This window comes from Stenotrophomonas sp. (assembly GCF_035634915.1).
Classification (GTDB): Bacteria; Pseudomonadota; Gammaproteobacteria; order Xanthomonadales; family Xanthomonadaceae; genus Stenotrophomonas.
Map to the genome: position 1 here is coordinate 230,234 of NZ_DASQCB010000010.1, position 57,671 is coordinate 287,904.

General features: G+C 64.5%; 50 protein-coding genes (2 of these 50 running past the window's edge). 17 read left to right on the forward strand and 33 right to left on the reverse strand.

What is annotated here, in order from left to right:
• The 4 genes in view from VER16_RS08835 to VER16_RS08850 are tightly spaced (at most 50 nt apart) and all read left to right on the forward strand, a layout consistent with a single transcriptional unit that may run on beyond the window.
• A protein-coding gene (locus VER16_RS08835; protein ID WP_324807279.1) for a class I SAM-dependent methyltransferase crosses the window boundary here: on the forward strand, window positions 1–62 show its final stretch. Its footprint begins 709 nt before the window's first position; only the last 62 of its 771 coding nucleotides appear in the window; its start codon lies off the left edge, out of view; it ends in the stop codon at window positions 60–62.
• 8 nt (window positions 63–70) lie between these two features.
• Complete coding sequence (locus tag VER16_RS08840) at window positions 71–1,126, forward strand: quinone-dependent dihydroorotate dehydrogenase (RefSeq protein WP_324807280.1); 1,056 nt, start codon at window positions 71–73, stop codon at window positions 1,124–1,126.
• 8 nt (window positions 1,127–1,134) lie between these two features.
• On the forward strand, window positions 1,135–2,199 hold the full coding sequence (gene murB / locus VER16_RS08845) for a UDP-N-acetylmuramate dehydrogenase (protein ID WP_324807281.1): 1,065 nt from the start codon (window positions 1,135–1,137) through the stop codon (window positions 2,197–2,199).
• A gap of 50 nt (window positions 2,200–2,249) precedes the next feature.
• Window positions 2,250–3,119 carry a DMT family transporter gene (locus tag VER16_RS08850; RefSeq protein WP_324807381.1) on the forward strand — a complete coding sequence of 290 codons (870 nt, stop codon included), beginning with the start codon at window positions 2,250–2,252 and terminating at the stop codon, window positions 3,117–3,119.
• A gap of 365 nt (window positions 3,120–3,484) precedes the next feature.
• Here VER16_RS08850 and VER16_RS08855 read toward each other — a convergent pair whose 3' ends face one another.
• The 4 genes from VER16_RS08855 to VER16_RS08870 form a co-directional block, all read right to left on the reverse strand.
• Window positions 3,485–4,492 (reverse strand): aminoglycoside phosphotransferase family protein, encoded by a 1,008-nt coding sequence (locus VER16_RS08855; RefSeq protein ID WP_324807283.1) that lies wholly within the window; start codon window positions 4,490–4,492, stop codon window positions 3,485–3,487.
• A 66-nt stretch (window positions 4,493–4,558) separates the two neighbouring features.
• Entirely contained in the window at window positions 4,559–6,304 is a 1,746-nt protein-coding gene (locus VER16_RS08860) for an ABC transporter ATP-binding protein (protein WP_324807284.1), read from the reverse strand.
• A complete protein-coding gene (locus VER16_RS08865; protein ID WP_324807285.1) occupies window positions 6,301–8,085 on the reverse strand; it encodes an ABC transporter ATP-binding protein in 1,785 nt (594 codons plus the stop codon). The genes VER16_RS08860 and VER16_RS08865 overlap by 4 nt, the downstream gene beginning before the upstream one ends.
• A 177-nt stretch (window positions 8,086–8,262) precedes the next feature.
• Window positions 8,263–8,874 (reverse strand): TetR/AcrR family transcriptional regulator, encoded by a 612-nt coding sequence (locus VER16_RS08870; protein ID WP_324807287.1) that lies wholly within the window; start codon window positions 8,872–8,874, stop codon window positions 8,263–8,265.
• A 104-nt stretch (window positions 8,875–8,978) separates the two neighbouring features.
• On the opposite strand from VER16_RS08870, the gene VER16_RS08875 reads away from it, so the two are divergent.
• Window positions 8,979–10,052: an MBL fold metallo-hydrolase gene (locus VER16_RS08875; RefSeq protein ID WP_324807289.1), complete on the forward strand. Its 1,074-nt coding sequence runs from the start codon at window positions 8,979–8,981 to the stop codon at window positions 10,050–10,052.
• A gap of 513 nt (window positions 10,053–10,565) precedes the next feature.
• On the opposite strand, the gene VER16_RS08880 is transcribed toward VER16_RS08875, so the two are convergent.
• From VER16_RS08880 to VER16_RS08920, 9 genes are all read right to left on the reverse strand, one after another.
• Window positions 10,566–11,537, reverse strand: coding sequence for an ABC transporter substrate-binding protein (locus VER16_RS08880; protein WP_324807291.1), 972 nt, complete (start codon window positions 11,535–11,537; stop codon window positions 10,566–10,568).
• A gap of 13 nt (window positions 11,538–11,550) precedes the next feature.
• Window positions 11,551–13,296 carry an amino acid ABC transporter permease/ATP-binding protein gene (locus VER16_RS08885; protein ID WP_324807293.1) on the reverse strand — a complete coding sequence of 582 codons (1,746 nt, stop codon included), beginning with the start codon at window positions 13,294–13,296 and terminating at the stop codon, window positions 11,551–11,553.
• Window positions 13,293–13,853: a GNAT family N-acetyltransferase gene (locus tag VER16_RS08890; protein WP_324807295.1), complete on the reverse strand. Its 561-nt coding sequence runs from the start codon at window positions 13,851–13,853 to the stop codon at window positions 13,293–13,295. The genes VER16_RS08885 and VER16_RS08890 overlap by 4 nt, the downstream gene beginning before the upstream one ends.
• Window positions 13,850–15,070 carry a M20 aminoacylase family protein gene (locus VER16_RS08895; protein ID WP_324807297.1) on the reverse strand — a complete coding sequence of 407 codons (1,221 nt, stop codon included), beginning with the start codon at window positions 15,068–15,070 and terminating at the stop codon, window positions 13,850–13,852. The genes VER16_RS08890 and VER16_RS08895 overlap by 4 nt, the downstream gene beginning before the upstream one ends.
• 4 nt (window positions 15,071–15,074) lie before the next feature.
• Window positions 15,075–16,418 (reverse strand): LLM class flavin-dependent oxidoreductase, encoded by a 1,344-nt coding sequence (locus tag VER16_RS08900; RefSeq protein ID WP_324807299.1) that lies wholly within the window; start codon window positions 16,416–16,418, stop codon window positions 15,075–15,077.
• Window positions 16,419–16,436: 18 nt separating this feature from the next.
• On the reverse strand, window positions 16,437–17,414 hold the full coding sequence (locus VER16_RS08905; RefSeq protein ID WP_324807301.1) for an MsnO8 family LLM class oxidoreductase: 978 nt from the start codon (window positions 17,412–17,414) through the stop codon (window positions 16,437–16,439).
• Window positions 17,415–17,428: 14 nt separating this feature from the next.
• Entirely contained in the window at window positions 17,429–17,791 is a 363-nt protein-coding gene (locus VER16_RS08910; protein ID WP_324807302.1) for a DUF3088 family protein, read from the reverse strand.
• Window positions 17,792–17,957: 166 nt separating this feature from the next.
• Window positions 17,958–18,539 (reverse strand): FMN reductase, encoded by a 582-nt coding sequence (gene msuE, locus VER16_RS08915; protein WP_324807304.1) that lies wholly within the window; start codon window positions 18,537–18,539, stop codon window positions 17,958–17,960.
• Window positions 18,540–18,584: 45 nt separating this feature from the next.
• On the reverse strand, window positions 18,585–21,164 hold the full coding sequence (locus VER16_RS08920) for a TonB-dependent receptor (protein ID WP_324807305.1): 2,580 nt from the start codon (window positions 21,162–21,164) through the stop codon (window positions 18,585–18,587).
• Window positions 21,165–21,480: 316 nt separating this feature from the next.
• Here VER16_RS08920 and VER16_RS08925 point away from each other — a divergent pair, with 316 nt between their 5' ends.
• The 3 genes from VER16_RS08925 to VER16_RS08935 all read left to right on the forward strand — a co-directional run bounded on the left by VER16_RS08925 (window position 21,481) and on the right by VER16_RS08935 (window position 23,203).
• Entirely contained in the window at window positions 21,481–22,473 is a 993-nt protein-coding gene (locus tag VER16_RS08925) for a helix-turn-helix domain-containing protein (RefSeq protein ID WP_324807307.1), read from the forward strand.
• A gap of 164 nt (window positions 22,474–22,637) precedes the next feature.
• A complete protein-coding gene (locus VER16_RS08930; RefSeq protein ID WP_324807309.1) occupies window positions 22,638–22,922 on the forward strand; it encodes a hypothetical protein in 285 nt (94 codons plus the stop codon).
• Complete coding sequence (locus tag VER16_RS08935; protein WP_324807311.1) at window positions 22,919–23,203, forward strand: type II toxin-antitoxin system RelE/ParE family toxin; 285 nt, start codon at window positions 22,919–22,921, stop codon at window positions 23,201–23,203. The genes VER16_RS08930 and VER16_RS08935 overlap by 4 nt, the downstream gene beginning before the upstream one ends.
• Before the next feature lies 1 nt (window position 23,204).
• Here VER16_RS08935 and VER16_RS08940 read toward each other — a convergent pair whose 3' ends face one another.
• The 3 genes from VER16_RS08940 to VER16_RS08950 form a co-directional block, all read right to left on the reverse strand.
• A complete protein-coding gene (locus tag VER16_RS08940) occupies window positions 23,205–23,690 on the reverse strand; it encodes a hypothetical protein (RefSeq protein ID WP_324807313.1) in 486 nt (161 codons plus the stop codon).
• A 91-nt stretch (window positions 23,691–23,781) separates the two neighbouring features.
• Window positions 23,782–24,369: a TetR/AcrR family transcriptional regulator gene (locus VER16_RS08945; RefSeq protein ID WP_324807314.1), complete on the reverse strand. Its 588-nt coding sequence runs from the start codon at window positions 24,367–24,369 to the stop codon at window positions 23,782–23,784.
• A gap of 153 nt (window positions 24,370–24,522) precedes the next feature.
• The gene (locus VER16_RS08950) at window positions 24,523–25,455 is read right to left on the reverse strand and encodes an AraC family transcriptional regulator (protein WP_324807315.1); all 933 of its coding nucleotides are present in this window, start codon (window positions 25,453–25,455) and stop codon (window positions 24,523–24,525) included.
• 100 nt (window positions 25,456–25,555) lie between these two features.
• Between VER16_RS08950 and VER16_RS08955 the strand changes: the two genes are divergently transcribed.
• The 4 genes from VER16_RS08955 (at window position 25,556) to VER16_RS08970 (ending at window position 30,587) form a co-directional block, all read left to right on the forward strand.
• Window positions 25,556–26,389 carry an oxidoreductase gene (locus VER16_RS08955; RefSeq protein WP_324807316.1) on the forward strand — a complete coding sequence of 278 codons (834 nt, stop codon included), beginning with the start codon at window positions 25,556–25,558 and terminating at the stop codon, window positions 26,387–26,389.
• Window positions 26,390–26,540: 151 nt separating this feature from the next.
• On the forward strand, window positions 26,541–28,133 hold the full coding sequence (locus VER16_RS08960) for a sensor domain-containing diguanylate cyclase (protein ID WP_324807318.1): 1,593 nt from the start codon (window positions 26,541–26,543) through the stop codon (window positions 28,131–28,133).
• A gap of 123 nt (window positions 28,134–28,256) precedes the next feature.
• Window positions 28,257–30,026 (forward strand): EAL domain-containing protein, encoded by a 1,770-nt coding sequence (locus tag VER16_RS08965; RefSeq protein ID WP_324807319.1) that lies wholly within the window; start codon window positions 28,257–28,259, stop codon window positions 30,024–30,026.
• Between the two features lie 114 nt (window positions 30,027–30,140).
• A complete protein-coding gene (locus VER16_RS08970; protein WP_324807320.1) occupies window positions 30,141–30,587 on the forward strand; it encodes a chemotaxis protein CheW in 447 nt (148 codons plus the stop codon).
• A gap of 120 nt (window positions 30,588–30,707) precedes the next feature.
• Here the strand turns inward: VER16_RS08970 and VER16_RS08975 are convergent, their stop codons facing one another.
• Window positions 30,708–31,232 (reverse strand): TetR/AcrR family transcriptional regulator, encoded by a 525-nt coding sequence (locus VER16_RS08975; protein WP_324807321.1) that lies wholly within the window; start codon window positions 31,230–31,232, stop codon window positions 30,708–30,710.
• Between the two features lie 179 nt (window positions 31,233–31,411).
• Between VER16_RS08975 and VER16_RS08980 the strand changes: the two genes are divergently transcribed.
• The 4 genes from VER16_RS08980 (at window position 31,412) to VER16_RS08995 (ending at window position 34,345) form a co-directional block, all read left to right on the forward strand.
• On the forward strand, window positions 31,412–31,999 hold the full coding sequence (locus VER16_RS08980; RefSeq protein WP_324807322.1) for a carboxymuconolactone decarboxylase: 588 nt from the start codon (window positions 31,412–31,414) through the stop codon (window positions 31,997–31,999).
• 12 nt (window positions 32,000–32,011) lie between these two features.
• Entirely contained in the window at window positions 32,012–32,941 is a 930-nt protein-coding gene (locus tag VER16_RS08985) for an alpha/beta hydrolase (protein ID WP_324807324.1), read from the forward strand.
• A 659-nt stretch (window positions 32,942–33,600) separates the two neighbouring features.
• Window positions 33,601–33,957, forward strand: coding sequence for a hypothetical protein (locus tag VER16_RS08990; RefSeq protein ID WP_324807325.1), 357 nt, complete (start codon window positions 33,601–33,603; stop codon window positions 33,955–33,957).
• Window positions 33,958–34,003: 46 nt separating this feature from the next.
• Window positions 34,004–34,345 carry a hypothetical protein gene (locus tag VER16_RS08995; RefSeq protein WP_324807326.1) on the forward strand — a complete coding sequence of 114 codons (342 nt, stop codon included), beginning with the start codon at window positions 34,004–34,006 and terminating at the stop codon, window positions 34,343–34,345.
• Window positions 34,346–34,400: 55 nt separating this feature from the next.
• On the opposite strand, the gene VER16_RS09000 is transcribed toward VER16_RS08995, so the two are convergent.
• The 3 genes from VER16_RS09000 to VER16_RS09005 form a co-directional block, all read right to left on the reverse strand.
• Complete coding sequence (locus tag VER16_RS09000; RefSeq protein ID WP_324807328.1) at window positions 34,401–35,183, reverse strand: 3-hydroxybutyrate dehydrogenase; 783 nt, start codon at window positions 35,181–35,183, stop codon at window positions 34,401–34,403.
• 387 nt (window positions 35,184–35,570) lie between these two features.
• Window positions 35,571–36,641 carry a DUF4365 domain-containing protein gene (locus VER16_RS19415; RefSeq protein ID WP_414716036.1) on the reverse strand — a complete coding sequence of 357 codons (1,071 nt, stop codon included), beginning with the start codon at window positions 36,639–36,641 and terminating at the stop codon, window positions 35,571–35,573.
• A 17-nt stretch (window positions 36,642–36,658) separates the two neighbouring features.
• Complete coding sequence (locus tag VER16_RS09005) at window positions 36,659–37,186, reverse strand: hypothetical protein (protein ID WP_324807330.1); 528 nt, start codon at window positions 37,184–37,186, stop codon at window positions 36,659–36,661.
• A gap of 227 nt (window positions 37,187–37,413) precedes the next feature.
• Here VER16_RS09005 and VER16_RS09010 point away from each other — a divergent pair, with 227 nt between their 5' ends.
• The gene (locus VER16_RS09010; protein ID WP_324807331.1) at window positions 37,414–40,140 is read left to right on the forward strand and encodes a class I SAM-dependent DNA methyltransferase; all 2,727 of its coding nucleotides are present in this window, start codon (window positions 37,414–37,416) and stop codon (window positions 40,138–40,140) included.
• A 229-nt stretch (window positions 40,141–40,369) separates the two neighbouring features.
• Here the strand turns inward: VER16_RS09010 and VER16_RS19420 are convergent, their stop codons facing one another.
• From VER16_RS19420 to VER16_RS09070, 13 genes are all read right to left on the reverse strand, one after another.
• Complete coding sequence (locus VER16_RS19420) at window positions 40,370–40,666, reverse strand: DCL family protein (RefSeq protein WP_414716037.1); 297 nt, start codon at window positions 40,664–40,666, stop codon at window positions 40,370–40,372.
• 33 nt (window positions 40,667–40,699) lie between these two features.
• On the reverse strand, window positions 40,700–43,291 hold the full coding sequence (locus tag VER16_RS09015) for a DEAD/DEAH box helicase (protein WP_324807333.1): 2,592 nt from the start codon (window positions 43,289–43,291) through the stop codon (window positions 40,700–40,702).
• Window positions 43,278–44,237 (reverse strand): DUF1837 domain-containing protein, encoded by a 960-nt coding sequence (locus VER16_RS09020; protein ID WP_324807335.1) that lies wholly within the window; start codon window positions 44,235–44,237, stop codon window positions 43,278–43,280. Before VER16_RS09020 ends, VER16_RS09015 begins: the two co-directional genes overlap by 14 nt.
• A 488-nt stretch (window positions 44,238–44,725) precedes the next feature.
• The gene (guaA, locus tag VER16_RS09025) at window positions 44,726–46,291 is read right to left on the reverse strand and encodes a glutamine-hydrolyzing GMP synthase (RefSeq protein ID WP_005413109.1); all 1,566 of its coding nucleotides are present in this window, start codon (window positions 46,289–46,291) and stop codon (window positions 44,726–44,728) included.
• Window positions 46,292–46,400: 109 nt separating this feature from the next.
• Complete coding sequence (gene guaB / locus VER16_RS09030) at window positions 46,401–47,858, reverse strand: IMP dehydrogenase (protein WP_324807336.1); 1,458 nt, start codon at window positions 47,856–47,858, stop codon at window positions 46,401–46,403.
• A 606-nt stretch (window positions 47,859–48,464) separates the two neighbouring features.
• Window positions 48,465–49,340, reverse strand: a complete 876-nt coding sequence (gene folD / locus VER16_RS09035) for a bifunctional methylenetetrahydrofolate dehydrogenase/methenyltetrahydrofolate cyclohydrolase FolD (RefSeq protein ID WP_324807337.1) — start codon at window positions 49,338–49,340, stop codon at window positions 48,465–48,467.
• Window positions 49,341–49,493: 153 nt separating this feature from the next.
• Window positions 49,494–51,323, reverse strand: coding sequence for a monovalent cation:proton antiporter-2 (CPA2) family protein (locus tag VER16_RS09040; protein ID WP_324807339.1), 1,830 nt, complete (start codon window positions 51,321–51,323; stop codon window positions 49,494–49,496).
• A gap of 253 nt (window positions 51,324–51,576) precedes the next feature.
• Window positions 51,577–52,833, reverse strand: a complete 1,257-nt coding sequence (gene moeB, locus VER16_RS09045; protein ID WP_324807341.1) for a molybdopterin-synthase adenylyltransferase MoeB — start codon at window positions 52,831–52,833, stop codon at window positions 51,577–51,579.
• The gene (gene der, locus VER16_RS09050) at window positions 52,830–54,227 is read right to left on the reverse strand and encodes a ribosome biogenesis GTPase Der (RefSeq protein WP_008264979.1); all 1,398 of its coding nucleotides are present in this window, start codon (window positions 54,225–54,227) and stop codon (window positions 52,830–52,832) included. Before der ends, moeB begins: the two co-directional genes overlap by 4 nt.
• A 15-nt stretch (window positions 54,228–54,242) precedes the next feature.
• Complete coding sequence (bamB, locus tag VER16_RS09055) at window positions 54,243–55,451, reverse strand: outer membrane protein assembly factor BamB (RefSeq protein ID WP_324807343.1); 1,209 nt, start codon at window positions 55,449–55,451, stop codon at window positions 54,243–54,245.
• Window positions 55,451–56,092 carry a YfgM family protein gene (locus VER16_RS09060; RefSeq protein ID WP_324807345.1) on the reverse strand — a complete coding sequence of 214 codons (642 nt, stop codon included), beginning with the start codon at window positions 56,090–56,092 and terminating at the stop codon, window positions 55,451–55,453. The genes bamB and VER16_RS09060 overlap by 1 nt, the downstream gene beginning before the upstream one ends.
• Before the next feature lie 64 nt (window positions 56,093–56,156).
• Window positions 56,157–57,023, reverse strand: coding sequence for a RodZ domain-containing protein (locus VER16_RS09065; RefSeq protein WP_324807347.1), 867 nt, complete (start codon window positions 57,021–57,023; stop codon window positions 56,157–56,159).
• Window positions 57,024–57,042: 19 nt separating this feature from the next.
• Window positions 57,043–57,671 carry the 3' portion of a type IV pilus biogenesis/stability protein PilW gene (locus VER16_RS09070; protein WP_324807349.1) on the reverse strand. Its footprint extends 175 nt past the window's final position, so the window shows 629 of its 804 coding nt (coding positions 176–804); its start codon lies off the right edge, out of view — the gene reads right to left on this strand; it ends in the stop codon at window positions 57,043–57,045.

The following is a 57,671-nucleotide window of genomic DNA, read 5'->3' on the forward strand; positions in this document are numbered from 1 at the left end:
CGGTGGATGGACAGGTCGCCTTTGAATATCGAACCCGAGCCTTCCTCGGCACGCTGGACTGAACCGACGCATGTATTCGCTTGCCCGCCCCTTCCTGTTCTCGCTCGACGCCGAGCGCGCCCACGGCCTTGGCCTGTCCGCACTGGACCTGGCCTACCGCACCGGCACCACGCCGCTGCTGGCCGCACGCATCGCGCCGATGCCGAGCACCGTGTTCGGGCTGACCTTCCCCAATCCGGTCGGCCTGGCCGCCGGCCTGGACAAGAACGGCGAGCACATCGATGCCTTGTTCGCGCTGGGTTTCGGCTTCGTCGAGATCGGCACCATCACCCCGCGCCCGCAGGATGGCAACCCGAAGCCGCGGCTGTTCCGGCTGCCGGCGCACCAGGCCATCATCAACCGCATGGGCTTCAACAATGCCGGTGTCGATGCCCTGGTGCGCAACGTCGAGCGCGCGCGCAACCGCCGTGGCCTGCTCGGCATCAACATCGGCAAGAACAAGGACACCCCCAACGAGCAGGCGGTGGATGACTACATCGCCTGCCTGGACAAGGTGTACCCACTGGCCGACTACATCACCGTCAACATTTCCTCGCCCAACACCGCCGGCCTGCGCGAACTGCAGGAAGAGACCGCGCTGCGCCAGCTGGTCAGCCAGCTGCGTGACCGCCAGGAAGCCCTGGCCGCGCAGCACGGCCGCCGTGTGCCGATGCTGGTGAAGGTGGCGCCTGACCTGAGCGAGCGCGACATTGACGCCGCCGCCCGCGTGCTGGGCGAACTGCAGGTGGACGGCGTGATCGCCACCAACACCACCATCGATCGCAGCGGCATCGCCGGCGACCCGCTGGCCAGCGAGGCCGGCGGCCTGTCCGGTGCGCCGGTGCTGGACCAGTCGACCCTGGTGCTGCGTCGCCTGCGCGCGCGCCTGCCCGAGTCGGTGCCCCTGGTGGGCGTCGGCGGCATCCTCTCCGGTGCCGACGCCGTAGCCAAGATGGCCGCCGGCGCCGCCCTGGTGCAGTGCTACAGCGGCCTGATCTACCGTGGCCCGTCGCTGGTGGCCGAATGCGTGGAGGCGATCCGTCGCCGCCGCGAAGCGCCCAGCCGTGGCGCGGTGGCGCCGCTGTGAGCGCGCCCATGGACGGCCACGACACCTCCGCCGCACCGCTGCGCTGGACCCTTACCGATAACGCACCGCTGCAGGCGCTGAACACGTTCCATGTGCGCGCCAACGCGGCGCAGCTGCTGGAACTGCACGACCCTGCCCTGTTGCCGGACGTGCTGGCCCTGCCCAGCGTGGCCAACGGCCCGCTGCTGGTACTGGGCAGCGGCAGCAACGTGCTCATTGCCGGCGATCTGCCGGGCACCGTGCTGGTGTTCGGCAACCGCGACATCAGCTTCCTTGAACACCGCGCCGACCATGCGGTCATCCGCGCCGGTGCCGGTGTGTCCTGGCATGGCCTGGTGATGTGGTCGCTGCAGGAAGGCCTGTCCGGTCTGGAAAACCTCGCCCTGATTCCCGGCACCGCCGGTGCGGCACCCATCCAGAACATCGGCGCTTACGGTGCGCAGGTGGGCGAGTTCATCCAGACCGTCGAAGCCTGGGACTGCCAGGAACAGGCCTGGGTGCGCATGGACAACGAACAGTGCGGATTCGGTTACCGCGACAGCGTGTTCAAGCAGCAGCCGGACCGCTACCTGATCACCGCCATCGAACTGAAGCTGCCCCTGCTGCACGACCTGCGCATGGACTACGCCGGCATCCGCGAGGAACTGCAGGCCCAGGGCGTGGAGCTGCCCAGCGCGGTGGACGTGGCCAATGCGGTCATCGCCATCCGCCGCCGCAAGCTGCCCGACCCGGACCTGCTCGGCAACGCCGGCAGCTTCTTCAAGAACCCGGTGCTGCCGCTGGAACAGGTTGACGTGCTGCTGCAGCACTTCCCCGAGTTGCCGGTCTTCCCGGCCGAACGCGATGACCAGCGCAAGGTCTCGGCCGCGTGGATGATCGACGCCTGCGGCTGGAAGGGTTTCCGCGAAGGCGACGCCGGCGTGGCCGCCAGCCATGCCTTGGTGCTGGTCAACCACGGCAACGCCACCGGCGCCGAACTGCTGGACCTGGCGCGGCGCATCTCCGCCTCGGTGCTGGAGAAATTCGGCGTGCCGATCGAACCGGAGCCGCGCCTGCTCGGCGCCCAGTGGTGAACGCCACGGCACGGCCCGCGCTCGCCACCCCGGCGCGGGCGGCGCTGCTGATGCTCGCCAGCACGATGGCGTTCGGCCTGATGGCCGTGGCCATCCGCTATGCGACCCGCTACGTGCCGACCCAGGAAGTGGCGTTCTTCCGCAACGCCTTCGGCCTGCTGGCCCTGTTGCCGATGCTGCTGCGCCCGGGACGCGCGCCGCTGAAGACCCAGCAGCTGCCCCGCTACTTCGTGCGCAGCGCAATCGGCCTGGGCTCGATGCTGTGCGCGTTCTGGGCGCTGGGCCACCTGCCGTTGGCGCAGGCCGTCTCGCTGTCCTATTCCACCCCGTTGTTCGTCACCATTGCCGCCGTGCTGTGGCTGGGTGAAACCGTGCGCGTGCGGCGCTGGGCAGCAGTGGTGGTGGGGTTCATCGGCGTGCTGGTCATCGTCAGGCCGGGCACGGCGGGGTTCAGCGCCGGCAGCCTGATCGCGGTGGCTGCAGCCCTGCTCAGTTCGCTGGTCGCGATCCAGATCAAGCAGCTGACCCGCGTGGACAGCGCCGACACCGTGGTGCTCTACACCTACGTGTTCTGGGTGCCGCTGTCGCTGGTGCCGGCAGTGTTCGTGTGGGTCTGGCCCACCGGCATGGCCTGGGTGTGGCTGGTAGCCACGGGCGTGATGGGTACGGTGGGCCAGCTGCTGTGGACACGCGCCCTGCGCCTGGGCGAGGTGTCGGCCCTGACGCCGATCAGTTTCCTGCAGCTGCCACTGGTGACGCTGTGTGGATGGCTGTTGTTCGATGAGAGCGTGGACCGTTGGACGTTGATCGGTGCCGGCATCATCCTGGCTGCGAACGCGTACATCGCACACCGCGAGGCCGTGCTGGCCCGGCGGGCAGCGAGCGTGGCGGCGACGGCGGCAGCCAAGCCGGCCGAGTAAGGGCTGTTCGGCAGGGCTGCGCCCTGCACCTGCCGAGGCAACGGCAACGTCAACTTCAAGAGCGGGTTACCCGCCCGAGGCATGCCCCGGGCCCATGCGGCTCACGCCCCCTCAACCGGATCCACCCCGCCTTCGACAGCTTGCTGCGGGCTGTCGAAACGGCAATCTGCTCTGGTGGGCGTCGACCTTGGTCGACACGGATGAATTCATTCGATATCTGACAGATGTGTCGACCAAGGTCGACACCTACCAACAGCCGCGCAGTCGCCATTACCCACAGTGCCCCGCCATCCCACGGAATGCCGCTCTGGCTTTTGACGGTGACGTTGCCTCGGCAGGTGCAGGGCGCAGCCCTGCCGAAACCCCTACACCGCGCTGTAAGCCCGCTCCGCCGCACAGAACACATTTCCCGGCGCGAACACCTCTCCCAGGTGATGCAGCGCCTGTCGCCGGTGCTGCGGCGGCCGGTACGCGCCCTCGCCTCCCATCAACATCTGCTGGAACTGCACCAGGTCCCGCAGGATGCGCGCGTGCCGGTACCAGGCGATCCACCGCCGATCACCGAGGTCATCGCCATACCCTTCGGCAAAGCCCTGCGGACGCTCGCGCCCCCAGCGCCCGCCCACGGCCGCCCCCACGAACATCAGATCGCGTTCGCGCGGCGCCAGTGACAGGCCATCCCAATCGATGAGATGCAGCGCACCGTCCTGCCCCATCAGCACATTGCCGGCATGCAGATCGGTATGGCAGGGGTGCAGCTGCGGCTGCCGCTCGGCCAATGCCAGCTGCAGCACCCCCGCGCGATCATGCAGCGTGGCGATGCGGTCGCGCTGCCGCGTCCACATCACGTGGAAGGCCCGGCCCCATCGGTCCTGCGCGGCCGGCAACGTTGCCGGCTGCTGCAGCCACTGGCCGACCGTCTGCAGGGCATCACATGCCAGCGACGGCTGCGGCAATCCTTCGGCCAGCGCGCCCGGCAGCTGCGCCGAGTGAAACCGGCGCAGCACGTCGCCCAGGCGCCGCCACTGCACCGTGCTCAACGGCGCCTCGAAGCCGGATTGCCCTTCAATGTACGGGAACAGGGTGAACTGCAGGCCCCAGCGCTGCACCGAAGCACCGCCGGCCGCCGACGGCCACGGCGCCACGATTTCCTCGATGCCCAGCGTGCTGCGCAGCCAGTGCAGGCTGTCCCACACGATCGGGGCCACCTGATAGCGACGGCACTTCAACCACCATTGGCTGCCGCGCGCATCGATGCGGAAAACGTTTGCATTGGCGTCGGCACCGACCACGCGTGGCACCACCGCCGTGGCGGTGATGCCGTAGGACTGCTGCAGTACTTCACCGATCTGCTGCGCCGACGCGAGTGACATGGGGGGCGTGCCATGAAGCCTGGGCTCAGTGTCGCAGATGGCCTGGCAAATGCGTAGGCAATCCCGTCACAACATCGCATCCGCATGGCCGGCCCCTTGCTGCGCGGTCCACAGACGCGCATAGGTGCCTCCCGCAGCGCGAAGCGTGTCATGCCTGCCCTGCTCCACCAGCCGGCCCTGCTCCAGCACCACGATGTGGTCGGCATGGCGGATGCTCTGCAGCCGGTGTGCGATGACCACCACGGTGCGCCCGGCCGCCAGCGCGGTCATCGCCCTGCGGATCTGGACCTCGGCGGTCGGGTCCACGCTGGCCGTCGCCTCGTCCAGCAACAGCACGGGGGCATCCTTCAGCAGCGCGCGGGCAATCGAGATGCGCTGGCGCTCGCCACCGGACAGCGACGCTCCCCCTTCCTCCAGCAACGTGTCATAGCCCTGCGGCAGGGCCATGATGAAGTCATGTGCCTGCGCGCGCTTTGCGGCCTCCTCCACCTGCTCGCGGCTGGCCTCGATGCGGCCGATGCGCAGATTGTCCAGCACGCTGCCGGAGAACAGCACCACGTCCTGGAAGACCATCGCGACCTGGCCGTGCAGCACATCGGTCCCGATCTCACGCAGGTCCGTGCCACCCAGCAGGATGGCACCCTCATCCACATCCCACAGGCGCGCGATCAGGTGCACCAGGGTGCTCTTGCCCGAACCGCTGGGGCCGACCACCGCGGTCAGGCGCCGCGCAGGCAGTACCGTGCTGATGCCCTGCAGGGCCGCGCCGCTTTCGCCGTCGTAGCTGAAATGCACATCACGCAGCTCGATGTCCTGCCCGCCCGGCAGCAGCGGTACGGCAGGCTCATCCAGCACCGCCACCTGCAGCAGCTGCTCGATGCGCGCCAGCGCGCGGCGCCCGAAACGCAGCAGCAGCACCGACAGCCCAAGGTCGAACAACTGCCGGTACAGCGGCGCGGCCAGGACCAGGAACGCCACCAGGCTGGCCGCGGGCAGGCGACCGTGCGCCGACAGCCAGACACCGGCCACGGCCAGCAGCACAAACCCGGTTTCAAGCACGAAGCCATATGCCGCAACCCAGGGCGCCGGGCGCGTTTCCACCTCGATCACAGCGCGATGCTGTTCGTCCAGTGCTGACTGCAGGCGGGTCCAGGCTTGGCCGAACCGGCCGAAGCTGCGGAGAGTGGCGATGCCCTGCAGGTAGTCCTGCAGCTCGGCATTGGCCGTTGCACTGGCCTCCATCACCCGGGCGCCCGCAGCACCCGCCTTCCACTGCGCCACCATCAGCGCCAGTACGGCCAGCGGCACCGTGGCAGCCACCACCAGCGCCAGCCGCCAGTCCAGCCACAGCAGGAAGGCCAGCAGCCCCAGCGGCATCGCCACCCCGGTCACGAACACGCCCAGGAAATGCGACCACAGGTTCTCCACCAGCTCCAGATCCGAGGTCAGCCGGGCGGCAAGATCGCCACCGCGCTGGCGGGTGAACCAGCCCATCGGCAGGCGTCGCAGGTGGTCGGCGATGCGCAGCCGCGCTTCGCCCATCAGCGCATAGGCACCGGTGAACACCAGCGGCATGCCGCGCGAACCGGCCACGATGCGCAGCACCACGCACAGCGCCATGCCCGCTGCCAGCCAGGCGATGCGCGGGCCCTGCAGCTGGCCCGTGAACGCATCACGCAGCAACAGGTAGAGCAGCGGATACGGCGCCGCCGCGAACACCCCTTCAATGGCCGACCACACCAGGCCGCGCGTCAGCCGCGCATCGCGTGTGCCCGACAGTGTGTAGCCGGACTGCACCAGTTCGCGGATCATGCCGCACCTCCTTCCGCGCCCAGGCTCCAGCCACTGGCGGCGCTGTAATCCTTCCAGAGTTGTTGATACGCCTGGCACCCGGCGATCAACTCGTCGTGCGTGCCCTGCCCGGCCACCTGCCCGCCGTCCATCACCACGATGTGGTCCGCATCGACCACGCTGTCCAGGTGGTGGGCCACCATCAGCACGGTGCGCCCGGCGCAGACCGTCTTCAGCGCCTCGCGGATCAACCCGGCGTTCTCGGCATCGGCATGCGAAGTGGCCTCGTCCAGCAGCAGCACCGGGGCATCCTTCAGCAGGGCACGGGCGATGGACAGGCGCTGGCGCTCACCGCCGGACAGGCGCGTGCCACGCTCGCCCAGTGGCGTGTCGTAGCCCTGCGGCAGGGCCATGATGAAGTCATGTGCGCGTGCCGCCTTGGCAGCGGCCATCAGCGCAGCCTCATCGGCCTGCGGGCGTGCCAGCAGCAGGTTGTCGCGCACTGTGCCGTGGAACAGATGCACGTCCTGCAGCACCACCGATATCTGTGCGAGCAGCGCATCCAGCGCCCAGCCGCGCACGTCCACATCGCCCACGCTCACCGCACCTTCCTGCACGTCGTACAACCGTGGCAGCAGCCGCAGCAGGGTACTCTTGCCTGAGCCGGAAGCACCGACCAGGGCAGTGGTGCATCCCGCCTCGGCACGGAAGCTGACCCGCTGCAGCGCCGGCTTCCCGCCGTAGCGATGGCTCACCCCGACGAAGGCCAGCGCATGCGGTGCGGCAGGCTGCTGTGGGTTCAACGGCTCGGACAACGCCGGCGCGTGCAGCAACGCTTCCATACGCTGCAACGAGGCGACCCGATGCATCTGCTCGCCCAGCGCATAGGTCAGGCGCAGCAGCGGCGCCAGCACCACCGGCGCCACCAGCAGGAACAGCACCCAGGTGGCCAAGTCCAGCGAGCCGCGCATCAGCAGCCACGCGCCCAAGGGGGCAATCACCACCACGTTGGCGGTGAGCAGCCCGACGAACAGCACCCAGCCACCGGCACTGACCCGCGCATAGTCGGCCACCCAGGCCACTGCGCCGCGCACCGCATCAGCCAGTTCACCGAAGGAACGCGCGGACAGCCCAAAGGCCTTGACCACATGCACACCGCGTACGTATTCGCCCACGCGATCGGCAATGCGCTTCTGCAGCGCGCTCCATTCCATCATGCGCGCGCCCGAGCGCGACATCAGCCACCACTGGATGGCCACCGCGACCGGCAACGGCGTCAGCGAGGCCAGCGCCAGGCGCCAATCGGCCGCAAACAGCAGCGCCAGCGCGGCCAGCGGCACCATCGCCGCGGCGGCCGCATCGGGCAGCATATGGGCAAGGAAGCCTTCCATCGCATTGACATCGTCGTTGAGCGTGCGCCGCAGGCTGCCGCTGCCGCGATGGGCAAAGAAGGACATCGGCACCTCGCCCAGCCGCCGCGCCATCGCCACGCGCACGCGGTGCTGCACCGAAAACGCGCCACGGTGGGCGAGTACATGGCTGACCGCCATCAGCGCCCAGCGCAGAGCCAGCAGCCCCAGGGCCCAGGCCAGCGCCTGCCGGATCACCTGCGCGTCCGGCGTACTGGACAGCAGCTGCTGCACCACCCGGTACAGGCACCAGAACGGCGCCACGCTCAAGGCCGCCGAAGCGATGGCAGTGAGGGCAGCCAGGCCGAGCAGGCCCGGGGACATCTTCATCAGACCGAGGAAACCACCGGACGGTGGTGCGTCGGCCGGTGGCGGGGTCGCCACGTCGGTCATGGGGGATCTCCAGTTGCGACCCACACGACAAGCTGGCGGCGTGCTGGCAGCAGCGGATCGGATCAGCGCGGAATGCGTGGCTACAGCCTAAGGGCAGCACATCCGCACTGCGGCTGATCGCTGCCCTGCTATCGCTGCACGGTGCGCAGAATCAGATCACGTCGCTGCCGCGTGGGCTCAGCGTGCGTAGAACCCCAGGAACATCGCCACCGCCGATTCGGCGACCTTGCGCCGTTCGACCGGTCCCAGCGGCGGTTGGCCCATGGTGACCTGCGGCCAGAACGCGAAGCCCTTCACCAGGCCCTGCAGCTGGTGGTCGGCGAACTCCGGATCGACCTCACGCAGGCGCCCATCGGCAATGGCGGCGCGGATCCATGCACTCACGCCGCCTTCCTTTTCGCCCAGGCGGCAGACAATCGCCTGCGCTCGCTCGGGGGAATGGATGATCTCAGCCATCGCCACACGCGCCAGATCGATGAAGTTGGCATCGCCCAGCAGGTCCAGTTTCTGCCCGATCAGCTGCAGCAGCTGCACGTCCAGCGGCTGGTCGGCGCGGTACGGCAGCACGACGGCGGCCATGCTGCTTTCCCACAGCTCTTCGAGGATGTGGCCGAACAGTTCTTCTTTGCTGGGGAAGTGGTTGTAGACCGTGCGCTTGGACACGCCGGCCGCTGCCGCGATGCGGTCCATGCTGGTCGCCTCGTAGCCGGCACTGCGGAACTCCTCCACCGCCGCGCGCACGATGGCTTCGCGTTTGCGGTCGGTCAGGCGTTGCGGAGCACGGGACATGGCAGGAACCAGGAAACTGAACAGATGCGCACATTTTACACCGGTCGGTGTACTTTCCTGAAATCGGAAACTACACTGTGCAGTGTACCCAGCGGACGTCCCCGATGAAGCGCCTGCTCCTTGTCCTCCTGTTTGGAACCCTTGCCGTGACCGCCTATACCTTCTGCAAGTCCTGGTCCCTGCCCGATTTCCCCGATTCGCCGCAGTACCGTGATGGCAGGTTCCGCAACGTCCTTGAAAAACCGGCGATGGGCCTGCGCGCCGGCGCCGAGCTGTGGTGGACGTTCCTGTTCAACCGGCCCAAGGGCACCGTGCCGACCGACCCGATTCCGGTGCAGGCGCTGGACCGCGCCACGCTGGACGCCGCACCGGACCGCAGCCTGTTCCGGCTCGGCCATTCCACCGTTCTGTTGAAGCTGCGTGGCCAGTACTGGCTGACCGACCCGGTCTTCTCCAAGCGCGCCTCGCCGGTGCAGTGGATGGGCCCGGCACGCTTCCACGCGCCGCCGATCAGCATTGAAGACCTGCCGCCGATCGCCGGCGTGATCCTCTCGCACAACCATTACGACCATCTGGACCATGCCGCGGTGATGCAGCTGGCCGGCAAGACCGCGCGCTTCATCGCGCCGCTGGGCGTGGGCGACCAGTTGATTGCCTGGGGCGTGGATGCGGCCAAGGTCGAGCAGCTGGACTGGTGGCAGTCCACCGAGGCCAATGGCCTGCGCCTGACCGCCACCCCGGGGCAGCATTTTTCGGGCCGCGGCCTGGGTGACAGCGATCGCAGCCTATGGGCATCGTGGGTGATCCAGGACGGCGACTTCCGCATCTTCTTCAGCGGCGACACCGGCTACTTCGACGGCTTCAAGGCCATCGGCGAGAAGTACGGCCCGTTCGACCTGACCATGATCGAGACCGGCGCCTACGACAAGCGCTGGGCCTTCGTGCACATGCAGCCCGAACAGACCCTGCAGGCGCACCTGGACCTGCGTGGCAAGTGGCTGCTGCCGATCCACAACGGCACCTTCGACCTGGCCCTGCACGCATGGCAGCAACCGTTCGAGCGCATCACCGCGCTGGCGGCGGCGAAGAACGTGCCCGTGGCCACGCCGATCATGGGCCAGGCGCTGGACATGCAGGCGCCTGTGGCGGGCACGCGCTGGTGGGAACCCTCACGTTGAACCCAGCGCGCTGTGGGCTTTGGTAGCTGCCAACCTTGGTTGGCGCTTTCCGTCGACCAAGGTCGACGGCTACCAGAGCAATGGCCCCTCCCGCCTTGGTAGCTGCCAACCTTGGTTGGCACTCTTCGTCTACCAAGGTCGACGGCTACCAGAGCGATGGCCCCTCCCGCCTTGGTAGATGCCAACCTTGGTTGGCGCTTTCCGTCGACCAAGGTCGACGGCTACCAGAGCGATGGCCCCTCCCGCCTTGGTAGCTGCCAACCTTGGTTGGCGCTCTCCGTCGACCAAGGTCGACGGCTACCAGAGCGATGGCCACTCCGCCTTGGTAGATGCCAACCTTGGTTGGCGCTTTCCGTCGACCAAGGTCGACGGCTACCAGAGCGATGGCCACTCCGCCTTGGTAGATGCCAACCTTGGTTGGCGCTTTCCGTCGACCAAGGTCGACGGCTACCAAAGCAAAGGACGGTCGACGGCTACCAAAGCAGGGACGGTAGACGGCTACCCAGGGGGTGGTCACAGATCCGGCAGCCCCGGCGGATTGGTCTGCGACTGCGGCACGGCCTCCTCGGTCAGGTTCCAGCGCGCCAATGCCTGCGCATAGGTGCCGCTGCGGATCTGCGTGTTCAACGCTGCGGTGATGGCGTCAGCCAGACCGCTGCCCTTGCGGGTGGTCGCTGAAATCGCCGCGGCATCCGGCCAGCCACCCGGGAACAGGCCCACCCGGCGCACCTTGCCATCGCGTGCGGAATAGGCGCCCGTAGCATTCGGCTCGAACGACACATCGGCACGCCCGGTGATCACCGCCAGCCGCCCCACCACCGCATCGTCGAAGTACTGGTATTCCACAGGCTTCAAGCCGGCGGCGATGTTCTGCTGGTCCCAGTGCCGCAGGATCTGGTCCTGGTTGGTACTCGCCCCCACCACCACCTTCAACCCGGCCACGTCGGCCGGCTTCTCGATCTTCTGGATCGGCCCATCGGTGCGCGTGTAGATGCCCAGCAGGTCGAAACGGTAGCTGGAAAAATCGAACTTCTTCTTGCGCTCCTCGGTCACCGTCACGTTGGACAGCACCGCGTCGTACTTGCCGGATTCCAGGCCCAGCGGCCAGTCAGGCCAGGCCACCGGCACCAGCACCAGCTTCAGTCCCAGGCCGTCGGCAATCAGCTTGGCGATGTCCGGTTCAACACCCACCACCTGCCTGCTGTCAGCACCATAATCGGCCAGCGGCAGCTGCGCCGGGTGGGTCGCTACGGTCAGCACACCCGGGGTCACGAAACGATAGCCCGCCGGAATCAGCGCCTGCGCCTTCGGGTCTGGCGTACCGGTCAGTGCAGGCGCATCGGCCCCGGCCAGGGTCACGCTGGCGGCGGGCACTGCTGCCGGCGCGCGCACGCAGGAATAGACGATGCCGGCGACGCCGATGACAAGCACCGCACCGATCAACACAGTGCTGCGCGAGGGGCGGCGGGATGCTGCAGGGCTCATGGAAATCCTCGGGTTACAGGGTCTTGGCCAGGAAATCGGCGGTTCGTTGCTGGCGCGGGCGCTCGAACAGCGCCTCGGGGCTGCCCTGCTCGATCACCCGCCCCTGGTCCATCATCACCACGGTGTCGGCCACGCGCCGGGCGAAGCTCAGTTCGTGGGTGACGATCACCAGGGTGGTGCCGGAGCGGGCCAGTTCCTCGATCACGCTCAGCACTTCGGCCACCAGTTCCGGGTCCAGCGCCGAGGTCGGCTCATCAAACAGCAGCACCTTGGGTTGCAGGGCCAAGGCGCGTGCAATGGCGATGCGCTGCTGCTGGCCACCTGACAGCTGGCGCGGGAACGCATCGGCCTTGTCAGCCAGGCCGACACGCTGCAGCAGGTCGCGCGCCTGCTGCTCGGCCTGCGCCCGCGACAGGCCACGCACGGCCATCGGCGCCTCGATGATGTTTTCCAGCGCGGTCAGGTGCGGGAACAGGTTGAAGCCCTGGAACACCATGCCGACCTCGGCGCGACGACGACGGATCTCGCGCTCGGGCAGCTCGTACAGCGTCTCACCCTCGCGGCGGTAGCCGATCAGCTGCCCGGCCACGGTCACGTAGCCGCTGTCGGCGCGTTCAAGGTGGTTGATCAGCCGCAGCAGCGTCGACTTGCCCGCGCCGGAAGGACCAATCAGCACGGTCACGCTGCCGGCGCGCAGCTCCAGGTTCACCTCGTCCAGCACGGTCTGTTCGCCGAACACCTTGCCCACGGAGTGCAGCGAAACCGCCGCGCCCTGCCCCGCCTCCACCCGCGCAGCGATGCGCGGGCGATGCGCCACAGGTACCGCCCCGTCAGCGGCTGTCCGCGGCGGCGAAGGCACCCGTGAGACGCTGCGCTCGCGCTGCAGCTGGCCACGTGCGAAACGCTGCTCCACCCGCCGCTGCAACAGCGAAAGCACGGTGAGGATGACCAGGTACCACACCGTGGCCACCATCAGCAGTGGCACCACCTCCAGATTGCGCCGGTAGATCACCTGCACGGTGTAGAACAGCTCCGGCAACGCCAGCACATAGACCACCGAGGTGCTCTTGGCCAGCCCGATCACATCGTTGAAGGCCGCCGGCAGGATCGAGCGCATCGCCTGCGGCAGGATGATGCGGCGGACCTGGCGCCCGCGCGGCAGGCCCAGCGCCGCAGCGGCTTCATACTGCCCATGGTCGACCGAGAGGATGCCGCCACGGATCACTTCGGCCGAGAATGCCGCCTGGTTCAAGGTCAGGCCCAGCACCGCCGCAGTGAACACACCGATCAGCTGGGTGGTCGGGTACGAGAACAGGCTGATGCCGGTGAACGGCACACCCAGTTCGATGGTGCTGTAGAGATAGCCGAGGTTGTTCAACAGCAGCAGCAGCACCAGCAGCGGTATCGAACGGAACAACCACACATAGCCCCACGACACCGCCGACAGCAGCGGCGAGCCGGACACCCGGGCCAGCGCCAGCAGCGTGCCCAGCGCGAAGCCCAGGCCCGTACCCAGGGCGGTCAGCAGCAGGGTGCGGCCGAGCCCTTCCAGCACCGGGCGCGCGAAGAACCATTCTGCGAACGTGCCCCAGCCCCAGCGCGGGTTGCCCAGCACCGACTGCAGCCCGATCAGGATCAGGGCCAGCGCCAGCACCGTGCCGACGGTCTGCAGCGGGTGCCGCGCCGGCACGATCTTCAACGCGGGCGCGGTTGCCGGGCGGGCCGCAATACGCTCCAGCGCAGTCGATGGCGTGCTCATGCATGGGCTCCGTGCAGCCGTGCAACGCGGGCAGCCGGTCGTGGCGTTGCGGCGTGCAGGTGCTTTTCAAATGGCAGGTGCGCGATGGTCTCCGGGTCCGCCTGCAGATCAAACAGCGCGGTATAGCCATGGCTCAGGTACAAGCCCACGGCTTCGGGCTGGCGGAAGCCGGTAGTCAGGAACACGCGCCGGTAGCCCTGGCGTGCCGCCTGGTCTTCCAGCTCCTGCAGCACGCGGCGGGCGATGCCCTGCCGACGCAGACCAGGCAACGTCCAGATGCGCTTGAATTCAGCGGTGTCTGCATCACGATGCGGCATGAACGCACCACCGGAAATCGCTACGCCATCGCGCAGCAGCAGTACGAATGCACCGACCGGTGCGGCGAACGCCTGCGCCGGATAGCGCTGCAGTTCCTCGCGGGCACTGCCACCGATGCGACGGCGCACATCGGCGTAGCGGCTGTCGTACTCCTGCTCCAGACCATCGAACAATGGTCGCGCCAGCGGGTCATCCACCGAGGTGTAGAGGAAACGCTCGTTGTCGAACTGCACGCTCATGCCGCGCCCTCCACCAGGTAATCCTCGGCCAGCCGCGCCCACAGGCTGGCCGCCGGGGCGATGGCCGCGTCGTTGAACACGTAGCGCGGGCTGTGCAGCGGTGCACTGTCGCCGTTGCCGATGAAGACGAAGCTGCCCGGCCGCGCCTGCAGCAGGAACGCGAAATCCTCGCTGGCGGTACGCGGCGCGAAGGCCGGTACCACCTGCGCTTCACCAAAGCCCTGCCGCGCGACCTCGCGGATGTACGCGGTCTGCTGCGGGTGGTTGATCACGCTGGGGAAGCCACGCGGAAACTCGATTTCGGCACGCGCCCCAAAGGCGGCGGCGGTCTGCTCGGCAATGCCGGTCACCCGGCGGCGCAGGGTGTCGCGCACTTCCGGCAGATAGGCACGCACGGTCAGCGTCAGCTCCACCACATCGGGAATCACGTTGGCCGCCTGCCCGCCGTGGATCGAACCCACGGTGACCACGCCCATCTGCCGTGGGTCCACATTGCGCGACACCACGCTCTGCAGCGCGGTGATGATGTGCGCGGCAACCAGGATCGGATCGACGCTACCCTGCGGCTCGGCGCCGTGGCCGCCCTTGCCGATCACCTTCAGCCGCGCCCAGTCAACAGACGCCATCGCCGGCCCATCAACGAAACCGAAGTGCCCCACCGGCACGCCCGGCCAGTTGTGCAGGCCGTAGATGGCATCCACCGGGAAGCGCTCGAACAGGCCGTCCTCGATCATCCTGAAAGCGCCTGAGCCGGTCTCTTCGGCCGGCTGGAACACCAGCTGCAGGGTGCCATTGATGCGCCCGTGGTGGGCCAGGTAGTGCGCCGCCGACAGCAGGATGGCGGTGTGGCCATCGTGGCCGCAGGCGTGCATCAGCCCCTCGTTCTGGCTGGCGTAGGCCAGGCCGGATTCCTCGTGAATCGGCAGCGCATCCATGTCCGCGCGCAGGCCCAGCCGACGGCTGCCCTGCCCCCGCTGCAGCGTGCCCACCACGCCGGTGCCACCGACGCCCGTGGTCACCGCATAGCCCCATTCCTGCAGCAGCTCGGCCACACGGGCACTGGTACGGTGTTCTTCGAACGCCAGCTCGGGGTGGCGGTGCAGATCATGGCGAAGGGCAATGGCCTGCTCGGCGCGTGCGGCAATCTGTGGCAGCACGCCGGTGGGCTGTGAAGTCCGCCGGGCGTGGCCCGGCGCTACCGATACGTCTCCGCTCATCGCCTTACCCCACCTTCCGCGCCGGCTCGGCGTCGGCTGCATGGCGGCTGGCCTTGCGTGGCAGGCCCAGATGGTCGCGCAGGGTCTGCCCTTCCAGCTCGCGCTGGTGGTAGCCGCGTGCCTGCAGGATCGGCAGTACCAGCCTGACGAAATCATCCAGGCCTTCGCGCTGCGCAGCAAAACCCAGGATGAAACCATCGCTGGCACCCGCATCGAACCAGCGGATCAGTTCGTCGGCCACGCGCTGCGGCGTGCCGATGAAGTTCGGCCGCGGGCTGACCGCCTGCAGTGCCACCTGGCGCAGGGTCAGGCCCTGCTCGCGCGCGTCCTGCTTGATGCGGTCGGTGGTGGAACGGAACGAATTGCTGCCGATGTCGCCCAGCTCGGGGAACGGCGCATCCGGGTCGTACTGGCTGAAATCGTGATGGTCGAAGAAGCGACCCAGATAGGCCAGCGCATCGTCCAGGCTGGCCAGCGCGGCGATGGCCTGGTATTTGGCCTCCGCTTCTGCTGCCGTGTGGCCGACGATCGGGCCGATGCCGGGGAAAATCTTCACGTCGTTGCCGCTGCGGCCATGGGCAATGGCCGAGTTCTTCACCTTCTGGGTGAACGCACGCGTTTCCTCCAGCGAAGGCGAGTGGGTGAACACCGCATCGGCATACTTGCCGGCCAGCGCGATGCCATCGTCGGACGAGCCGGCCTGGAAGATCACCGGCTGCCCCTGCGGCGAGCGCTGGATGTTCAACGGCCCTTCCACCTGGAAAAACCTGCCCTTGTGGTCCAGACGGCGGAATTTCTCCGGCGCGAAGAAGGTGCCGCTGTCGCGCTCGCGCACGAACGCATCGTCATCCCAGGAATCCCACAGGCCCTGCACCACGTCCAGGTACTCATCGGCAATCTGGTAGCGCAGCGCGTGTTCCGGGTGCGGGCGGCCGTAGTTGCGGCCCGAGCCTTCCAATGGCGAGGTCACCACGTTCCAGCCCGCGCGGCCGCCACTGAGCAGATCCAGCGAGGCGAACTGGCGGGCCACGGTGAACGGGTCGCTGTAGGAGGTCGACAGCGTGCCGGCCAGGCCGATCTTCTTCGTCGCGGTCGCCAGTGCAGACAGCAGCGAAATCGGCTCGAAGCGATTGAGAAAATGCGGAATCGACTTCTCGTTGATGTACAGGCCATCGGCCACGAAGCCGAAGGCGATGCCGTTCTCCTCGGCGGTACGCGCGATGTCGATGTAGAACTGCAGGTTGACGCTGGCGTCGGCCGGGTTGGAAGGGTGCTTCCAGGCATGCATGTGGCTGCCGGGGCCCTGCAGCATGATGCCGAACGGAATGTGGCGCGGGGTCGTGCTCATGGGGGTCGCTCCTGCAGGTCAGGCCACCGCCGCGCGCGGCGCGGGCGACAGCAGTTCAAGGGAAGTCAGGCGGGCATCGAGGTCGGCCACGGGGGCGTCGAGGATGAATTCACCTACGCCGAAGCGCCGGTGCAGTGCGTCCAGCTCGCCGCGCACATGGGCGGCATCGCCGGACAACACGCTGGGCCGCGTTTCTTCGATATGGAAATCACTCACGCCCACCTGCCGCGCGTACTCGGCCGCAGCCTCCGGGCTGGGCAGGTTCACCGTCTGCCCTGGGCCCAGATGCAGCTTGTAAACCCGCAACGCGCCGATATGCCGCGCGGCGGCTTCGGCAGTAGGCGCCGCAAAGGCCACGGTGGCCAGCAGCGGTGGCTGCGACGACAGCGCGCGGTAGGCGTCGAACGCCGCTTCGATATGGGAAGGATCACCATCGAAGTGGGCGGCGTAGACGAAGCGCCAGCCAAGCTCGGCCGCCTGCCGTGCACTCTGCGGGCTGGCACCCAGCAGGAAGCGTTCGGGCGCGGTCTGCGGCAGCGGCCGCGCCTGCGCGTCTTCGCGCGAGCCGGACAGATAGCCTTCCAGATCACGCAGCTGCTGGGCGAAATCTGCGAAGGCCGGTCGGCCTGCGGCCAGTGCTGCGGTCGAGGCCGGCAGGCCACCGGGGGCCTTGCCCACGCCCAGGTCCACGCGGCCCGGCGCCAGGGCCGCCAGCAGATTGAAGTTCTCGGCCACCTTGTACGGCGCGTAATGGCGCAGCATCACCCCACCACTGCCGATGCGGATGCGCCGGGTCTGCGCCAGCACCCAGGCCGCGAGCACTTCCGGTGCCGGGCTGGCCAGGGTCGGCGCCGCGTGGTGTTCGGCAAACCAGTAACGATGGTAGCCCAGCTGTTCGGCCCGCTGCGCCAGCTGCAGGCTGTTGCGCAGCGCCTGCTCCGGCGTGCCGCCGTCGGCCACCGGGCTCTTGTCCAATACGCTGATCAGGTAGCTCATGCGCGCGTCCTCGCTCAGGGGTGGGCCACGGGAATGCCGAGCAGCCCGTTCAGGGCAGCCAGGATCGGTTCGGCGCCGGAAACGTATTGCCGCTCGTGGTGGGCGCCGTTGGCGTGTTCGCTGTGCACGCCCTGTGGCAGCACCAGCTTGGGCAGCGACTGGTCCTGTTCGCCGATCTCGGCAATCACCTCGCGGCGCGGTCGTGCAAAGCCGATCCGGCGCACGTCCAGCTGCGCGTCCAGGCCGTCGATGCTCGACAGCGCGCCTTCCAGCAGCAGGCTGTGGCGGCAGAAGAAGCGCTGTCCAGGCAGCTGGCCGTCTTCGAACTGGCGGTCCAGCAGGAACAGGATGGGTTTGGAAGTTGCATCTACAGCCACGGGGTCGTCCTCATCAGGTCCGGCACCGCAGTGCCGCTTCGTCTTCGATGCTAGAGAAGGCCGGCGCTGCAGCTGCGCCATCGCGCGACAATCGGCGGTCAGATCCGGCCACGCAGATGCGCCTTGGCGATAAGCACACTGCCGTCGGTTATGCCGGGGTGCGGCATCACGCAATACGCCGCAGCGGTGCCGGCACGGCCACGGCCGGCTGCGCTACGTGTCCGGCCGCACGCTCGGCCGCCAACGCGATGCGTGCCTGCAGTGCCGTGCTGCTGATCTGTGCACCGTCAAAATCGGCCGGCGTGGCATACACCCCGATCGGCAGCGTGTGCGCCTGCAGGAAACTGAACAGCGGTCGCAGCTGGTGGTCGATCACCAGCGCATGCCGTTCGCTGCCTCCGGTGGCGGCCAGCAGCACCGGCGTGTCCACCAACGCCTCCAGCCCGATGAAGTCGACCAGGTGCTTGAACAGCCCCGGGTAGGAGCCTCGATACACCGGCGCTGCCACCACCAGCAGGTCGGCCGCTTCCACCGTGGCCAACGCGTGCTCCACCGCAGGGTCGACCTCGGCACGCGACAGCGCCTGGCCCAGCGAACGCGCGATCGGCGCCAGCTCCACCAGCGTCGCGCTGGCATGCAGGCGCTGCTGCAGTGCCTCCAGCAGATGCCGCACCAGCAGCAGCGTCCGCGACGTTGCCGAACTCGTTGGCGAGCCAATCAATGCAACCACGTTCAATGCAGATGACATGCAATCCTCCGTTGTAGAGTCGAGCCATGCTCGACTTCGCTTCAATCAGAACCGGTAATTGACCCGCCCATACCAGTACGCACCGACCGTGCTCAGCACATCGCCGGTATCCCAGGTGGTCTCGATGCTGGCCACGTCGCTGGCACTGCGTGCGTACTCGGGCACCTTGCGGGTGCGCTTGTCGAACAGGTTGTTGATGCCCAACGCGGCGCTCCAGCCGCCGCCCAGCTCGACGCCGCCGGACAGATTGGTCACCAGCACCGGTGGCTGCTTGTATTCCACGCCGTTGTTCAGCCGCTTGATCGGGCCGTAATAGGTGAAGTCCAGGTTCGAGCGCCAGCGCCCGTTCTGCCAGCCCAGGCCCGCCACCTGCGTGTAGCTGGGCGTGCGGAAGCGCAGTGCGTATTCGCTGGATCTCGTCAGCAGGTTGATGTTCGGCAGGCCCTGCAGCGCGGCAGGAATGTCGCTGACCTTCTGGATGGTGGTGCGGCCCACGTTGGCCGCATACGTCCAGCGCAGCTTGCCCCATGCCGTCTCCTGGTTCGCCTCCAAGGTCAGCTCGACGCCGCGCGTACGGGTGTTGCCCACGTTGGTGAAGTAGCTGGCATAGAACGCATCGCCGGGCAGAATGCTGATGCCGGCCGTGCCCAGCAGTGCATCGATGGTGTTCTTCTGCGCCGTGGTCAGCACCGTGCCGCTGTTGTCGGTGATGCGCGCCGGGTCCTGCGCGTTGTAGCCAATCTGGCTGGACTGGCCCAGCTGCCCGCGGATGTCGATCTGGTAGGCGTCCACGGCCAGATGGAAAGCCGGGCTCGGGTCCCAGGTCACACCCAGGCTGTAGTTGTTCGCCTTTTCCGGCTTCAATGGCGTCGCGCCAAGGGCCACCGCCGCAGGCGATGACACCTGTGCCACCAGCGTGGTGCCGCACGGGCAGCTGCCGGTGGCCTGGTAGAACTGCGCGCCCAGGCTGGGCGCGTGGAAGCCATTGCTGACCGTCGCACGCACGCCCAGCGCATCGGTGAAATCAAAGCGCGTAGTCAGCCGCCCGGTCGAAACGCTGCCGAAATCGGAATGATCTTCCCAGCGCGCAGCGGCATCGAGGTACCAGCGCGAGGTGATGTTGCTGGCCGCGCCCACGTACACCGCCTTGCTGTTGCGCGTGGCCTTCACCGCATCGGCGGTGGAATAGCCGACGAATGCCGCCGCACCGAAACCGGTGTACGACTCCCACTGCCCTGCGCCGCGCTCGTACTGTTCATGCTGGTACTCGGCACCGGCACTCACCTCCAGCGGCGAAGCCAGTGCTGCCACTTCAAAGCCGCGACGCAGGTCGAGGTTCGCGATGCCCTGCTGGTAGTCCAGCTTGCCATCGTAGAAGTCGGTGGGCGAGCCCGGGTACGGTAGCGAGAAGTTGGCCGAACTGCGCGTATAGGTGCGCACCGTGCTGCGGTTGCCGGTCAGGCTGGCGTCGTAGTCCCAGCCAGCCAGCTGGCCCTTCACGCCGGCACTGCCGGTGTACTGCTTCTCCTTGGTTTCCAGCACCGGCAGGAAGCCATCGGGCCACACGCTCAGCACGCTCGGTGCCTTGTAGGTGGTGAAGATGGTGGCCGGCAGGCGGAAGTTCTGGATGGCCTGCGCACTGCGGTCGCTGGCCGTGGCTGTGGCGTAGAACTGCGCGTTGTCACCCAGGCCATGGCCGGCATTCACTGCAAACGCCCGCAGCGAATACGACGGCGAGCTGAGGATGGTGTTGGCCTCGGCATCGCGCGTGGCCTCGGCCGGGTTCGGCGTGGCACCGGCCGGCAGCTGGTTGTTCGGCCGCAGCGCAACCAGGTTGCCGCTGGCGTCCACCGCCGGGTAGCTCAGGTAACCGTCGATGTAGCGTCGCGTGCGGATGGCATGGTGCTGGCGGGTGGTTTCGCCGGAAAGGTTGACGAAACCATCCTCGCCCCACGGCAGGCCGATGTTCGCGCGCACGCTGGTCCGCGTACCGTCGCCATCGATGCTCTGCCCGCTTTCCACCGCGACATCGCCGCCATGCGCCTGCGATTTCAGGATGACATTGACCACGCCGGTGATGGCATCGGACCCGTAGATGGCCGAGGCACCATCGCGCAGCACTTCGACATGGTCGATGGCCGCCACCGGAATCAGCGCCAGATCGGCCCAGGCGTGGCCGGGGAAGCCGCCGCCATTGGCACCGCTGACATAGGCGCTTGCATTGCGGCGCTTGCCGTTCACCAGCACCAGCGTGTAGCCCGGCGACAGGTTGCGCAGCTGGTAGCCACGGATCAGGCTCTCCTGGTCACTCTGGTAGCCACCAATCTGGCTCAGCGATGGCAGGCTGCGCTGCAGCGCTTCGAGCAGGTTGGCCTGGCCGGTGGCCGCCAGGTCTTCGGCGGAGATCACATCGATCGGGGTGGAACTGTTCTTGACCGTACGCGTGCTGGTGCGCGAGCCGGTCACCACCACGGCATCCAGCGTGGACGCGGCCAGGTTGGCCGACGCCGCCGTCGTGGCAGGCGCATCGGCATCGACCTCGGCGGCATGGGCGGTGGCAGCGGCCAGTGCGGCGGTGATCAGGACAGCAAGGGTGTTGAGGACAGGCGAATGGGCGGCAGGCATGGGGGCTCGTGGGGGTGGGCCGGAGACACAGCCCCATTCAAAGACCCCAGCCCTCACCGCAACAGCCGATATCGCGTCACCCAACCGTCAAATCCGGCCAGCCACATGACCGCTGGTAATGACCTTACGCAAGGGGTGATGCCCGGGGTCGGATCCCTTCCATAGGAAGGGCTCTGACCCCGGTTCGCGTACCGGGCGTCTGCGGGGTCAGAGCCCGTCCTGCGGACGGGATCCGACCCCATCCATATACCCCACCGGCATCTGCACATGCCTGCACACCGCTGTGCGCGTACCACGCCATGGGTAGCATCGAACCATGCCCATCGACCCCACCGCGCCCACCGTTGCCATCGTGGCCTGCCACGGCCAGGGGCTGTTCGAATTCGGCTGCGCGGTCGGCCTGTTCGCCCCCATCCGCCCGGAGCTGGGCGTGGCCTGGTACCGCACCCAGCTCTGCGCCGGCGAACCCGGTGCGCTGCGCATGCTCGGCAGCGCACAGGTGCAGCTGCCCTACTCGCTCGACACCATCGACGACGCCGACATCATCGTCATTCCCGGCTGGCGCGAACCCAGCGAACGACCCCCGCAGGCCCTGCTGGATGCGCTCATCCGCGCCCACGCGCGTGGCGCACGCATCACCTCCATCTGCTCGGGCGCCTTCGTGCTGGCCTGGGCCGGCCTGCTCGATGGCCGCCAGGCCACCACCCACTGGCGGCTCACCGAAACGCTGGCGCGCGACTTTCCGCGCATCCATGTGCGCGAGGATGTGCTGTACGTCGATACCGGCGACATCATCACCTCGGCCGGCTCGGCCACCGGCATGGACATGATGCTGCACATGGTGCGCAAGGATTACGGCGCGCGCGTGGCCAACCTGGTGGCCGAACGCCTGGTGCTGGCACCGTGGCGCGATGCCGAGCGCAGCCAGCGCGTCAGCCGCGCCATCCCCAACGGCGAACCCACGCGGCTGGCGAAACTGATGGAATGGATGCGCCACAACCTGCGCGAGGCCCATTCGCTGGGCAGCCTGGCCGAGCAGGCCGCACTGAGCCAGCGCACGCTGCAGCGGCAGTTCCTGGAAGCCACCGGCCTGTCGCCCATCGACTGGCTCATCCGCGAACGCGTCACCTTCGCCCGCGAACTGCTGGAAACCACCGACCGCCCGCTGCAGTGGGTGGCCGAACAGGCCGGGTTTGGATCGCAGGAATCGTTCCGTCGGCATTTCCGTGGTCTGGTCGATGCCAGCCCGACGGAATACCGCAGTCTGCATCGTGGTGCGCTCAGTGCGGACCGGCTGGTGGGGTGCTGAGCCACGGCGCAGCGCAACTGACGCATCCAGCCTCGCGCCGTCCGGTCAGCCGCGTTAGCCTTCACCTGGCGGAATACTTCCGGCCCTTTGTACTGGCCGCTCACAGGTTGAAGCGCGGACGCATGTTACGCTGTTACTACCGTGTAACACACAGGATGAACACCATGAACGAGGCCACGTTCACGTTCCGAGTAGATGAAGCTCTCAAGCAGGCGTTCGGGGATGCAGCCAAAGCGCGCGATCGCACCAGCGCACAGCTGCTCCGGGATTTCATGCGTGCCTTCGTGCAGCAGCAACAACCGTCAGAGAACGACGCTCAGTTCCGTCTGCAGGTGCAGGCAGCACTCGACGCTGCAGACGCAGGGCAATTGGTTCCCTCAAGCGAGGTGGAAGCTCGTTTCGCGGCACGCCGTGAAGCAACCAGGCGCAGGCTTGAATCCACCAAGTGAGAAAGCTGTTCTGGACACCACAAGCCATTGAAGACCGCGAGCTGATCTATACGTTCATCGAGGTGGACAGCCCGAATGCAGCGCTGGCTCTGGACGAAAAGTTCACTGAGCGATCCACTTGCCTGATGCACCATGCTGAGCTCGGTCGGCCCGGGCGAGTTCCGGGCACCCGGGAATGGGTGGTCCATTCCCGCTATGTAATGGTCTACGACGTCATGCCTACGCAGGTACGCGTGCTGCGTCTGCTGCACACAGCGCGCGCCCCAACCGACAGCGATTGACTCAGCAACGCGAACGGATCCGCCAGCACTGCGCCGCAAACCCGATCACGAACACCACCGCGCACCCCAGCAACACCTGCAGCACCACCGGTGCCAAGGGCGCGGCCGCAACCGGGTGGCCCACCGGCAGCCGCGTCAGCGTTTCGTTGGTGCCTGGCACCAGGGACAGCAGGAAGCTGAAAGACAGGGCGAACGTCGACAGATACGGTGCCAGCCGCCCGAAGAAGCGCAGCCGCCCCACCAGCACGCCTCCGAAAGCAATCAGGAGCACGATCACGCCAAACGCGTGTCCGGGATTCAGGCCGCCCGTGCTCGATACCGTGAATGACGTCACCACCGACAACAGCAGCCCAAGCAGATAGAGCTTGCCCGACCGCGTGCCGGGGTCGATCGCGCGGTGGCGGATGAAGCCGTACAGGCCGGCCAGGACCGGAACCAGGCTGACGGCGGTGTGGATCGCGCCGAGCAGGGACAGAGGGTGTGCCATCGAGGTAACTCCGTTGAGATTATGAACCTACTAGTAGGTAGGCACTCTGGGTAAAAAGAAGGCCCGCGCTGGCGCAGGCCCATCACACACATCAAGCCGCAGCGCTGACCCGCGCAATTGCCAACCGGGCCAATGCCGGGAACGTGGCCGCATCAGCGAAGCCCCGCGCGGCCAGCATCGCGCCGTGCACCGACGACATGAACGCCCTGGCCTCATCCGCCGCAGACCCCTGCAGGCGCAGCTGGCCCATCGCCGCGCCCTTTTCCATGGTCACGGCCAGCCAGCCGCTGAGGTCCTCGAAGTGCCCGCGCACTTCGTCGGCAATTTCAGCCGGAATCATCGGCCCCTCGGCCGCCAGCATCGCGCAGATGCAGAACGAGGACGTGCCGCCGGCAATACAGCTGGACCAGTAATCCACATAGGCGTTGAGTTCCTGCAGGGGGTCGCCCAGCTGGCGGTCCAGCAGGGCCAGGCCCTCGCGCGCCTCGGCCCGGTACAGCGCCACCACCGTGCGCACCAGGTCCACCTTGCTGGGGAAGTGGTGGTGGATGCTGGCCTTGCTGATGTTCACCCGCGCCGAGATGTCGGCGTAGCTGAAACCGTTGTAGCCGCCGGCTTCCAGCAGCGAACGGGCATGGGCCAGGATCTCGTGGGCCTTGGGGGAGAGTGGGTCTTTCATGGTCGCAAACCTACTAGTTGGTAGGGCGACTGTCAAATCTGCCAGGCATGGCCTGGCACTACTGGCTGGGCTTGCTGTCAAATCTGCCAGGCATGGCCTGGCACTACGGGCTGGGCCGGCCGTTGGTCGTGCCGGGCCACGCACGGCGGCTCCTCAGTGCGAAGACACGTACGCCGCATCCACCGGCGCCGGCGGCAGCGCGAAGCTGCGCCGCATGCGCGCCACCTCGGCTGCGGGCGGCAGCCCGAACAGGCGCTTGAATTCGCGGTTGAACTGCGACGGGCTGGCGTAGCCCACTGCCAGCCCCGCTGCCTCGGCCGTAATGCCCTGCCGCAGCATCAGCAAGCGCGCCTGGTGCAGGCGGGTCGACTTCACGTACTGCATCGGCGAAGTGCCGGTGATGTCACGGAAGTGCGCATGGAAGGTCGGCACGCTCATCCCCGCCTCGGCCGCCAGCCCCTCCACCTCCAGCGCCGTCGCATAGGCCCCATGGATATGCCGCAGCACCTTGCCGATGCGGCCAAAGCGCCCGCGCATCGCCAGTGCCTCGCGCATCGCGCCGCCCTGCGCACCGGTCAGCACGCGGTAGTACAGCTCGCGCACCCGCGCCGGCCCCAGCACCGCCGCCTCCAGCGGATCGCCCAATGTTTCCAGCAGGCGCAGCACGCTCGCCTGCATCGCCGGCTGCATCGGGCTGGACATCATGCTCTGTGCCTGCGCAGGCGCGGCGTCCACGCGTCCGTCCAGCTCCAACACCAGATCCGCAGCCATCTGCAGATCCAGATGCAGGTAGATGGCCAGCAGCGGTTCCTCGGCTGTCGCCTCGGTTTCCATGGTGAACGGCACCGGCACCGACACCGCCAGGTAGTGCTGCGCGTCGTACTGGTACACCTGCCCGCCCAGGTAGCCGCGCTTCACCCCCTGGCAGACGATCACGATGCCGGGGTCGTACAGCACGGGCGTGCGCGCCAGCGGTCGGTTGGAACGCAGCAGCCGCACGCCCGGCAACGCGGTCAGCGTGTAGCCCTCCGCCGTTGCCAGCGCCTGCAGCCGCTCCACCATGCGTGCCTGTAATGGCTGTTGCATCGCACATCCATAGCAATAGGCAAGAACGGCCGAATCCTAGGCCTGGGTCGGCAGCAGGGCAAGTACTAACGTGCAAGCTCCTCCACAGAAGGCAACCCGCATGCCCTCCCCCCGTCTGTTCCTCATCACCGGCGTCAGCAGCGGCTTCGGCCGTGCGCTGGCCGAGCAGGCCCTGCTCGCCGGCCACCGCGTGGTCGGCACCGTGCGCACTGAACAAGTCCGCCAGGATTTCGAAACCCTCGCCCCTGGCCGCGCGTTCGGGCGCCTGCTCGATGTCAGCGACGCCAGCGCCATCGACACCCTGGTCACCCACATCGAAACCGACATCGGCGCGCTGGACGTGCTGGTCAACAACGCCGGCTACGGCCACGAAGGCATCCTCGAAGAATCCACCCTGGCCGATCTGCGCCAGCAGTTCGAGGTCAACGTGTTCGGCCCGGCCGCGCTCATCAAGGCCGTGCTGCCGCACATGCGCGCGCGCCGCCGCGGCCACATCCTCAACATCACCTCCATGGGCGGCTTCATCACCCTGCCCGGCATCGCGTGGTACTGCGGCAGCAAGTTCGCGCTGGAAGGCATCAGCGAAGTGCTGGGCAAGGAAGTGGCCGCGTTCGGCATCCATGTCACCGCTGTCGCGCCCGGCTCGTTCCGCACCGATTGGGCCGGCCGTTCCATGGTGCGTTCGCCGCGCGCAATCGGCGATTACGACGCCCTGTTCGATCCCATCCGCAGTGCGCGTGAAGCCAAGAGCGGGCAGCAGCTGGGCAGTCCGGCCAAGGCCGCACAGGCCATGCTGCAGCTCATCGACAGCGAGGCACCGCCTGCACACCTGCTGCTGGGCAGCGATGCCGTGCAGCGGGTGCGCGGCAAGCTGCAGGAGCTAAGCGACGGCATCGAGCAGTGGGAGGCCGTCAGCCGTTCGACCGACGGCTGAGTCGCTACGCTCGCCGGGCATGGCCCGGCGCTACCGGGTCACGGGCCTGTCGGCACGGGGGCGGGTCCATGGTCCGCGTGAAGGCCGCGCGCACGCGTCGCCCACGCCCCCAGCGGTAACCTCAGCCAACCAGCAGCCAAGGGGGCGCACGGTGAAGGGATCGATCCGGCAGGTGAATCTCCAGTGGCTGATCCTCGCGCTCGCCACGCTCTCCGCGCTGGTCATGCTGGGCAACGCGGTCTGGGCCGGCTACCAGGTGCAGCGTCAGCAGCTGCTCGACAAAAGCCTGGAAGCCAACCGCGTCTACGCACGCTCGCTGGCCCAATCCACCCAGCACTTCGTGCTCAACGCACAGCAGCAGCTGGCCGTCGGTGCCGAACGCCTCAGCCGCAACCTCGCCCAGCCTGCCGCGCATGACGATGAAGTAGAACGGATCAAGCTGCAGACCGACGCCTTCAACAGCGTCATCTCGGTCAATGCCCAGGGCGTGGTGGTGGGCGCCTCGCCCGCCCTGCCGGAACTGCAGGGCAAAGCACTCACCAGCGCGGCCAACCGGCAGGCATTGCAGCAGCGCCTGCCCATGGTCAGCGATCCCTTCATCGCCCACACCGGCAACCTGGTGGTCACCCTGTCGCACCCGATGTTCGATGCGCAGGGCGAATACGCCGGCTACATCACCGCCTCCATCCACCTGCGCGATCCCAACGTGCTGCACAGCCTGCTGGGCACGCATCCCTACGACGATGGCTCCTACCTGTACGTGGTCAGCCGCAACGGCACCGTGCTGTACCACCCCGAACCGGACCGCATCGGCCAGCCCGCCACCCGCAACGCGGCCGTCGATGCACTCAGCGCAGGCCGCGCCGGCGCGGTGCATTCGCGCAACCGCCACGGCGTGCACATGCTGGCCGGCTTCGCGCCTGTGCCCGCGGCCGGTTGGGGCATCGTCGCCCAGCGCCCGGCCGATGCCGCCGTGGCCCCCATCGGCAGCCTGCTGGGCACGGTACTGCGCAACGCCGCACCGCTGGGGCTGCTCACCCTGCTGCTGATCTGGCTGTGCTCGCGCCGCATCGCCTCCCCCCTGCAGGAACTGGCCCAGCACGCACAGGACCGCGATGTCGGCAGCGCCATCACCCAGGTCAAGGCGGTCAATTCCTGGTACTACGAAGCGGCCGAACTGAAGCAGGCCGTGCTGGTCAGCTTCCGCAACCTCAGCGAGCGCATCGGCCTGCTGGATCAGGCCACCCTCACCGATCCCCTCACCCAGCTGCTCAACCGGCGCGGCCTGGAACGCGCGCTCAGTGCGCTTAACGCCTCGGGAATGCCGTTCGGCGTCATCACCCTGGACGTGGACCACTTCAAGGACGTCAACGACCGCCATGGCCACGACACCGGCGACCAGGTACTGGCCACCATCGCCCAGTGCATGCGCGCCAATGCGCGCCCGCAGGATGTACTGTGCCGCCTCGGCGGTGAGGAGTTCCTCGCCCTGCTGCCCGAGGTCGGCGCCGAAACCGCGCTGCAGGTAGCCGAGCGGCTGCGCGGTGCCATCGAGGCGCACACCTTCCCCACCGTCGGCCACGTCACCATCTCGGCCGGGGTCAGCCATTACCCGGAAACCCAGGCCGACGCCGATCTGGTCATCCGCCAGGCCGACAAGGCCCTGTACCGGGCCAAGCACGCCGGCCGCAACCGCGCCGTCCTCTACCGCAGGCGCAGCCACCGGCGAGATCCATCGCCTTGACGTGATCCTTGCCGGATCTGCACAGCCCCACCCATCCCGATCTGCAACCCTGTCATCACCGCCATGCCGCCTGCATGGCACTGCACCGATGTGAAGGCGCACCCGTTCAACCGGAACCCGCACATGGCCCCGACCCGTACCGAAGAACGCATGTCGACGCTGGGCAGCCTGGACGTCCTGGATGACGTGGCCGGGGCCTCGCTGGACCGGCTGACTGATCTGGCCGCGCGCACCTTCCGCGCGCCGGTGGCGTTCGTCTCGCTCATCGAAGTCGACCGCCAGCGCCTGATCGCCCGCAAGGGGCTGGCCGTGGCCGAATCACATATCCGCGATTCCATCTGCGCCCACACCATCGGTTCCACCGCCGGCCTGGTCATCAACGACCTGCGCGTGGACCCGCGCTTTTCCAGCCTGCCGCTGGTGGCCGGGCCGCCGCATCTGCGCTTCTATGCCGGTACCCCGCTCATTGCCGCCAACGGTGTGGCCATCGGCGCGCTGTGCGTGATGGACAGCGTGCCCCGGCAGTTTTCCACCGATGACCGCCGCCAGCTGCAGACGCTGGGCATGGCGGTGATGAACGAACTGGAGCTGCGCACCCTCAGTGGCCGCCGCGATCCGGTGAGCGGCCTGCCCAACCGCCACCAGTTCGCCATCGATTACGCCGCACGCGCAGTGCGCACGCCCGGCCGCCCCTGCTTTGCGATGATGATCGACGTGCTCGATGTGCCGCGCGCGCACGAAGCCGGCCAGGTGCTGGGCATGGTGCCACTGGAAGCGCTGATCCGCCGCGCGGGCGTGCGCATCAACCTGGCGCTGGACGGCGTGGCGCAGGTCTATCACGTGGCCGCCACCCGCTTCGCGTTCGTGGTGGAACTGCCCGACCGCGATGCCATCGAACGCCTGGTCCACCTGCTGCACGAAGACCTGATCCGCCCGATGATGGCCGCCGCCGTGCCCTTGGCACCGCAGTTCCATGCCGGCCTGTGCGAGGCCACGCTGGGCCGCGACAGCGCCGACGACGTGCTGCGCAAGATGCTGATCGCCCTGGGCTCGGCCCTTGCCGGGCAGGTCAGCTGCTGCTGGTATTCGCCCAGCCGCGATGAGCGCCTGCAGCGCAGTTACCGGCTGGCCACCGATGGCCAGCAGGCGCTGCAGCAGGACCAGTTCCACCTGGTCTACCAGCCGCGCTTCCGTGCCGAAGACCTCGTGCCCATCGCCGCCGAAGTGCTGCTGCGCTGGAACCACCCGCAGCTGGGCGCGGTCAGCCCGGCCGAATTCATTCCCGTGTTCGAGCGCACCGCGCTGATGGACGGCGTCACCGCCTGGGTGCTGGAACACGCCTTCAGCCAGCTGGCGCAGTGGCGGCGCGAAGGCCTCAGCCTCACGCTGTCCATCAATCTGTCCGCACGCGATGTCGCCCGCAAGGGCATGGCCGATGCCTTCATCGCCACGTTGCTGGGCAAAGGTCTGAGCTGCACCGATGTGGAAATCGAAATTACCGAAGGCGAATGGCTGCGTGCCGATTCGCTGCCCGGTGAGCAGCTGCAGCAGCTGGCCAACGCGGGCGTGCGCGTGGCCATCGATGATTTCGGCAGCGGCTACAGCAACTTCGGTTACCTCACCGAATTGCCCATCCACACCATCAAGCTCGATAAATCGATGATCGATGAGCTGCCCACCGATACCCGCGCGCAGCTGAAGGTACAGGCCGTCATCAGCCTGGCCCATGGGCTGGGCTACAACACCGTGGGCGAAGGCGCCGAAACCCCGGAACAGGTGGCCCTGCTGCAGGCCTATGGCTGCGATGAGATCCAGGGGTTTGCGCTGTCGCGGCCGATCAGCGCGGTTGAACTGGCCCTGCGCCTGGAAGCGGCCGCAGACGCCCAGGCCTGAGCCCGGATGCCAACTGAACAGGTTTAGCAACCTTCATCTGTTGCGCACACTTATGGTCACTTCAAGACGGCATGATGGCACCGCAATCGCAGCGCCCCTTCCACTGGATTTCCCTTGCAGCCGCATTCCCGTTCGGCCGGTCAACCGGCCTCGTCGTCGCGTACCTTCTTTGAATACCTGGCCGTACGGGCCGGAGACCAATGGTTTGCCGTGGACGTACAGGCTGCCAACGAGATCCGTGGCCCGGAAACCTTCGACCGCCCCATCAGCGAAGGCCGCACCACCCTCACCGTGCGCGAGAATGCGCTGAAGGTGGTGGACCTGCGCCGCCTGAGCGGGCTGAGTGCATTTGCCTATACCTGCCCGGCCATGCTGCTGGTGCAGGCGGCGGCGGACACCCTCGCCCTGGCCGTGGATGAAGTGGGCGAGATTGAAAGCGTCCCGCGCGAACGCGTGCGCGCCGCCAACCCACTGGGGTATGTGTTCTGCAGCCACAGCATTGCGCTGGGAGCCAATGGGGAAATCCCGCTGATCGACCCGATGTTGTTGATTGCCGCGTAACCAGGCATCGCCCGTGTAGAGCCGAGCCAACGCTCGGCTGCTTTACCCACCGCGCGCAAAACCAATGAACCGAACATGGGCTCGGCTCTACAACGCTTCGATCAGCGCTGCGGTTGCGAATTACACCGCATCCAGAACAATCCGCGGCAACCGCGCAATCGCCCGCGAAAACACCGCCGGCGCATCCATCCCGCGTGCCACAACCAGCGCGCCGTGCAGCTCCACCAGCATCTGCTCGGCCAGCAGCTCTGCCTGCTCATCACCCACACCGTGCTGCCGCGCCACACTCGCCAGCGCGGCCTGCAAACGGTGGAACGTCGATGCAATCGCATCGCCACAACCGTTCTGCACACCACGCGGCGGCGACAGCATGTTCAACAAACATGACTGCCGGCCGTGGTCGTACATCGCGTCCATCGCCGTAACGAAACGTGCCAGCTTGTCCGCCACCGGCGTATCGCCGGCCAGCACCGGGAAGATCTCCGCATCCAGCACACGCCCCACCTGGGCCAGCACTTCCTGCGCCATCTCCTCCTTCCCGTTCGGGAAGCGGTGGTAAAGGCTGGATTTCTTCAGGCCGGTCGCTTCGGCAATCACCGCCAGCGACGCGCCTTCATAGCCGACGTCCTTGAACGTCAGCGCCAAGCGGTCCAGCAGGGCCGCGTCATCAATTTTTCTGACCTGGGGCATGGGTCACCTCCTGCCTGAACGATATCCGACCGTTCGGTCCAATTCAAGCTTGACGTGGACCAATCGTTCGGATTCAATTCAGCCCGTACCGACCGTTCGGTCCATTTCATTCCAGCCATCCCAAGGAACCTCCCATGTCCCGTATCGCCCTCGTCACCCCCGAAACCGCCACCCCGGCCCAGCAGCCGCTGTTGGAGCAGACCAAGGCCAAGTTCGGCAAGCTGCCCATCATCATGACCGCGCTGGCCAACTCCCCGGCCACCATGAACAGCTATCTGGCCCTGTTCCAGAACCTCACCGATGGCCGCTTCAGCAAGCAGCTGGCCCGCAAGATCGGCCTGGCCATCGGCGAAGAGAACGGCTGCGAATACTGCATCTCCCTGCTGGCGGCCATCGCCAAACTGCAGAAGCTCACCGAGGAAGACATCGAGCTGGCCCGCCACGGCAAGTCCACCGACCCGAAGGAACAGGCCCTGCTCGACTTCGTGCTGCTGCTGGTGCGCCACAAGGGCGATGTGACCGACGAAGAACTGCAGGCCGTGCGCGCCGCCGGTTGGGGCGATGAGGACATCGTCGAAGTGTTCGGCCACCTGGCGCTGAACTTCATCACCAACTACCTGTGGAAGGTCGGCCGCAACGACGTCGACTTCCCCATTCTGCGCCTGTTCGACCAGGGCAAGATCTCGCGCGGCAGCAGCCACCCCTTCCAGCAGATCGCCTGAGGAGCCCACACCATGAACACCCCTGCCCGTCTGGCAGCCGGCCTTGCCGGTGCCCTCGCCGTTGCATCCGCCCACGCCGCCGCGCCGGCCGTCACCTTCCACTACGCCCAGGTGGACGACGTGCGCGTGTTCTACCGCGAAGCCGGCGACCCCAAGGCGCCCACCGTGCTGTTGCTGCACGGCCTGCCCTCCTCGTCCTTCATGTACCGCGAACTGATTCCGATGCTGGCCGACCGCTACCACGTGATCGCCCCGGACCTGCCCGGCTTCGGCTTCACCGAAGCACCGCCGCGCGACAAGTACGCCTACACCTTCGCCAACCTGGCCAACACCATCGACCGCTTCACCGAAGTGGTCGGCATCGAACGCTACGCCATCCAGGTGTTCGACTACGGCGCACCGGTCGGCTGGCGCCTGGCCATCCAGCACCCGGAACGCATCACCGCCATCGTTTCGCAGAACGGCAACGCCTATGAAGAAGGCCTGGGCGAACTGTGGGCGCCGATCAAGCGCTACTGGAACGCGCCGACCGCGGCCAACCGCGATGCACTGCGCAGCATGTTCACCCCGGAAGGCATCCAGTGGCAGTACACGCACGGCGCACCCGATGCGCTGCGCATCGCGCCGGAAACCTACACGCTGGACGACGAGCGCCTGGCGCGCCCGGGCAATCTGGATATCCAGCTGGACCTGATGCTGGATTACCGCACCAACGTGGCGATGTACCCGCAGCTGCATGCGTACTTCCGCGACCGCACGCCGCCGCTGCTGGCGGTGTGGGGGCGCAACGATGCGATCTTCATTCCGGCCGGCGCGGAGGCGTTCAAGCGCGATCTGCCGAAGGCGGAGGTGCATTTCTATGACACGGGGCATTTCGCGCTCGAAAGCCATGTGCAGGAGATCGGGCCGGTGATCCGCGCGTTCCTGGATGCGAATCTGTAATCCGGTCGCATGCTGCACGTGCTCTTGTAGAGCCGAGGCCACGCTCGGCTAGCGGTTGCCCCTCCGGTGACGCCACCCCATGCCCACCGGACGCAGCGGCCGCATGACGCATCCGGCACGCGAAATCTGCCGGATGCGCCACCTCGCTTCGCGTATTGCACCTCTTGCGACCCTGTACGGAACGCTTCATACAACTACTGGTAAGCGAGAAGCGTCACAAGCGCTGCAGGCTAGAGCGCCACTTACGTCACTGTTCGCCGCATTCACCACCACAATGGCGCAATCGCGTCCTTGCTTGTCGCATGTGCCACTGAAGCGACGTGCGACACTCTTCAGTCCGCACTCGATTCAACTAAGCTTTTTCGTACTTTTCTCATTGAAGCGAGTGTCGATGCGTAAACAACATGGCGTGCCACTGACAACGAGTGGCCGGGTCTGCAAACCCGTATGAGACGACAACGTTGTTTGCGCTTGCCCGTCGGCATCGTCCTTAACCGGTGCCGGAGGGCAATCCGTCGGCCGTTTATGGCGGGCGGTGCGTGGGGGTCTTCGGGCCCACCGGAATATCATGTCGTTTCATCCCGGTTTGCAGCCACGCACCGTCCGCCACCCGCTTCCGCGCGGTGGCGCTGTTAAGTACAGCCACGGAAGCCGACGCCATGACCACTCGCAAAACCCCGCCATACCTTGTTGTTGACTCCGACAACGACGACGCCAATCCCGCCGACGACCTCAGCACCTTCCAGGGCTGCCTCACCCGCATCCGTGATGGCGAGGGCTCCGATGGCATGTTGTGGCCGGAGGAAAACCTGTCCGACGGCCGACGTCAGTCCCTGGCACGCATCGACCGTGCGGCCGTGGGCATCCTCACGTCGATAGAGATGCTGCACGCGGCCAACCGCTGCCAGACCATGGCCACACCGCGCCGGCACCTGGATGAGGGGGTGGTTGAGGGCTTGTTCTTTGCGTGCCGCGAGCTGGCGGAGCTGGTGTGCCGGGAAATCAGGCCGGTCTGACAGACCACGCCCGCCACGCTCTCGACGCACTGAATGGATGTCCGCCATGTCCCTGCCCCCTCCCCCGATCCCTTCCAAACTGCGTGACGCGCTCAAGGATTATCCTGAGCACATCGAGGAGCTGCAGAAGACGCTCGATTCTGTGAAGGGTAGGCGGATAAGATCATTCCCTGCCTTTCACTATGCGGCGTGGAAGCTGGAAGACTGTCTGGCCGACTTTATTGCTGAAGCACGCGCCCAGGTCGCAACGGCCGGAGCATCCGGCGATCCGCGCGCGATAGAACGTGCGAAGGAGAAGGAAAAGCTGATGATATACGCACGATCCATCTGCACAGGTCTGGCCAACCTCAGCGAACTGCGCGCGTACTTTGCTGCAAACAAGGGCTGAAACTGATGGCTGCCAAAACACCCTGGGCTGATCTCGCCATTCCGGCACGCCTCAATTAGCGTGCCGTCCAACCACCATCCATCGGAAGCGCCGTGCCCGTCATCTGGGCGGCGGCGTCCGACGCCAGAAACACCACCATGTCGCCGAGTTGTTCCGGCGTCACGAACTGCAGCGAGGGCTGTTTCTCGGCCAGCAACTCACGTGCGGCAGATTCCTGGTCGGTTCTCTCCCGCTCCGCCAACGCGGTGATCTGCTGTTCCACCAGCGCCGTGCGCACCCAGCCCGGGCAGATGGCGTTGGCGGTGATGCCCGTGCCCGCGTTCTCCAGCGCGGTCACTTTGGTAAACCCGACCACGCCATGCTTGGCCGCCACATAGGCCGACTTGTTCACCGAGCCCACCAACCCGTGCACCGACGCAATGTTGATGATGCGGCCCCAACCTTGCTGCTTCATGTGGGGCAAGGCCGCTGCCGTTGCATGGAAGACCGCAGATAGATTCAGCGCCAGGATCGCATCCCACTTCTCGACGGGGAACTTCTCGATGGACGCCGTGTGCTGGATGCCCGCGTTGTTCACCAGGATGTCGATGCGGCCCATTGTGGCCACGGTGCGGGCGATCATTTCCCGCACGGCCTCGCCGCGTGAGAGGTCGGCGCCGTCGTGTGCCACCCGTATGCCGAACTCGGTCTCCAGGCTGTTACGGATACGTTCGATGTCCGCTGCATCGCCAAAGCCGTTCAGCACGATATCGGCGCCCTGCCGCGCCAGCGCGGTGGCGATGCCAAGACCGATCCCGCTGGTGGAGCCGGTGACTACCGCGACTTTTCCGGTGAACATCGGGGAGCTCCACTAGGGCTGAAGCCCCAGTGTAGATCCACGCTGGGCCTGGATGCGCTTTCTCAGCAGGAGCCAATGCTGCCCGTATCTTCGGCATAAGGACGGACCGACGAACGATTGCAGGTCCAGCCGCCAGCCAAACCGCCCAGCCAAACCGCCCAGCCTACCCGCAAAAGACTGACCGAGCTGGCTTGGCGAAACACTTGCCCAGACCGGTGAGGCGACGTCTAGGCACAGGCAAGACATTCCTTTCAAGTTGCCTCCACTGCTATGATTCACCGCAGAGGGGACCCAAGTACAGGCGGTTTCAGGTACGTAGGCTCGCAGATGCGCGTCCTACTCATGTTGCTACGGCAATAGTCCTAGGTCTGTCTCGAACGGGCCCCTCTATCCACATGTCTCACTTCTGCCTCGAGCCACCTCGTAAATCGAATAGAGAGTCAAGTCATCGCGGATGATGCTCCCAGCGCGAGACGACACCACATTTCTCTCTAATACGACACGAACCATCGCGTCCTGGCGTTCAAAGAATGACACTCTTGCTGTGGCTGCTTCATACCAGCGCTCACGCTTAGTCCCGTTTGGCAAGTGCCGCTCCTCTGTTGAGGTGATTCGGCATTTACCTATGGAGTTAAGGTCTTGGAGAATTCTGGATGCACTCGGAAGCAACAGTAGAGATTGGAGCATCCGGGCTTTGCCACGCCCAATTCGCGTCATATGACGCCAGCCTCTATTTGTAACCTTTACGCCACCAAAAGCGTTAGAGTTCACGGCAGATTCTGCCATCCAATCCTTGTAGAAGGCACGACATACAAGATGCATGTTCTGTCCGGCCGAGAATTTCCGACCCGGAATATTACTGGACCATCCGAGATTCACAGGGGACTGGACTCGTGGAGCGCGTCGAAACTCAGCCCATGACCAGCAAAGATTAAATAGCGAAGCCTTTCCCTTCCGCCCTTCAAGCGCATCACTCAAACGGAATTTCACAAAACCCGGTCTAGCAAGAACAGCAGGGTCACGCAAATTTGCCCAGTATGCACTTGGGTTTCCGCCGACCGCCTTCGGGGGTATCACGTTGATCATGATCACGGGCCCAGGAAATGACAACCACCGACCATGATGGGAATTTATATACTTCCGCTTCAGATCAATTGAGTAATCAGTTGACGGAGAAGACTTCACATAGCCCGTCTTAACCTGTGCAAAAATCACGTCGCCGGTTGGGCCTGCATAAGCACTTCCGCGGCGTCGTTTGAGAAGAATCAGCAGATCCAAACTATCGTCATTATGGGCCGAAACAACCTCGATCCCACACCCCCACTGACCCTCGACTATCCACCTGAGCCAGCTTATTCCGAGCTGCCCAATGCGATTAGTATCCACCACGCTCCGCCCCACACAGCCCCCGTAAATCTGCAAGAAAAATCTACCTCTAATCCGGGAGGATAAACCCATCCCGGATCATCAAGAGATTAAATTGTCGACAGCAGTTGACCAAGGCCTGCCGCTGAGGGTGCATCGAAGGTCATCCAAAACTTCCCCTCTACCTTCTGAACTGGATTACTCTCATTCGTGCCACGCTGCAACTCAGAGACCGGAACTTCAACCATCTCTCCAGCATCAAAATCATGACGGCCAATTGGCGGATTTGTTCGAATACCGATATGAACCTCGGGACCGGCCATTCTGATGTGTGTTCCATGCGGGATTTCAAGATCAATATTGACCCAGCAGTTCATATTTCTCAGTGTTATGCCAGACCTTGTGGAGGCCTCTACGCGCAATGCGGGCCCGTAATAGGACTTTTCTATGCCAGGCAAAGCCATTCGACCTTGTGCCGCTGCATGCGGATTAGCATTTGAGATGCGCCAAGCATTTGGCGGAACATTAGGGACCAAAGCAAGTACTTCGACCCCAAGCTGCCTGGCGTTCCCCACTGGAAGATAGATGTCAACTCGATCCTTGGTTTGTGGGTTCGCTTTTACTTTGAACAATTCCACTCTTGTTGCCACACAAATTTCGCCATTTATGACGCTAGCACCCAAGGATGGCGAGTGATCTAGGTCGCTCGAGTGACAGTAGAAGATTGGAGCTTCCGAGTCCCTATGAGAGAAGAATTGGATCTTATTTATGTCGACTGGCACATTGACCTCCTGTCCGCAAATGGTAAATTACCCAATCCGCCCGAACAGCTGCGGGCGAACACAACAATAGCGCAGGATATCGCATGCTGACAAGGAACGAGATTCGCACACGCCTGACCGCATTCGCCAAGGAATGGGCGGGGGCAGCTAGAGAGCATGCCGATGCAAAATTGTTTTGGGCTAGGCTGTACGAGTGCTTTGGAATCAGGCCTGAATCAGCCACAATCTACGAAAAGGCTGTATCACGGATCGGAGGCGGCAGAGGCTTCATTGACAGCTTCATCCCTGGCAAGCTTATTGTCGAGCACAAGAGCCGCGGTGGCGACTTGGACAGCGCATTCGTACAGGCCAGCGACTATTTCATGGCGCTAAGCGAGAAGGAGCGCCCCAAATATATAGTTACATCTGACTTCTCCCGCTTTCGCTTATACGACCTGAAATCGGGAAAGGTCCACGAATGCACTCTCTCCCAATTACCCAGGCGAGCTGATTGGTTCTATTTTCTCGTATCCGATGAGCAGCAGGAAATCACGGAAGAGTCTAAAATTGATCGGCAGGCTGCCTACCGAGTTTCAAAACTCCACCAGTTCCTCCTTGAATCTCGATTTAAAGGCCACGATCTCGAAGTCTTCATGACTCGCCTGCTATTTTGTTTTTTTGCAGACGACACTGGAATTTTTGGAAGAAATGGCCAATTTCTTAGATTCATCCGAGGCAGTAGTGAAGACGGTCGAGACTCTGGATCAAAGCTGTCCGAGCTCTTCCAAGTTCTAGATACGCCTCATGTTGATCGATTGAGCAACATTGGAGATGAACTGGCCGCGTTTGAGTACATTAACGGAAGTCTATTCTCTGAGAAATCATCGATACCTTCATTCGATGGCGAACTTCGCGCCCTTCTTTTGAGCTGCGCGGAGCTTGACTGGAGTGCGATCTCACCAGCAATTTTTGGAGCCATGTTCCAAGGAATACTGGATCAGCACGATCCGTTTGTAGCAAGACGCCAAGCAACGAGGAGAGAGCTCGGCGCGCACTACACAAGCGAACGCAACATCCTCAAGGTCATAAATCCACTGATCATGGAGGATCTCTGGGACGAGCTGAGGTCCCCTCGTGCCACCAAAGCAACATACCGCGCGCTCTACGAAAAATTGCCAACGATCAATTTACTGGATCCCGCCTGCGGATGTGGCAACTTCCTCGTGATCGCATACAGACAGCTGAGGCGGCTGGAGATGGAGCTAATCTCTCTCTTGTGGGGCGATCAGCGAGGAGTGCTAGATGTCTCCACCCTATGCCGCGTAAACGTTAGTCAGTTTTTTGGAATTGAGCTCGACGAGGCCGCCGCTCACATCGCCCGCGTTGCGCTATGGATCACAGATCATCAGATGAATTTGGAAGCAGCGGAGCGATTCGGGACTACGCGCCCCAGCGTCCCTCTTATCGCGAGCCCCACAATTTTCATAGGCAATGCACTAACTACCGACTGGGCAAGCATAATTGATCCAGTGAAATGCTCTTACGTACTTGGCAATCCTCCATTCGTTGGCGCGAAGTACCTCACTGACAAGCAACGCGAAGACGTGAAGGATATTTACTCTGAGCTTCCGAATGGAGGGCTGCTGGACTACGTCGCCGCGTGGTACCTCAAGGCTATGCACTTCATGGAACAGAATCGTCGCGTTCGGACCGCGTTCGTGTCCACTAACAGCATTTGCCAGGGAGAACAGGCTGGGGTGCTATGGCCTTACCTGCTAGAAAAAGGGGTTCAGATTGAATTTGCCCATCAGTCTTTTCGCTGGAGCAACGAAGGCAAAGGAATCGCGGCAGTTCATTGCATCATTGCTGGATTTTCCCTCGACACTCCGCGCAAGCGCGTTATCTACCTTTATCCATCTGGAATATCAGGAGAGGCAACAATATCCCTTGCCAAGAATATAAACGGGTATCTGGTGGATGCGCCAAATACCGTAATCAAGCGACGAAATACAACTATCTCGGGGCTTCCCGAAATGTCGATTGGAAACAAACCAATCGACGGAGGAAATTATCTCTTCACTACCGAAGAGAAACACCAGTTCTTGTCAGCCGAGCCAGCCGCTGCAGAGTACTTCAAGCGATGGCTTGGTGCAGATGAGTTTCTGAATGGCTATGAGAGATGGTGCTTGCTGGTGAACGACATAGAGCCGTCCGAGCTAAGGAGTCTGCCACACGTTCTCGAGCGCGTGACCGCCGTTAGGAAGTTCCGCTTGGAGAGCAGGAGCGCCGCAACGCGAAAGCTGGCCGATACTCCGCGGAAGTTTCATGTCGAATTCAAGCCAAAGGGCTCGTACCTTGCGATACCGGAAGTATCCTCAGAAAAACGGGAATATATTCCCATTGGGTATCTTGATGAAAACACCTTGGCGAGCAACCTACTTCGGGTATTACCTGAAGCCGGGCTGTTCGAGTTCGGGATACTATCAAGCTCGATGCACAACGCATGGATGCGAACAGTTGCTGGAAGAATGAAGAGCGACTACCGCTATTCGATTAACATTGTTTACAACAACTTCCCGCTCCCCCTCTCTGCCCCGATTGAGACCAGGAGTGAGATCGAGGACGCCGCGCAGCGCGTTCTGGATGCGCGCCAAGTGCACTCTGGGTCAACACTTGCAGACCTTTACAACCGAGAAGCGATGCCAGATGACGTCAGGAATGCTCACAATGCACTTAACCGAAGTGTCGATGCTTACTATCGATATCGCGGGGACAAGTCCGATTCTGCGCGAGTCTCGTTCTTGTTCAACCTTTACTCAACCCTCAGTTGAATATCGCCCCGATCAAATTCTCCAGTCAACGCGGTCTACCCAAAACTAACATCAATCCCTTGATTGAAGCAGCGAGAGCGCCGTCGGCGCCCTCGCCACCTCAATTCATTCCAACGCAGTTACCGTCGCCGACCTCCTCGAGAAGTCGCAAATCCCCCAGGCCATATTTTCTACAGAATCTCCACCGACAGCACAGCAAGGTAACTTAATATCAAAAGCTCCAATTCATTTACCTGCCATGAATTGAGCCGGTAATGGAAAACTTCTCAGAGGTGCCGTCAATTCTATTTACCCAGAAGCACCTTGTCCCGAAGTCAGCACTACGCACGGAAAAGTAGCTTACGCCAGATCCAATTTTTTCGGACGCACCAGGATGATTTTCTAGCGCAGACATCAGAACCACAGCATCGCCATCCGCGACACGATCACCAAGACTGTACTTATAGAGCATCTCTTTCAAATACTTTACTGCATCCCCTCTCTTCGGAAAGTGCATATGACCGAGACTAATTGGCTTTGCAGGCATCAGAATACTCCAGATACGTAAATTAACGCACAATTACCCGCCAGACAGCGCCAGGCATTCCCTTACCTCACGAATGATCAGCCCCGGAATGTCCATTGATTGCAGCTGATTATTTCGGTTAACAATCCAAGCCACGCACTCTTCGCGGGTGAGATCATCGCGGGCGATTCTTTCATACAAAGCAACCGCAGACATCCTCGAAAGCCCCAGCTCCATTAAGGATAGGAGAGTAGCCGAGGAAACTCCGAATTCAAGCTGCGTGCCTATATCAAGACCATCCTCGATTAGATCGTTACGATCAATCTCGCGAAGGTGCAAGTGAAGCACGTCCATGTACGCAGACAAGTACTTGGGTGCTTTGAACCTTGCTATCTGTTCGACCAATTCCATGGTATCCCGGATCAGCACAGGAAGTTTGTAGGGCCTTCTTGCCCTCTGATGCCAATCAACGCTGTCGCGAATGATCCGGGATAGCGAGTAGCCCCTTAACCACTTCACGACAATTAGCGCGAACAAGCGAATTCTCGCATCAGGCGAGAATGCAAGAAACACGTGCGAATTGACCCTCTCCATAATTGTTATGAACCGATCGTAACTGTCGTCACTCGCAACTTCTGCCGGCAGAAGATTTTCCACCTCTCCAGGATAAGAACGAAACATCTCGAGAAGCCTCTGGAGCCCAATAGCGCTTACTCCAGGGTGACGCGACGCCAAGTCCACGCTGATCTCAATTCCATCTGAGAGCGTGCCCAAGGCACTGTCGAGCTTGGCTATCAATGCGGGATCATGGCGCTTCGCAAGACCGGTCTCCGAGATGGAGCCGAAGCGCATGAATGTGGTTAGCAGATACGCTCCCACCTGCTCAAATTTATCGCTACCCTCAATTTTGGATTGACCCGCCTCGCCCCTGCTTAAGAGATACTTTGTAACGCAATCCCCTTGTTCGACGACCGCGTCACTCTCACGCTTGATTGGATACCGCGCCCGACCCGGCACACCTCCTGGCCAAGCGGTCTCATTCGCCGGGTCGATGCAAATGATGTTCCCTTGAAACTCATCGCCCCATCGCCCGGCACGACCAGCCAGATTCCAGAAGTCGTGCGGCTCCATCGGATGCCCTTTACCTTTACGAGGCCCCCGCACAACAATTGTGCGACATGATAAGTTCACCCCCTCAATCAAGGTCGACGTGCAGACTAGGAAACGTATCTTTCCCAAACGGAAAAGTCGCTCAATCTCTAACCGAAGCAGGGAAGGCATATTTCCATAATGAAACGCAACACCCAGCTCGACAAGCGGAGCAAGCAGAAAATCATTATGCACACCCTTTCGAGCTAGTTCAGCAAGCTGCAATAGATCAGGATCGACGACGTCGAGCTTAGGTAATAGTTGACTAATTAAATCAGCCACCTCTTCTGCCTCGCCGGCTCCGTTCGAATAGACCAACGTCCCCCCCCTCTCCCCGACAGCAGCAGCGATGAATGCCAGCCGTTTCTTTATCCCAACAGGCGTACTCGCTAGTTGCAGCACTCCAATTGGCAACTCTCCCCCCTGTTGCCTCAGCTTTAGCTCCCAAAGCTTAGGGCGCCGCGGAACTTGGCTAGCGACGACTAAGTTCTGAAGCACTGTTGAGGAATCGCTGTCAACTGCAACTGTCTGCACGCCACTCGGTGCGTCGGCTAGCAAAGCCTCAGGGTTCTGAGTGGCCGGACTAATGAAAACAACCTTCATCTGAGGGTTAGCGCGCGTAACACGCTCTACGGCATCCTGCAAAATGACACCGCGTTGATTGTCGCCAATTTTGTGCGCCTCATCAACGATGAGTAAGTCAACTACCAATTTGTCACCGAGAACGTTAGCAAGAAGATGCAGTCGCTCTTGAGTAAATACAAGAATTACCGGAGCACCACCCGCTCGCGCAGCCTTGTACTTTTCAGGAAGTGGCAGCGATGAGACTTCAATTAGAGTGCTTTCACCGAGCGAATCTCTGAGATTCTTCTCTATTTCAGATACTAATGCTCGAGTAGGCGCGAGGTATACCGCAACGCATTTCCCACCACCCACTACCTGGTCAACTAGCCACTGAAGGACTAAGAATGTTTTTCCAGATGCAGTGGGGGCAGATGCAGAAAGCCAACCTTCGTTACTGGCATTTGCCCAGAATTTTTTCTGGAAATCATTTACCTGCAGCCAAGCTCCACTTACCTGCACCAAAATCGACCGATCCATCTCTCTACGCTGGGCCTCCAAGCGCAGCGCTGTACCGAGTCTCGCGTCAAGATCGGACGATACGAGTCTACGAACGCATGCCAATGAAATTGCGCGAAAGTTCGACAACTTGCTCAAGAGTACTGCACCAGCATCTTTCACCGCTTGGCCATTCTCCAACAACACTGCGCCCGTTGCGATGCGTAGAGCCGCATCTTGATCAATTCTCTCATTGGAGCGCGCCAGAATGCTGCCAGCCAGGAGCAATCTTGACCAGTCAATTGATTCGGCGGAAGCCGAAGATATCTCTGCCGTTAGATTGTCCAGCTCATTCCGAACTGTGAGGCGAGTTAACTTATTGAGGTCATCTCGAATTCCATCCTTAAGAAGCCAAGACTGCAATTCAGCAAGACTCATTTTCTACGATCCCCATTGCCTTTAAGAACGCCGAACGAAACCCATCAGCTGATGGCAGAGGTAGGCAAAGCAGTTCAATTTCGATCTGATCAAGTTTCTCCACAGTGAGCCGGTTGCCGATGTGATCAGCCCACCCAACGAGCGCATTTCGAGAGGCCTCAATAATGTCCTCTGCAACCCCTTTTGCATTGTCGGCGGGGTAGAAGGGGGCATCGAACCCCACAAGGGCCACCCCGCAATACTGCACGCGCTTCGACATGATCGAAGTCTTATCGAAGTACTTTTTTATCGCTTCAGTTAGATGGTGATCGCTGAGATCAGCCTTGTCGCTCAGCAGGAGAAGATCGCGCTCTCTTTCGGCATCCTCGTGGTCTGGCTCAATCAAAAATGGGGACAAGGAACGAAGGCACTCACGAACGGCTGCACTAGCGTCACCGTAAACCTTTGATTCCCCCCAATAGAGCTTTAATAGACCATCGTCCGTCACTCCAGCATAAACTCCATCAGCACCGTGGTAGTGCATTCGGGTATCGGTCTTCAGATCCATCTTGCAAAGAATCTGAGGCAGCTTGAGGAAGCGCTCCGCTAGAAGAAATAGAAGCATCTCTCCACCTTCGCCGCTATTTGCCAAGTCGGTAAACGAACGTTTAGCTCGCTCTACCAACTCAGTCACTGCTTCCGAGCTATTGAATTTCTGATCCCGCGCCTTAGCGTCCAAAAGTTGCGAGCGTGGAATCGCATAGTCCGCTACCGCGTTCCGCATAAATTCTGCCAAACGGCGTGGTTGAACGCGCCCATTTCCATCTAACGTCAGGCAGTGACAGTGGATCTTTACGAGATGCCCATCAATAGCAACATCTCTCGACACAAGAGCAAGGTGAACATCAAGCGCTTCAGGATTCCCTGTAAGCGCGGCCTCCAAATCTGCTGCAGTAATATTCGACACGCCCCCTCCTTTCCATATCGAGTTCCTAGCCGATCCTTCGAAGCCTGAGGAAGAAATGTAACTGCCCCAGCTCAAGTCGTCCATCACGGCAGTAGCGAACGCAGGGACACCGGGGAGCGTCAATACATTGACGAATGTGTACTTTCGGCTAGGTGGCTAGACCACGGTCCGTCCGACCGATATGTTTAGCGCAATCCCAGTGAGCAACCGCGGCCTCTTTTGTCTAAGATCTCAAATTCGGCGTCGAACCCGATGACAAGCTGGATGCGGCAAGTTCGGAGCGGCTCGGAGTCTCTCGTGCATTCTTTTGATCGGCAGCCTGATTCTAGAATGCAGTTCTTCTTAAGATTGCGACCCAACGGCACAGTGCCGCCAGTCACCGAGCGAGAGCGCGGATTGCGCGCCGCTCTCCCCACGGATCCGATAAATATCAAGGGCATGTTCCTCAAACGACCAAGGGCGCCTCTCGGCGCCCTAGTTCTTTCAACTCATTCCCACTCAATGGTCGCCGGCGGCTTCCCCGAGATGTCATAGACAACCCTTGAAACCCCCCGCAACTCATTGATGATCCGGTTGCTCACCGTACCCAGGAACTCATACGGCAGATGCGCCCAGTGCGCCGTCATGAAGTCAATCGTCTCAACCGCCCGCAGCGCAATCACCCACTCATAAGCCCGCGCATCACCCACCACGCCCACCGACTTCACCGGCAGGAACACGGCAAACGCCTGGCTGGTCTTGTCGTACAGATCGGCCTTGCGCAGCTCATCAATAAAGATGGCATCGGCCTTGGCCAGCAGCTCGGCGTATTCGCGCTTCACTTCGCCCAGGATACGCACGCCCAGGCCCGGGCCCGGGAACGGGTGGCGGTAGACCATGGTGCGCGGCAGGCCCAGCTCAACGCCCAGGCGGCGCACTTCGTCCTTGAACAGCTCGCGCAGCGGCTCCACCAGGCCCAGCTTCATGTGCTCCGGCAGGCCGCCCACGTTGTGGTGGCTCTTGATCACATGCGCCTTGCCGGTCTTGCTGCCGGCCGACTCGATCACGTCCGGGTAGATGGTGCCCTGCGCCAGCCACTTGGCGTTCTTCAGCTTGTTCGACTCTTCGTCGAAGATCTCAACGAACAGGTTGCCGATGATCTTGCGCTTGGCTTCCGGGTCGCTCACGCCTTCCAGCGCGGCGAAGTAACGGTCGGCGGCATTCACGCGCACGACTTTCACGCCCATGTGCTCGGCAAACATCGCCATCACCTGGTCGCCTTCCTGCCAGCGCAGCAGGCCGGTATCCACGAACACGCAGGTCAGCTTCTCGCCGATGGCCTTGTGCAGCAGCGCGGCCACCACGGACGAATCGACGCCGCCGGACAGGCCCAGGATCACTTCGTCATCGCCCACCTGTTCGCGCACGCGGGCGATCTGGTCGTCGATGATGTTGGCGGCGGTCCACAGGGTCTGGCAGCCGCACACATCCACCACGAAGCGGCGCAGCAGCGCCTGGCCCTGCAGGGTGTGGGTCACTTCCGGGTGGAACTGCACGCCGTACCAGCGCTTTTCTTCGTTGGCCATGGCGGCCACCGGAATGCGGTCGGTGGTGGCGGTGATGGTGAAGCCCGGCGGCGCAACGGAGACGTGGTCGCCGTGGCTCATCCAGACATTCAGCTTCGGCTCGCCGCCGTGGTCGCTCAGGCCCTTGAACAGTGCATCGGGGTTGATGACGTTCACTTCGGCGTGGCCGAACTCGCGCTGGTCAGCCGCTTCGGTGGCGCCGCCCAGCTGGGCCGCCAGGGTCTGCATGCCGTAGCAGATGCCGAAGATCGGCAGGCCGCTGTCGAACACTTCCTGTGGCGCAGCCGGGGCGCCCGGCAGCGTGGTCGATTCCGGGCCACCGGACAAGATGATGCCCTTGGCGCCAAACGCCGCGATCTCGGCCGGGTTGTGGTCCCAGGCCCAGATTTCGCAGTAGACGCCCAGCTCGCGGATGCGGCGGGCGATCAGCTGCGTGTACTGCGCGCCGAAATCGAGGATCAGGATCTTGTCGTTATGGATGTTGGTCATGGCGCCCTGGCAATGCAGTAGGGAAAACGAAACTTCAAATAATTTGCTGCGGCAGATGGAAAAAGAGGAACGGGAATCAGCTTCCTCGTTCCTCTTTGCCCGGCCCGCGTCAGGCGCGGTAGTTCGGCGGTTCCTTGGTGATCGTCACGTCGTGGACGTGGCTCTCACGCTGGCCGGCGCCGCTGATCTTGACGAACTTGGGCTTGCTGCGCATGTCGTCGATGGTGGCGCACCCCACATAACCCATGGTGGCGCGCAGGCCGCCCATCAGCTGGTGGATGATGCCGCCCACCGGGCCGCGGTACGGCACGCGGCCTTCGATGCCTTCCGGCACCAGCTTGTCGGCGGTGGCGGCGTCCTGGAAGTAGCGGTCCTTGGACCCCTTTTCCATGGCGGCCAGCGAACCCATGCCGCGGTAGCTCTTGTACGAACGGCCCTGGTACAGCTCGGTCTCGCCCGGCGATTCCTCGGTACCGGCCAGCAGGCCACCGACCATGATGGTCGAGGCACCAGCGGCCAGCGCCTTGCCGATGTCACCCGAGTAACGGATGCCACCGTCGGCGATGAGCGGGATGCGGTCCTGCAGGGCTTCGGCCACCAGATCAATGGCGGTCACCTGCGGCACGCCAACACCGGCGACGACGCGGGTGGTGCAGATCGAGCCCGGGCCGATGCCGACCTTCACCGCGTCCGCGCCGCTGTCGAGCAGCGCCAGAGCGGCTTCGCCGGTGCAGATGTTGCCACCGATGACCTGCACGTGCGGGAAGTTCTTCTTGACCCAGGCCACGCGGTCCAGCACGCCCTGCGAATGGCCGTGCGCGGTATCGACTACGATCACGTCCACGCCGGCGGCAACCAGCGCTTCCACGCGGCGGTCGGTGTCACCACCCACGCCGACGGCAGCGCCCACCAGCAGGCGGGTCGACAGATCCTTGGCAGCGTTGGGGAAGTCGGTGTTCTTCTGGATGTCCTTGACGGTGATCAGGCCACGCAGGGCGAAATCATCGTTGACCACCAGCACCTTTTCGATGCGGTTACGGTGCAGCAGCTGCAGCACTTCATCGCTGGCGGCGCCTTCCTTCACCGTGACCAAGCGATCCTTCTTGGTCATGATGTGGCGGACCGGATCGTCCAGCTCGGTTTCAAAGCGCATGTCGCGATGGGTGACGATACCGGCCAGCAGGCCGTCGCTGCCCACCACCGGCACGCCGGAGATGTTGTGCGCCCGGGTCAGGGCCAGCACGTCGCGGATGGTGGTTTCCGGGCCGACGGTGATCGGGTCGCGGATGACACCGGCCTCGAACTTCTTGACCTTGGCCACTTCCGCGGCCTGCTGTTCCAGGCTGAGATTCTTGTGGATGATGCCCATGCCGCCGAGCTGGGCCATGGCGATGGCCAGGCGGGCTTCGGTGACGGTATCCATGGCCGCAGACAGGATCGGAAGCTTGAGCTTCAGGTCGCGCGTCAACCGCGTTTCGAGGTTGACGTCCTTGGGCAGGATGGTCGAGTGGGCGGGGACGAGCGAGACGTCGTCGTAAGTGAGTGCTTCAGCCTGGATGCGCAGCATCGGCATACCCGAGATGTGGGGAAGCGCGACATTTTACCCCTTTTTCACCCCCCGTGGGAGGGGGTGGATGCGACGCAGTGTCGCGCGGGCGGCGCCGTTGGTAGGTGCCAACCTTGGTTGGCACACACCGGCAGAGGCCATCACCCCATCTGGGGCCCCGGGCGCCGGACGAATCGTGCCAACCAAAGTTGGCACCTACCAGGAGCGGGTCATTCGCCCCACCCCTGCACCGCCCTGGAACCGCGAGGGATCAACCCCAACCGGGAAACCGCCTTTGGTAGGTGCCAACCTTGGTTGGCACGCACCGGCAGAAGCCTTCACCCCATCTGGAGCCCAGCCGCCGGACGAATCGTGCCAACCAAGGTTGGCACCTACCCACGGCGGGTCATTCGCCCCGCCCCTGCACGACCCTGGAACCGCGCGTGACCAACCCCAACCGGGAAACCGCCTTTGGTAGGTGCCAACCTTGGTTGGCACACACCGGCAGAGGCCATCACCCCATCTGGGGCCAAGGCACCGGACGAATCGTGCCAACCAAGGTTGGCACCTACCCACAGCAGGTCATGCAGGCCGAGACCGCCCCGGTAGCGCCGCGGCGCGGTTGAATCAGGACGCTTCTGCCGCTTCCAGCGTGTTCTGCATCAACGTGGCCACGGTCATCGGGCCCACGCCGCCCGGCACCGGGGTGATCCAGCTGGCCCGCTGCGCTGCGGCCTCGAACCCGACATCGCCCACCAGGCGGCCATCATCCAGGCGGTTGATGCCCACATCGATCACCACCGCGCCCGGCTTCACCCACTCGCCCGGCACGATGCCCGGGCGGCCCACGGCCACCACCAGGATGTCGGCGTTGCGCACGGCCTGTTCCAGCACGTCCTTGGGGGTGAACTTGTGGCAGCTGGTGACGGTGCAGCCGGCAATCAGCAGCTCCAGGCCCATCGGCCGGCCGACGTGGTTGCTGACGCCCACGATGGTGGCGTTGCGGCCACGCACCGGCTGGTCGGTGTGGCCCAGCAGCGTGGTGATGCCGCGCGGGGTGCACGGGCGCAGGCCGAATTCACGCAGGGCCAGGTGGCCGACGTTTTCCGGGTGGAAGCCGTCCACGTCCTTGCGCGGGTCGATGCGCTGGATCAGGCGGCGCGCGTCGGGGATGCCCGGCAGCGGCAGCTGGATCAGGATGCCGTTGATCTTCGGGTCGGCATTGAGCTGGTCGATCAGGGTCAGCAGCTCGGCTTCGGTGGTACCGGCCGGCAGATCGTAATCGTAGGCCTCGATGCCGACCTTTTCGGCCGCGCGGCGCTTGTTGCGCACATACACGGTCGAGGCCGGGTCGCCCCCCACCAGCACCACGGCCAGGCCGGGGCGGCTGCCACCGGCAGCCACGCGGGCGTCGACGCGCACCTTCAGGCTGTCGAGCAGGTCCTCGGCAATACGGCGGCCATCGAGGATGCGGGCAGGAAGCTGGGGGGCGGAGTCAGTCATCGAATGCGGGGGCAGGCGGCGGCGGGGACGCTATTGTCCCTGATTCAGGCCCCCTCGCCCACCGCTTCGCTCGCCGTGAATGGCCGGCGAGCGCACAGCGCGCTGTGGGGCCAGCGCGATCTGGCTGACGAGCAGCCGAGCGTGGGCTCGGCTCTACTCTTCTTCCGGCACCTGGTCCGCATTCAACGTGCGGGCCTTGCGCTTGGGCGCGGTGAACGGGGTCGGCGTGGGCACGCCCGGCAGCGCGCTGCCGAACACCATGTGCGCGCCGGCACGCAGGCTGCCGCCGGCCATTTCCAGCTCGAAACGCTCGGCGTCGCGCTCGCGGATCTGCTGCGCGATCTCCTGCGCATCATCCTCGTCCGCCCCCAGCTCCATCAGCGCGGCCTGGCCAAACAGCAGCGCCGATTCAAACGTCTCGCGGATCTGGAAATCGACACCGGCATGGATCAGCCGCAGCGAGTGTTCGCGGTCGAACGAGCGCACCAGCAGCTTGGCCTGCGGGAATTCATGCGCGACCAGCTCGACGATGCGATCGGCATCCTCGGCATTGTTCACGCACACCGCAATGGCCCGCGCGGTACCGGCGCCGGAGGCATGCAGCACGTCCAGGCGGGTGCCATCGCCGTAGTAGATCTTGAAACCGAAACGCTCGGCGTTGTGGATCATCTCCACGTCGTTGTCGATGATGGTCACGTCCACATCGCGGGCCAGCAGCGACTGGCTGGCCACCTGGCCGAAGCGGCCGAAGCCGATCATCAGCACGCTGCCGGACAGGCCGTCGGCAGTGTCCACGCCTTCCAGGCTCACCTCGGGCTTGGGCGCCACGCGCTTGTAGACCAGCACCACCAGCGGGGTCAGCGCCATCGACAGCACCACCACGGCGGTGAAGTTGGCATTAATGTCCATGTTGATGACGCCGGCGCTGGCCGCAGCGGAGAACAGCACGAAGGCGAATTCACCGCCCTGCGCCATCAGCACGCCACGGTCCATCGCCTGTGCGTGGTCGCTGCCCATCACGCGGGCCACGACGTAGATGCACAGCGCCTTGGCCACCATGAGTGCCAGCACCAGGCCGACGATCATCGGCCAGTTGCCGGCCACCACGCCCAGGTCCAGCGCCATGCCCACGCTGAGGAAGAACAGGCCCAGCAGGATGCCGCGGAACGGCTCGATGTCCGCTTCGATCTGGTGGCGGAAGGTCGATTCGCTGAGCAGCACACCGGCCAGGAACGCGCCCATCGCCATCGACAGGCCGGACAGCTGCATCAGCAGCGCCGCACCCAGCACCACCAGCAGCGCGGCGGCGGTCATCACTTCGCGTGCTTTCGATTCGGCAAGCAGGCGAAACAGCGGGTTGAGCAGGAAGCGACCGACCAGCACCAGGCCGACGATGGCGCCCAGACCAATGGCCACTGACAGCCAACGCGAGCCCTCGCCATCGGCGCTGCCCGCACTGGGCGCCATCCACGCGACCAGGGCCAGCAGCGGCACGATCAGCAGGTCTTCGAACAGCAGGATGGAAACGATCTTCTGCCCCGACGGCAGCGCGATGTCGCCGCGCTCAGCCAGCAGCTGCATCACCACGGCCGTGGAGGTGAGCACGAAGCCGGTGGCACCGATGAAGGCCACCTGCCACGGCAGGCCGAACAGTTTGGCGATGCTGGTCAGCACCAGCGCACAGGTGACGATCTGCAGCGTGCCCAGCCCGAAGATTTCCTTGCGCAGGCTCCACAGGTGCGAGGGCCGCATTTCCAGGCCGATGACGAACAGGAACATCACCACGCCCAGCTCGGCCGTGTGCAGGATCGCCTGCGGATCGGAGAACCAGCCCAGCCCGAACGGTCCGATCGCCAGGCCGGCGGCGAAGTAACCCAGCACCGACCCCAGGCCAAGCCTGCGGAACAGGGGCACCATCACCACCGCCGCGCCCAACAGGGCCACGACCTTGACCAGCTCGCTGGTCGCTGCTTCTACCGCCATGCGGTGTATCCCCGAAAACCGAAATCGGCCTCAACGATAGAGCAAGTTTTCTGACGGCAATAGCACGGGCGTTGCGTTTGCTTGTGCCGAAAATGGAACGATACCGCGATTGCCGCCCAACATCGTTCCGAAATCGCCAGCATTCATCCACGCACGGCGTGGATCTACTGGGCCGTCGCCCGCGCGATGCGTCGATGACGCCCGCGATAGTTCAGTAGATCCACGCCATGCGTGGATGACGCGCCCATCAGATTCAACCGCCCCGACAAAACGCGGCGTAGTCGATATACCCCGGGAACGGCACCCCGGCTGCGCACACCGGACACTGAGGGTCTGGCTGGATGCGGCTTTCGCGGAAACGCATGCCCAGCGCATCAAAGCGCAGCAGCCTGCCGACCAGCGGCTCGCCGATACCCAGCAGCAGCTTCAGCACCTCGGTGGCCTGCAGTACACCGGCCAGCCCGGGCAGCACGCCCAGCACGCCTGCTTCGGAACAGTTGGGCGCGAACTCCGGCGGCGGCGGTTCGGGGAACAGGCAGCGGTAGCACGGTGCCACGCCACGCTGGCGGCCGGCGTCAAACACGCTTAGCTGCCCATCAAAGCGCTCGATGGCGGCATACACCATCGGTTTGGCGTGCTGGATGCAGGCGTCGTTGAGCAGGTAGCGCAGCGGGAAGTTGTCCGAGCCGTCCAGCACCACGTCCACGCCTTCCAACAGGCGATCGACATTCGCCGAGGTCACCCGCTCGGGCACGGCCTCCACCTCGATGGACGGGTTCAAGGCCAGCAACCGCTCGCGTGCCGAATCCACCTTCAGCTGGCCGACACTGGCTTCGGTATGCACGATCTGCCGGTGCAGGTTGCTGCGCTCGACCCGGTCGTGGTCGGCAAAGCGCAGATGCCCTACCCCGGCTGCGGCCAGGTAGAAGCCTGCCGGTGCGCCCAGGCCACCGGCCCCCAGCACCAGCACGCGCGACTGCTGCAGCCGACGCTGGCCGGCCTCGCCCACCTGCGGCAGCAGCAGGTGGCGTGAGTAGCGGTCGTAGAAGTCGCGGTCGGCGGCATCCAGCATCGGCTGTACCAGCGGCAGCGCCTGCTCGCGCCAGGCCACGGTGCCACCGGCCACGGAGGCTACGTTTGAATAGCCTGCGGCCCGCAATGACTGCGCGGCGTCGGCCGAGCGCTTGCCGCTCTGGCAGATCAGCAGGATGTCCTGGCTCGGAATGGGTAGATGCGCGGCCGGATCGGCCAGCAGATCATCCTTGGCCACGCCACGCGCGCCCTCGGCCATGCCCCCGGCACGCTCGTGCGCCTGGCGCACATCGATCAGCACCGCACCGTGGGCGACACGTGCCCGCGCCTGCTGCGGGGAAAGCTCTGGAATGCTCATTCGCCCATTGTAGAGCCGAGCCCGCGCTCGGCTGCCTTTCTGCCGACCTCCCCCAGGAGCCGAGCATGGGCTCGGCTCTACACGAAAAAGGCGGCCCTGCGGCCGCCTCTCGTGGATCACTTGCCCTTGACGTGCTTCATCAAGCGCCGCTTGGCCTTCACCTGCCGCTCGGTGAGGACGTTCTTCTTGCCCTCGTACGGGTTGGTACCCTCGCGGAAGATGAAGCTCACCGGGGTGCCGATCAGCTTGAAGCGCTTGCGGAAGAAGTTTTCCAGGTAGCGCTTGTACGACTCCTGCAGTTCCTTCAGGCGGGTACCGTGCACGATGAAGGTCGGCGGGTTGGCGCCGGCCGGGTGCACGTAACGCAGCTTGGAAACGTGGCCGCGGATGGTCGGCGGCGGGTTGGTTTCGTAGGCCACTTCCAGCGCCTTGTTCACTTCGCTGGTGGTGAAGGTCTTGTTGGCCGATTCGTGCGCGCGGTGCACTGCACGGAACAGCTCGCGCAGGCCCGAACCATGCTTGGCGGAAATGCGCACCGATTCGGCCCACGGCACGAAGCCCAGCTTCAGCGACAGCAGGGTCTCGGCCTGCTCGCGCTGGTACTCGGTCAGGCCATCCCACTTGTTGATGGCGATGACCAGCGCACGGCCGGCATCGAGCACCGCGCCCAGCACGGTGGCGTCCTGGTCGGTGACGCCTTCGGTGGCGTCCAGCATCAGCACGGCCACCTGGCACTGCTCGATGGACTGCATGGTCTTGACCACCGAGAACTTCTCGACAACCTCGTCCACGCGCGAACGGCGGCGCAGGCCAGCGGTATCGATCAGGCGGTATTCGCGGCCGTCACGTTCCAGGTCCACGGCGATGGAATCGCGGGTGGTGCCCGGCACGTCCGAGGCGATCATGCGCTCTTCGCCGAGGATGCGGTTGACCAGCGTGGACTTGCCCACGTTGGGGCGGCCGACGAAGGCGATGCGGATGCGGTTGGGGTCGTTGTCCAGCTCTTCGCCGCTGCCTTCTTCAGGCAGGCGCTGGATGACTTCGTCCAGCAGGTCGTCCAGGCCCTGGCGATGGGCGGCCGACACGGTCAGCATTTCACCGAAACCGTAGCGGGCGAACTCCGAGCGGACGCTGTCCTCGTCGGTGCCGTCGATCTTGTTGATCAGCAGCAGCGTCGGGCGCGAGAGCTTGCGCAGCCAGGCCAGGATCTCATCGTCCATCGCCGAGGTGCCTTCGCGGGCATCGACAACGAACAGGATCAGATCGGCTTCGGCCGCGGCGGCCCGGGCCTGGCGCGTGGTGGCGCCCGCCAGGCCTTCCTCTTCCTCGGCAATACCGCCGGTGTCCACGACGAGGAAATGGTTGTCCTCGTCCAGACGGCAGACGCCGTAGTTGCGATCGCGGGTGACGCCGGGCTGGTCATGAACCAGGGCGTCACGGGTGCGGGTCAACGCATTGAAAATGGTTGACTTGCCGACATTCGGCCGTCCAACCAGGGCGACCAAAGGCAGCATCGCGATTACTCCGTATTAATTTGCCAACCGGAACGCGGTCAGCTTGCCATCAACATTCTGCACCAGCAGCACCCCGTCGACGACGACCGGCTGGGCCAGCAGGGCGTCACCGCCGCTCTTGGCCCGCGCCGCCAGTGCGCCATCGGAGGTCTGCAGCCAGTGCAGGTATCCCTTGTAGTCACCGACGACTACGTAATCGCCCTGCAGCACCGGGCCGGTCAGCGAACGACGCGCCAAGGCGGTCTGCGACCACATGGCTGCGCCACTGGCCTTGTCCAGGCCGAACACGCCGCCCTTGGGGTCGGTGACGAACACATTGCCCGAAGAGACCGCCACGCCGCCGGCACCGCCGTGGTCGCGCGCCCACAGCGGGCGACCGGTCGGGCCTTCGATGGCCATGGTCTGGTTCTTGAAGCTGCTCACGAACAGCGTATTGCCATCCAGCACCGGGGCGCCATCCACATCGGACATGCGCTCCAGCTCGGTACGGCCCTCAGGGCTGCCCACGGTCTGTTCCCACAGGGTGCGGCCGTCCTGCATGGCCAGGGCGGCGACAGCGCCGTCGTCCTTGCCGATGAACAGCACGCCCGGGCCAGTGACCACCGGCGCGTTGCCGCGCACGGTCAGCGCCGGCAGTTCGCTGGGGTTGAACCACTTCTGGGTGCCGTTGGATGCTTCGAAGGCGGTGATGCGGCCGTCGTTGCTGCGCACGAACACCAGGCCCTGTGCCACGGCCGGGGCCGCGATCACTTCACCCGGTACGCGGGCACGCCACTTTTCGCTGCCGTCGTTGATGTCCAGGGCGATCACCTGGCCATCAAGGGTACCGATGACCACCAGGTTCTCGCCGACACCCGGGCCGCCGGACAGGCGCAGCTTGGCCTTCTTCTTTTCCTTCTGCGGCTCCCAGGTCCAGACCTTCTTGCCGGTCTGCAGGTCCAGGGCATGCACGCCGCCGGTGATGGCCGCCGCGAACACGTGGCCATTGGCCACGGCCGGGCCCTGGCGCACGCCGATGCGGCGCTCGCCCTTGCCCAGGTTGACCGACCAGGCCTTGTTGACCTTCAGGGTCGGCTCGAACTTGACCAGTTCGGCCGGCTCCTGCGCCTTCTTGGCGGCGGCATCCTTACCGGCGAACCAGCCCTTCATGGTGCTGCAGCCGGTCAGTGCCATGCCCAGCAGCAGGACGGAGGCGACGCGCGTAATCATGACCTTCTGACTCATCAAACCGACTCCGCAGGGGCGGCGGCGACAGTGCCGCCGGCGTCCATTACCTTGGTTTCCAGCACGCGCCGCTGCGGCGCTGCCACGTCCAGCGTCTTCAGCGCTTTCTCATAGTGTTCGCGGGCCGCATCGCGCTTGCCCTGGGCCAGCAGCGCATCACCCTGGATTTCCAGGCTGCTGCTGTCGGTGGCGCTGGCGAGCAGCTTGATCGCTTCATCGCTCTTGCCGGTGGCCACCAGCAGGCGGGCCACGCGCTGGTCGACCACGCGCTGCAGGTCGCCTTCGACCTTCACGCCGCGCAGGGTGGCCAGTGCTTCTTCATTCTTGCCGGCATCGACCTGGGCCTTGGCCAGCTGCAGCGCCGCCAGATCGCCGTAGACGCTGGACGGGCCAGCCTCCAGCGCCTTGACCGCCTTGGCTGCGTCGTCCAGCTTGTTGCCCTGCAGCCCGACCAGCGCCTTCTGGTACTCGACATTGGCCGAGGCCAGCTTGCTGCCCTGGTTGGTCTGGTACCACTGCCAGCCGGCAATGGCGCCGATGGCGATCGCTACGCCACCGAGGATGCTGGCGCCATTCTTCCGCAGCCAGCTGCGGACACGTTCACTTTGTTCGTGCTCGTCGAGCAGATCGTCGATCGCCATGCGTACTCTCGCCCCGCCCATAGGGAGGGACCATTGGGATTATCGAAGGTGGTGAAACCGCGTCTCAGTGTGAAACCGGGACAACGGAGCCTTCAGAGGATACCTGAAAGCGGGCCACGTTGGCTCGCTGGTAGGGGGTGAGATCGACGATAGCGCCGTTCTGCTGAACCTGGACCGCCGAGGCGTTGCCCAGGGTCACGCGGCTCACCTGGCCCGGGGTGAAGCTGCGGGTCTCGCCGGCCTTGATCAGCGCCTTCTCGACCGAGCCGCCATCGGGGCCTGCGATATCGACCCAGCTGTCGCCACTGAACTGCATGTCCAGGTTGGCGGTGGCCGGCGCGGCCGGGGCCGGGCGCGGCACCGGGGCCAGCGAGGCCACGTAGGGAGTGGCGGCCGGTTTGGCGGCGGCAACCGTCGGCTCGGCACTGGCGGCCGCAGGTTCGTTGCCGACCGAGGACGGAGCCACCGGCACGGCGGCCGGCACCACGTCCAGCGAGGCCGTGTTCGGCGTGGCCGGGGTGTTGTCGAAGTGGCCGCGGGTGGCAAACCACACCGGCACCGCCAGCACTGCGGTGATGCCGACATACAGCATGCGCCGGCCGAGGTTCTCGGCAATGCGGCGGGCTCGCGGGGTATGGGTATGGCTGACCAGGGTGGGCGGGACCACCGCACCGACCTGGGCCTGCTCCAGCAGCTGGCTGATATCCACGTTCAGAAGGCGCGCATAGCTGCGCAGCTGGCCGCGGACGAATACCGGGGCGCCGAGCTTCTGCCACTGTTCTTCTTCAAGCGACTTGACCACCTGGACCGGCATGCGCAGGCGCTGGCCGACGTCTTCAAGGGTCAGTCCGGCCGCCTCGCGGGCCTGGCGCAGGCGGGTGCCGCAGCCGGCCGCAGTATCGAGAGCGCTCACAGTCTGGTCATCAATCACAATGCATCAACCCTGGAGGTTAGGAGCCCGCGTCCTGCGGAAATTCCTGTCGAATCCGCTGCAGATAACGATCGGATGCCGCCTGATCGCCCAGTCGCGCCTCGATTTCAGACGCAAGTTGTAACACGGAACGTGTGGCCGGTGCAGCCGCAATCCTACGTTCGGCGAAGGCGCGCGCCTCGAAGAACTGGCCACGACGGAAGTTGAGCTGGGCCATCGCCTCCAGGGCCACCGGGTTGGCCGGCACCGTGACCAGCGCCGCACGCAGGTCGCGCTCGGCCCGTTCCACCTGGCCGGCATCCAGCGCGCAGCCGCCGGCATTGGCCAGGGCTGCGCCGGAGGACACATTGCCCGGCGCCTGCAGCGCCCGGTCGAACCACACCAGCGATTCGGCGGCATTGCCGTGCTGGCACAGCCAGGCACCGTAGTTGTTGAGGACGTCGCCGCGCTGCGGGGCAAGCTCGGTGGCGCGGCGGAAGCCTTCGCCAGCCTGCTGCTGGCGGCCACGACGGTCCTCGATGCCGGCCATCAGCATGATCGCGTCCACGCCCTTGGGCTGCAGCTTCAAGGCCTGGCGCACCTTGCGCTCGGCCTCGTCCAGCTTGCCTTCCTGCATGTCGCGGGCGGCCAGGGCGAGCTGGTCCTGGT

What these genes read in the sequence shown, in the direction of transcription:
- VER16_RS08840 (WP_324807280.1), top strand. Translation starts at nt 71, where the DNA reads ATGTATTCGCTTGCCCGCCCCTTCCTGTTCTCGCTCGACGCCGAGCGC.
- murB (WP_324807281.1), top strand. Translation starts at nt 1,135, where the DNA reads ATGGACGGCCACGACACCTCCGCCGCACCGCTGCGCTGGACCCTTACC.
- VER16_RS08850 (WP_324807381.1), top strand. Translation starts at nt 2,250, where the DNA reads ATGCTCGCCAGCACGATGGCGTTCGGCCTGATGGCCGTGGCCATCCGC.
- VER16_RS08855 (WP_324807283.1), bottom strand. Translation starts at nt 4,492, where the DNA reads ATGTCACTCGCGTCGGCGCAGCAGATCGGTGAAGTACTGCAGCAGTCC.
- VER16_RS08860 (WP_324807284.1), bottom strand. Translation starts at nt 6,304, where the DNA reads ATGATCCGCGAACTGGTGCAGTCCGGCTACACACTGTCGGGCACACGC.
- VER16_RS08865 (WP_324807285.1), bottom strand. Translation starts at nt 8,085, where the DNA reads ATGACCGACGTGGCGACCCCGCCACCGGCCGACGCACCACCGTCCGGT.
- VER16_RS08870 (WP_324807287.1), bottom strand. Translation starts at nt 8,874, where the DNA reads ATGTCCCGTGCTCCGCAACGCCTGACCGACCGCAAACGCGAAGCCATC.
- VER16_RS08875 (WP_324807289.1), top strand. Translation starts at nt 8,979, where the DNA reads ATGAAGCGCCTGCTCCTTGTCCTCCTGTTTGGAACCCTTGCCGTGACC.
- VER16_RS08880 (WP_324807291.1), bottom strand. Translation starts at nt 11,537, where the DNA reads ATGAGCCCTGCAGCATCCCGCCGCCCCTCGCGCAGCACTGTGTTGATC.
- VER16_RS08885 (WP_324807293.1), bottom strand. Translation starts at nt 13,296, where the DNA reads ATGAGCACGCCATCGACTGCGCTGGAGCGTATTGCGGCCCGCCCGGCA.
- VER16_RS08890 (WP_324807295.1), bottom strand. Translation starts at nt 13,853, where the DNA reads ATGAGCGTGCAGTTCGACAACGAGCGTTTCCTCTACACCTCGGTGGAT.
- VER16_RS08895 (WP_324807297.1), bottom strand. Translation starts at nt 15,070, where the DNA reads ATGAGCGGAGACGTATCGGTAGCGCCGGGCCACGCCCGGCGGACTTCA.
- VER16_RS08900 (WP_324807299.1), bottom strand. Translation starts at nt 16,418, where the DNA reads ATGAGCACGACCCCGCGCCACATTCCGTTCGGCATCATGCTGCAGGGC.
- VER16_RS08905 (WP_324807301.1), bottom strand. Translation starts at nt 17,414, where the DNA reads ATGAGCTACCTGATCAGCGTATTGGACAAGAGCCCGGTGGCCGACGGC.
- msuE (WP_324807304.1), bottom strand. Translation starts at nt 18,539, where the DNA reads ATGTCATCTGCATTGAACGTGGTTGCATTGATTGGCTCGCCAACGAGT.
- VER16_RS08920 (WP_324807305.1), bottom strand. Translation starts at nt 21,164, where the DNA reads ATGCCTGCCGCCCATTCGCCTGTCCTCAACACCCTTGCTGTCCTGATC.
- VER16_RS08925 (WP_324807307.1), top strand. Translation starts at nt 21,481, where the DNA reads ATGCCCATCGACCCCACCGCGCCCACCGTTGCCATCGTGGCCTGCCAC.
- VER16_RS08930 (WP_324807309.1), top strand. Translation starts at nt 22,638, where the DNA reads ATGAACGAGGCCACGTTCACGTTCCGAGTAGATGAAGCTCTCAAGCAG.
- VER16_RS08940 (WP_324807313.1), bottom strand. Translation starts at nt 23,690, where the DNA reads ATGGCACACCCTCTGTCCCTGCTCGGCGCGATCCACACCGCCGTCAGC.
- VER16_RS08945 (WP_324807314.1), bottom strand. Translation starts at nt 24,369, where the DNA reads ATGAAAGACCCACTCTCCCCCAAGGCCCACGAGATCCTGGCCCATGCC.
- VER16_RS08950 (WP_324807315.1), bottom strand. Translation starts at nt 25,455, where the DNA reads ATGCAACAGCCATTACAGGCACGCATGGTGGAGCGGCTGCAGGCGCTG.
- VER16_RS08955 (WP_324807316.1), top strand. Translation starts at nt 25,556, where the DNA reads ATGCCCTCCCCCCGTCTGTTCCTCATCACCGGCGTCAGCAGCGGCTTC.
- VER16_RS08965 (WP_324807319.1), top strand. Translation starts at nt 28,257, where the DNA reads ATGGCCCCGACCCGTACCGAAGAACGCATGTCGACGCTGGGCAGCCTG.
- VER16_RS08980 (WP_324807322.1), top strand. Translation starts at nt 31,412, where the DNA reads ATGTCCCGTATCGCCCTCGTCACCCCCGAAACCGCCACCCCGGCCCAG.
- VER16_RS08985 (WP_324807324.1), top strand. Translation starts at nt 32,012, where the DNA reads ATGAACACCCCTGCCCGTCTGGCAGCCGGCCTTGCCGGTGCCCTCGCC.
- VER16_RS08990 (WP_324807325.1), top strand. Translation starts at nt 33,601, where the DNA reads ATGACCACTCGCAAAACCCCGCCATACCTTGTTGTTGACTCCGACAAC.
- VER16_RS08995 (WP_324807326.1), top strand. Translation starts at nt 34,004, where the DNA reads ATGTCCCTGCCCCCTCCCCCGATCCCTTCCAAACTGCGTGACGCGCTC.
- VER16_RS09000 (WP_324807328.1), bottom strand. Translation starts at nt 35,183, where the DNA reads ATGTTCACCGGAAAAGTCGCGGTAGTCACCGGCTCCACCAGCGGGATC.
- VER16_RS19415 (WP_414716036.1), bottom strand. Translation starts at nt 36,641, where the DNA reads ATGGGTTTATCCTCCCGGATTAGAGGTAGATTTTTCTTGCAGATTTAC.
- VER16_RS09010 (WP_324807331.1), top strand. Translation starts at nt 37,414, where the DNA reads ATGCTGACAAGGAACGAGATTCGCACACGCCTGACCGCATTCGCCAAG.
- VER16_RS19420 (WP_414716037.1), bottom strand. Translation starts at nt 40,666, where the DNA reads ATGCCTGCAAAGCCAATTAGTCTCGGTCATATGCACTTTCCGAAGAGA.
- VER16_RS09015 (WP_324807333.1), bottom strand. Translation starts at nt 43,291, where the DNA reads ATGAGTCTTGCTGAATTGCAGTCTTGGCTTCTTAAGGATGGAATTCGA.
- guaA (WP_005413109.1), bottom strand. Translation starts at nt 46,291, where the DNA reads ATGACCAACATCCATAACGACAAGATCCTGATCCTCGATTTCGGCGCG.
- guaB (WP_324807336.1), bottom strand. Translation starts at nt 47,858, where the DNA reads ATGCTGCGCATCCAGGCTGAAGCACTCACTTACGACGACGTCTCGCTC.
- folD (WP_324807337.1), bottom strand. Translation starts at nt 49,340, where the DNA reads ATGACTGACTCCGCCCCCCAGCTTCCTGCCCGCATCCTCGATGGCCGC.
- VER16_RS09040 (WP_324807339.1), bottom strand. Translation starts at nt 51,323, where the DNA reads ATGGCGGTAGAAGCAGCGACCAGCGAGCTGGTCAAGGTCGTGGCCCTG.
- der (WP_008264979.1), bottom strand. Translation starts at nt 54,227, where the DNA reads ATGCTGCCTTTGGTCGCCCTGGTTGGACGGCCGAATGTCGGCAAGTCA.
- bamB (WP_324807343.1), bottom strand. Translation starts at nt 55,451, where the DNA reads ATGAGTCAGAAGGTCATGATTACGCGCGTCGCCTCCGTCCTGCTGCTG.
- VER16_RS09060 (WP_324807345.1), bottom strand. Translation starts at nt 56,092, where the DNA reads ATGGCGATCGACGATCTGCTCGACGAGCACGAACAAAGTGAACGTGTC.